We start from the raw sequence: 56,483 nt of genomic DNA, 5'->3' as shown, positions 1-56,483 counted from the left end.
TGCGCATGTCCCCCGACCTGCGTCACGCCACCGTCTTCGTGAAACCGCTGCTCGGCAAGGACGAGGAAAAGGTGCTGAAGGCGCTGCGGACGAACACCGCCTATCTCCAGCGCGAAGTCGCGACCCGCGTGCAGACGCGCTATGCCGCCAAGCTGAAATTCGTCGCCGACGAGAGCTTCGACGAGGGCACGCACATCGACACACTGCTGCGCGATCCGCATATCGCGCGTGACCTGTCCGAGGATTGACGCCGCCGCGCGACGCGTCTTTGGGTTGAGCCGATGGCCAAGCTGTATTTCTATTATGCGTCGATGAACGCGGGCAAGTCGACCAACCTGCTCCAGGCGGACTTTAACTACCGCGAGCGCGGGATGCGGACGATGCTGTTCACCGCCGCGATCGATGACCGCTTTGCGGCGGGCACGATCACGTCGCGGATCGGGCTGGAGGCACCGGCGATCGCGTTCGACGCGGAGACCGATATCGGAGCCTGCATCGCCCGGCAGCACGCCGAGGATGCTATCTCCTGCGTGCTGGTGGACGAGGCACAGTTCCTGACTGCGCCTCAGGTCGACCAGCTCGCGCAGATCTGCGACGTGGTCGGCATCCCGGTGCTCGCCTACGGCTTGCGGACCGATTTCCAGGGCGCGCTGTTCCCCGGCTCGGCGCGGCTGCTGGCGCTGGCCGACTCGCTGGTCGAGATCAAGTCGGTGTGCATGTGCGGGCGCAAGGCGACGATGAACCTGCGCGTCGACGCGAACGGCCGCGCGATCGCCGAGGGGCAGCAGACCGAGATCGGCGGCAACGACCGCTATGTTGCGTTGTGCCGGCGGCATTTCACCGAGGCTTTGGGGTAGCTCCCTGCCCTTCGCCCCTTCCCGTCATCCTGACGAAAGTCAGGACCCAGGGTACCAAACACCGTCTCTCGTGGCTCTGGGTCCTGACTTTCGTCAGGATGACGGAGTGGGTGGGGCTCGCCCTGCCCCAATCTTCAAGGATCCTACGACATGCATGGCTGGATCATACTCGACAAACCGCTGGGGCTGGGCTCGACGCAGGGCGTGTCCGCCGTGAAGCGCGCGCTGCGCAACGGCGGCTATGGCAAGTTCAAGGTCGGCCACGGCGGCACGCTTGATCCGCTCGCGACCGGCGTGCTGCCGATCGCGGTCGGCGAGGCGACCAAGCTTGCTGGGCGGATGCTCGACAGCGACAAGATCTATGATTTCACCATAATGTTCGGGGTTCAGACCGACACGCTCGACGCCGAGGGCGTAAGCATCGCCACCTCCGACGTGCGCCCGACAATGGCAGCGGTCGAGGCGGTTCTGGCGCAGTTCACCGGCCCGATCGCGCAGGTGCCCCCCGCCTATTCCGCGCTCAAGATTGATGGCGAGCGCGCCTACGACCTCGCCCGCGCCGGGCAGGACGTGGTGCTGGCCAGCCGGAATGTGACGATCTACGCACTCACCGCCCATCCCGTCCGCGGTGATGATGAGGCTCTACAGAACACGCGTCTCGAGGCGGTCACCCTCACCGCGCATGTCTCCAAGGGCACCTATATCCGTTCCCTCGCGCGCGACATCGCGCCGGCGCTCGGAACCGTCGGCCACGTCACCATGCTGCGCCGCGTAAAGGCCGGTCCGTTCGACCTCTTATCGGCGATATCGCTGGACAAACTGGACGAACTCGCTAAGGCCTCCGCGCTTGAAGATGTACTACTGCCCTTGAGGGTGGCGCTGGACGACATCCCGGCTCTCTCCCTCACCCCCGACCAGGCAGGGGCGCTCCGACAGGGGCGTATCTTGGCCGGGATCGCCGCAGACAATGGCCAATACTTCGCCGAGCTGGACGCTGTCCCGGTCGCGCTGGTCGAGGTCGAGGACGGAGACGTCCGGGTCGTTCGCGGTTTCAATCTGTGATGTCGAAGGACTGAGAATTCATGACGATTACCGCTGAACGCAAGACCGAGCTGGTCAAGATCCACGCACGCCAGGACGGCGACACGGGTTCGCCCGAAGTCCAGGTCGCGATCCTGACCGAGCGGATCAAGAACCTGACCGAGCACTTCAAGGGCCACAAGAAGGACAACCACTCGCGTCGTGGTCTCCTGATGATGGTCAACAAGCGCCGGTCGCTGCTGGACTATCTCCGTCACAAGGACGGCCAGCGCTATCTGGATCTGATCGCGAAGCTCGGTCTCCGCAAGTAAAACGAACGGCTCCCTTCGGGGGGCCGTTTTTGTATATACGACTTTGATTCCGCGCCATCGCGCGCGGAGGCAAACGCCAGGACGCAATTCGGTGGACTGGCAAGGAGCGACAACTCGCTCCACACCGCCGCGAGCCGGCTTAGCTCGCACATAGGCCCCGGTCGGCATCTGGCCGCCGGAGTGAAGGAAACGAAATGTTCGATACCAAAACCGTAAGCGCCCAGTGGGGCGGCAAGACGCTGACGCTCGAGACCGGCCGCGTGGCCCGTCAGGCAAACGGCGCCGTGCTCGCCACCCTCGGCGAGACCGTCGTTCTGTGCGCCGTCACGGCTGCACGGACCGTCAAGGAAGGGCAGGATTTCTTCCCGCTCACCGTCCATTACCAGGAGAAGTTCTCCGCAAGCGGCCGCATCCCCGGTGGCTTCTTCAAGCGTGAGCGCGGCGCGACCGAAAAGGAGACGCTGACCAGCCGTCTTATCGATCGCCCGATCCGTCCCCTCTTCCCAGAGGGTTTCTACAACGAGATCAACGTGATCTGCCAGGTTCTGTCGTATGACGGCGAGAACGAGCCGGACATCCTCGCGATGGTCGCGGCGTCGGCTGCGCTGACGATCTCGGGCGTGCCGTTCATGGGCCCGATCGGTGCAGCCCGCGTCGGCTATGTCGATGGCGCCTACATACTCAACCCGACGCTCGACGAAGCCAAGGCGGGTGATCTCGACCTCGTCGTCGCCGCCACCGGCCAGGCCGTGATGATGGTCGAGTCGGAAGCCAAGGAGCTTTCGGAAGAGATCATGCTCGGCGCGGTCCAGTTCGCGCACAAGGCATGCCGCGAAGCCGCCAACCTGATCATCGATCTGGCCGAGCAGGCTGCCAAGGATCCTTGGGAGATGGCCGAGCAGGCCGACCTGTCGACCGCCAAGGACAAGCTGAAGAAGCTGATCGGCAAGGACATTGCGGCCGCCTACAAGGTGACCGACAAGTCCAAGCGTTCGGACCTGCTGAACGCCGCACGCGCCAAGGGCAAGACCGCCTTTGCCGATGCGACTCCGCAGGACCAGATGGCAGCCGGCAAGCTGATGAAGAAGCTGGAGGCTGAGATCGTCCGCGGCGCCATCCTCAAGGACGGCACCCGCATCGACGGCCGCACCACCACGCAGATCCGTCCGATCGAAGCGATGGTCCACTTCCTCCCGCGGACGCACGGCTCGGCGCTGTTCACGCGTGGTGAGACCCAGTCGATCTGCACCACCACGCTCGGCACGCGCGACGCAGAGCAGATGATCGACGGCCTGAACGGTCTGTCGTACGAAAACTTCATGCTCCACTACAACTTCCCGCCCTACTCGGTCGGTGAAGTCGGTCGCTTCGGTGCGCCGGGTCGTCGCGAAGTCGGCCACGGCAAGCTTGCCTGGCGCGCGCTGCACCCGGTGCTGCCGTCGAAGGAAGAGTTCCCGTACACGATCCGCGTTCTGTCGGACATCACGGAGAGCAACGGCTCGTCGTCGATGGCGACGGTCTGCGGCGGTTCGCTGTCGATGATGGATGCAGGCGTTCCGCTGAAGCGTCCGGTGTCGGGCATCGCAATGGGGCTGATCCTCGAGGGCAAGAACTTCGCGGTTCTGTCGGACATCCTTGGCGACGAGGATCACCTCGGCGACATGGACTTCAAGGTCGCCGGCACGTCCGAGGGCATCACCACGATGCAGATGGACATCAAGATCGCCGGCATCACCGAGGAGATCATGGGCAAGGCGCTGGCACAGGCCAAGGAAGGCCGTGCGCACATCCTGGGCGAAATGGCCAAGGCGCTCGACCACACGCGTGAGGAGTTGTCGGCACACGCACCGCGTATCGAGACCTTCACGATCGAGAAGTCGAAGATCCGTGAAGTCATCGGCACCGGCGGCAAGGTGATCCGCGAGATCGTCGCGCAGACCGGCGCCAAGGTCGACATCGACGACGAGGGCGTGATCAAGGTGTCGTCGTCCGACCCCGCGCAGATCGAAGCCGCGATCAAGTGGATCAAGGGCCTCGTCGAGGAAGCCGAAGTCGGCAAGGTCTATGACGGCAAGGTCGTCAATCTCGTGGACTTCGGTGCGTTCGTGAACTTCATGGGTGGCAAGGACGGTCTCGTCCACGTGTCCGAAATCAAGAACGAGCGCGTCGAGAAGGTCTCCGATGCGCTGAGCGAAGGCCAGGAAGTCAAGGTCAAGGTCCTCGAGATCGATCCGCGCGGCAAGGTTCGCCTGTCGATGCGCGTCGTCGACCAGACGACCGGCGAAGAGCTGGAGGACACGCGTCCTGCCCGTGAGCCGCGCGAAGGCGGTGACCGTGGTCCGCGCGGTCCGCGTCGCGATGGCGATGGTGGTCGTGATGCCGGTAACGGCGGTGGCGGTCGTGGCCCGCGCGGCGAAGGCGGCGGCGGTGATCGTGGTCCCCGCGGCCCGCGTCGTGACGGCGATGGTGGTCGTGATGGCGGCAACGGCGGTGGCCGTGGCCCGCGTCGCGACGGCGGTGGTCAGGGCGGCGAGCGCGCGCCCCGCGCCGAGCGTTCGGACGGCGACAAGGCCCCCGAGTTCGCTCCGGCGTTCCTGACGGGCGATCGCGACTAAGCGATCTTGCCGACTGGCAACTAGCGAAAGGGGATCCGGGCAACCGGGTCCCCTTTTTCGTGGCGATCACGATTGCGGAAGCCGGCGGCGCGATGCCGCGGGATCCGCGTTCTACAATTTGTACGAGAATGACGGCCGGACACGCTGCTATCGGCTTGCAGCGTCCAGCGTGCATGCGCATTCTCGGCCAAGGCAGCAAAGATGCGGGGGCATCATGGCAACCTTGGCGACCAGCGTGTCGGCGATCACCGCCGAGCGGCGTTTCTATCTCATGCTGGCTGCGATCATCGCGGTCACCGTCTTCGCGGGGTTCGGGCTGGACCTGCAGCGGACGGACTGGAACATCGTCGGGCTTCCCGCCCAGGTCCATCTGCACGCTGCCGTCTTCTTCGGCTGGATCATCCTCTACGTTGCGCAGAACTGGCTGGTCGACCGGGGGTCGATCGCGACGCACCGGCGACTGGGCGTCGCAACCGCATGTCTGGTCCCGGTCATGGTCGTGGTGGGCGTCGCGACGACGGTCATGGCCGTCCGGCTCAACCGCGTCCCGCCCTTCTTCACGCCGGGCCTTTTCCTCGCGCTCGACCTTCAGATCATCGGCTTTGCGATCCTGGCGGGCTGGGCGATCCAGCTGAGACACCGGTCCGACTGGCACAAGCGCCTGATGCTGTCCGCGACGATCCTGATCATGTCGCCCGCGCTGGGGCGCATCCTGCCGATGCCGCTGATGGGTCCGTCCGGGACCTGGGCGATATTCATCGCGACCATGGCCTATCTGGGCGCTGCGATGCTGTTCGATGCGCAACTGCGCGGGCGGGTGCACCTGGCCTATTGGTGGGGCGCGGGAATGCTGAGCCTCGTCCAGCTGCTGATCGGCATCGTCGGGTTCAGCCCGCGGCTCGACAACCTGATCGCCCAACTGGCGGCCTGACGGCGGGCATACACCGATCTGAATAGGATTTGAGTGGGGAGCTTCTGTTGCTCGGTGCCCCCCGTACCGCCGGTTTCCACTTCTGTTGCCCGGTGTGGCCCGAACCGCGCTTTCGTCCGTATAACTTAGGTCGTTAGACCGTCAGTTATGCGGCAATTGCGAGTGCTTCGTTATCGTTGGCACTTGTGTATGGGCCGTTGCGGTGGTCCCATTCCGAGCGAAACATAGCGTCGTTGAACACACGTCGATCCTAGTTCGACCCCGTCATCGTCCCCCTCTTGCGAAGAGGGCGGTGGTGGAGTCGCCGGGTACTGCCCCCGGGTCCGCTGTGTCTATGACACGCCACGGTTTATCGCCATAGTCACCAGAGGAGAATTCCCCCGATGACGCTTGTGATATAGAGCGGCGGTCGGCCGATTAAAAGCCTGTGATTTTGCCCTTTGCGGCCTTTCGCTCGCCACAAACCGCGTGCATAGAAATCTGTATTATGTTGACGCAGCGCTCTCGCTACGCGCTTCGCGCGATGATCTTCCTTGGCGGCGCCCCGGTCGGGGGTCCACCGATCCCGATGACCCGCATCGCGGCGGAGGCCAATGTACCGCGCAAGTTTCTCGAGCTGATCCTTGCGGACCTCCGCGAGTCCGGCTTGCTGCACAGCCATCGCGGCAAGATGGGCGGCTATCGCCTGTCGCGCCCCAGCCACCTGATCTCGCTCGGCGAGATCATCCGGATCATCGAGGGCCCGCTCGCGCTGGTGCCCTGCGTCAGCCGCACGGCCTATCGGCCCTGCCTCGACTGCAAGAGCGAGGCAGACTGCGCGATCCGCTTTGCGATGATGCGCGTCCGCGACGAGACCGCGCGGATCCTCGATGGCACGAGCCTGGCGGATGCGAACGCCGAGGATCTGGCCGCAGCCTGATCCCGCCCTCCCCCGCAGGGAGAGGGCCAGGACGATCAGCCGCGCGCCTTGAGCTCGTCGCGGATCTCCCGCAACAGCGCGATCTCGACCGGCTCGGGCGCCGGCGCGACCGGAGTCGCTTCTTCCTCACGCTTGAGCCGCGCGGTTTCACGCTCGATCAGCGCCGCCGCGCGGTTCACGACGCGCAGGATCATGAAGATGATGAAGGCGACGATCACGAAGTTGACGAGCTGCGTCGCGAACGCGCCATAGCCGAGCAACGGCACCCCCGCCTTCTTCAACGCCGCATAGTCGCTGAGCGACCCGACATAGTTTGCGGGGACAGGCCCCATCCGCCAGAAATAGCTCGAAAAATCGAGCCCGCCGAAAATCTTGCCGATCACCGGCATCAGCACGTCGTCGGTCAGCGAGGTGACGATCTTGCTGAACGCCGCCCCGATGATCACCGCAATAGCCAGATCGAGCACGTTGCCGCGCATGATGAACGCTTTGAATTCCTTGAGCATTTGCGCCCCCTTTTCCAGTCCCCCGCACGCTAGCCATCGATTTCGGTTTCGCCAAGCCGGTCCGCTGTCCTATGGGGGTGATACAGACCAGCAGGAGAGCCCCGATGTCGTCCTATGCCCAGATTCTTCGCGGATCCGCCGTCGTTGCGCTCGCGGCGACGCTTGGCGGCTGCGGGATCAACAGCATCCCGACCGCCGAGGAAAATGTTAAGGCGCGCTGGGCCGATGTCCAGAACGACTATCAGCGCCGCGCCGACCTGATCCCCAACCTCGTCGCGACGGTCAAGGCGGCCGGCGCGCAGGAAAAGAGCATCCTGGTCGAGGTGACGCAGGCGCGCGCCGCGGCGAGCACGGTGCAGGTCTCGGGCGACGACCTGACCGACCCGGCGAAGATCGAGCAATTCTCGCGCGTGCAGGGTGCCGTCGGGCTGTCGCTGCAGCGACTGCAGGAGGCCTATCCCGAGCTCAAGAGCCAGGCCAATTACACCACGCTGATGAGCCAGCTCGAAGGCACCGAGAACCGCATCACGATCGCACGACGCGATTATAACGGCGCAGTCCAGGCCTATAACACCAAGATCCGCACCTTCCCCGACGCGGTCGGCGCGAAGATCTTCTATGGCGCAAAGCCGATGGTGCCATTTGCCGCGACCACGCCGGGGGCCGAGACGGCACCGACGGTGAACTTCGGCAACGCGAGCTGATCGCGGAGCCGGCGGCATGATCCGCGTCCTCGCGGCGCTCCTCTTCGCGGTGCTGCTCGGCAGCGGCACCGCAGGCGCCCAGACCTTCCCGAAATTCACCGGCTTCGTGGTTGATTCGGCAAACGTGATCCCGCCCGAGCAGGAGACTGCGCTCACCAAACGACTCGACGATCTGCAAAAGGCGACGGGCAACCAGCTGGTCGTCGCGACCATCGCCGATCTGCAGGGCTATCCGATCGAGGATTATGGCTATCGCCTGCTGCGGAACTGGGGGGTCGGGCTGAAGGACGCCAATAACGGCGCGATCCTGCTCGTCGCGCCGAACGATCGCAAGGTGCGGATCGAGGTCGGCTATGGGCTGGAACCGGTCCTGACTGACGCGTTTTCGAGCGTCGTGATCAACCAGCAGTTCCTGCCGCGCTTCAAGGCCGGCGACATGACCGGCGGGATCGTCGCGGGCACGAATGCGGTCGCGGACCAGCTCGCTTTGCCCGACGCAGAGGCCCGCGCGAAGGTCGGCGCGGCGGCGGCGGAATATGACAAGACGCATCGCCGCGCGCCGTCCGGCAACGGTGGCGGCGTGCCGATCGGGCTGATCATCTTCGGGATCGTGGCCGCCGCGATCGTCATTCCGATGATCTCGCGGCGTGCCGGTGGCACCCGCTATTCAAGCGGTGGCGGCGGCAACGGGACACTGCCGATCGTGCTGTGGAGCATCGCCAACGAGATGTCACGGCGCGGCGGCGGCGGCGGTAGCAGCTGGGGCGGCGGCGGCGGCGACAGCGGCGGCGGTGGCTGGATGGGCGGCGGTTTTGGCGGCGGCGGCGGCGGATCTGCCGGCGGCGGCGGCGCATCGGGGAGTTGGTGACATGCGGTTGAGCGAAGCCGATCACGGCCGCGTCACCGCCGCTGTGACGCAGGCCGAAACCACGACGACGGGCGAGATCGTCACGATCGTCGCGCGCCAGTCCGACGCCTATCACGACGTCTCGCTGCAATGGTCCGTGCTCGCCATGCTGCTGAGCCTTGCAGTGCTCGCGCTGCATCCCGTGGCGGCCGACCAGATCTATGCGCGGCTCGTCGATCCCTGGGCGCAGTCGGCACCACAGGGCGCGTTGTTCGCGATCGCGCTCGTCCTGATGACGCTGGTGTTCCTGGGTATGCGCCTGCTTCTCACTATCCCCGCGCTACGACTCGCGCTGACGCCGGGCGCGACAAAATCGCGGCGGGTGCGCCGGCGTGCGGTGATGCTGTTCCGGGCGGGTGCGGAAAAGCGCACGCGCGGCGCGACGGGCGTGTTGCTGTACCTGTCGCTTGCCGAACACCGCGCGGAGATCGTCGCGGACTCGGGCATCCATTCGCGCGTGCCGAACGAGATCTGGGGTGCGGCGATGGCGGCCGTGCTCACCGCGGTGCGCGACGACCGGCCCGCAGACGGCATGGCCGATGCCGTCGCGCAGATCGGCACGGTGCTCGCCGAGCATTTCCCGCGAACCGGTGCGGCGATCAACGAACTTCCCGACAGGCTGATCGAATTATGACCACGACCGTATGGGCGGGCAAGTTCCTGACCGTGCAGACCGAAGGCACGTGGGAATATGCGGAACGCCGCGGGCAGATCGCGGCAGCCGTGATCGTCGCGATCGACGCGGGCGACGTCATCCTGGTCGAACAGTTTCGCGTACCGCTGGGCCGCGCCTGCCTCGAACTGCCCGCCGGGTTGGTGGGTGACGAGACCGCGGGCGAGAGCGTCGCGGTCGCCGCCGGGCGCGAGCTCGAGGAGGAAACCGGCTACCGCGCGGCCGCGATCGAGGATCTGGGGCTCTTCTATTCGTCGCCGGGGATGACGTCGGAATGCTTCACCCTGGTTCGTGCGACCGGGCTGACCAGGGTCGGCGACGGCGGCGGCGATGGTGACGAGAACATCACCGTCCACCGCGTACCGCTCGCCGACATTCCCGCCTTCATCGCGGCAAAGCGCGAGGCGGGCGTTGCGATCGACGCAAAGATGCTGTTGATCCTCGCGGGATCGATCCTCTAGCGACGAGCGCGCTGAGCCGTTTTCAGCCCCGTCGCCGGAACGGCGTCGGGTAGTCGCTTATTTGAAGTTGTCCGCGTAGCTCTGCAGCTTCAGCGTCTTCTGCGGCGCCGGTACGACCGTGTAGCCGAACCCTTCACGCTCGCAATGCGCGATCGCGGCCTCGGCGGTCGGGAAGAACAGGCGGAGCTGGTCGCGCGTGTCGCCGCTGCCGGCCCAGCCGGTCAGCGGGTCGGGGCGCTTGGGCTCCGAGGGTTCGAATTCGAGCTGCCAGCTGTCGGTCCGGTGCTTGCCGGACTGCATGGCGTTCTTGGGGCGCTGGAAGATACGGGCGGTTGGCATGGCCCCCCCTTATCGCGAAGTTGCGCCCCTTGCATCCGCCTTTTTCGTGCGCAGCGTCGCCGATGCCGCGGCGGGATCGTCGGGCCAGGGATGCTTGGGGTAGCGACCGCGCATTTCCTTGGCGACCGCGACCCAGCTCCCCGCCCAGAACCCGGGCAGATCGCGCGTCGTCTGGATCGGGCGTCCCGCCGGTGACGTGAGGCTCAGCACCAGCGGGACGCGCGCTTCGCCGATGGTCGGGTGCACGCCGAGCCCGAACAGCGCCTGGACGCGCAGCTCGACACGGGGCCCTCCCTCGGCGGCATAGTCGATCGCGTGCGTGCTGCCCGCGGGACTCGTGAAATCGGGCGGCGCGAGGCGGTTGATCGTCTGCATCGCATCCCAGCCGAGCAGGTTGCGCAACGCCTCGACGAGTGCCCCCGGGGCGATCGCATCGAGTCGGCGCTTTCCGACGAGCAGCGGCGCGAGCCATTCGTCCAGACGGTCGAGCAACGCCGCATCGTCGAGCGGCACGCCTGCATAGGCGGCGCGGTCGCGCAACGCCTGCCCGCCGTCGCTCCACGGGAGCAGCGAAAGGCCATGCTCGCGAACCGCCTCCAGCAGCGCGGCGAGGATCGCGTCGGGATCGGCGCCGCTGTCGGGACCGCTCGACAAGCGGATCGCGCCGAGCCGCCGGTCGCGCAGAGCCTGGATGCCGCCGGTCGCTGGGTCGAAGCTGACCGTGCGGCGCGATTCGATCCGATCGGCGAACAGCGCCTCGACCGTCGCCTGGTCGATCACCGCCGCGGACAAAATCCGCGCGCCCGCCGCGGCCCCCTGCGTATCGGCGACCGCAAGCCACTCCGCACGCGCCAGCGGCGACGTCGGATCGAGCCGGAACCCGCGTCCGCCGACCGATGCCCAGGTTTCGCCGGACGGATCACGCCGCCGGGCGACGCGGTCGGGATAGCCAAGCGCGATGCACGTGGCGACGCCCCCGTCTGCCGGCGAGAGAGACCCGCGCGACGGTGCGAGGCGGGCCCACCGCTTGGCCATCCCGCGCGCGGCCTGCGCCTTCGCGCCGCGTTCGGTCTTCCAGCGGCGCAGGCGGGTTTCGACATCGACGTCCTGGCCGCCGATCCCGCGCTCGCCGAGCAGCACCGCGACCTGCGCGGCGACCTCTGCCAGCCCCCGCTCCCCGGCGCGCAACAGCATATGGGCAAGGCGCGGCGGCATCGGCAGCTTCGCGATCGCACGGCCATGCGCCGTCGGACGACCGTCTGCATCGATCGCCTCGAGCGTCGACAGCCGGCGCAGCGCCTCGTCGATCGCCGCAGCGGGCGGCGCATCGATCCAGCGCAGGTCGCGGGGATCGGCGACACCCCACAAGGCACAGGCGAGCACCAGCGCGGACAGATCAGCCTCGAGGATCTCGGGCGGATCATAGCGCGGCAGCCCAGCGGTCGCGGCCTCTTCCCACAACCGGTAGGCGGTGCCGGGGCCCAGACGCGCGGCCCGGCCGGCGCGCTGCGTGACCGCGGCCTGGCTCGCGCGTTCGGTGACGAGGCGGGTCATGCCCGCCGCGCGGTCGTACCGCGGGCGCCGCGCGAGACCGGAATCGATGACGATCCGGATCCCGTCGAGCGTCAGGCTGGTCTCGGCGATGCTGGTCGCCAGCACGACCTTGCGACGGCCATCGGGTTCGGGAAGGATCGCCGCACGCTGCGCCGCCGGATCGAGGCTGCCATGAAGTTCGTGCACCACGATGTCGTCGGGCAGGTTCGCAAGCCGGTCCGCGGTCCGTTCGATCTCCGCGACGCCGGGCAGGAAGGCGAGCACGCCCCCCTGCTCCTCGCCGAGTGCGCGGCGGATCGCTGCCGCCATGCCATCCTCGATCCGCGCCTCTGCCGAGCGACCGATATGCCGCAGCGTCAGCGGATAGCTCCGCCCCTCGCTCTCGATCACCGGGGCGTCGTCCATCACCGCTGCGAACCGCGCGCCGTCGAGCGTGGCCGACATCGCGACCAGTCGCAGGTCGGGACGGAAGCCCGCCTGCACATCGAGTGCGAGCGCGAGCCCGAAATCGCCGTCGAGGCTGCGTTCGTGCACCTCGTCGAACAGCACCGCGGACACCCCCGCCAGTTCCGGGTCGGACTGGATCCGCGCGACGAAGATGCCCTCGGTGACGACCGTGACGCGCGTCGCCGCGGATCGCTTGCTGTCCATCCGCGTCGCATAGCCATAGGTCCGCCCGACCGGCTCGCCCGCCGTCGCTGCCATGCGCTCCGCCGCGGCGCGCGCGGCGAGGCGCCGGGGTGAGAGCAGCAGGATCTCGCCGGTGCACCAGGCTTGCTCGAGCAGCGCAGGCGCGACCGCGGTCGTCTTGCCCGCGCCCGGCGGCGCGACGAGCACGGCGGAGGACCGCGCACGCAGCGCGGTAAGCAGTTCGGGCAGGACGGCAAGGATCGGTAGCGGCGGCGGGGTCATCGCCGCCTGCTGCCACAGATCGATCGTGGCGCAACCGCTTTTCAGGGGTCCGCGCACCACCGCGACCGTCGTGCCCAGCCCCCACCCCGCCGAACGCGGCTGGCAAGGACGCGCGAACCTGCTAGACGCGGGGCACGAATATGGCGTCCGATCCTTCCCCAAACTCTTCGACGGCGACCCGCCGGACCACCGACAGGCTGCGCGGCAGTGTCGCGCGCGTCTGGGCGAGCCGCTGGACCAAGGCGGCGCTCGCGTTGTTCGGCCTCGGGCTGATCGCACTGTTCGGCTTCTGGCTGATCGTCGTCCGCGACCTTCCCTCGGTCGATACGCTGCGCACCTACGAACCGCCCTTGCCGACCAATGTGCGCGGCATCGATGGCGCGCCGATCCACAGCTATGCGCGCGAACGTCGCGTCGAGCTCAGCTTCGCCGAATATCCGCCGATGCTGATCAATGCGTTCCTGGCGGCGGAAGATAAGTCGTTCTTCGAGCATCACGGCGTCGACTTTCCGGGACTTGCCGGCGCGGTCTTTGACTATGTCTCGAAGATCGGCAGCGGCCGACGCGCCCGCGGCGGATCGACGATCACGCAGCAGGTCGCCAAGAACCTTCTGATCGGCAACGAATATTCGCCGACGCGCAAGCTGCGCGAAGCGGTGCTGGCGTATAAGATCGAGGATACGCTGACCAAGCCTCAGATCCTCGAACTCTATCTGAACCAGATCGCGCTTGGCCGGAACGCGTTCGGCGTCGAAGCCGCCAGCCACGCCTATTTCGACAAGGACCTCGACCAGCTCGATCTCGCACAGATCGCCTATCTCGCGATCCTGCCCAAGGGTCCGTCGAATTACGATCCGGTGCGCTATCACGACCGCGCAATGACGCGGCGTAACTATGTGCTCGACCGGATGCTCGAGAACGGGTTCATCACCCGCGCGCAGTTCGATGCGGCGAACGCCGAACCGCTCGGCGTCGTGCTGCGACGCACGCCGCGGTTTGAAAGCGTCGGCGGCTATTTCGTCGAGGAAGTCCGTCGCCAGCTTATGGCCAAGTTTGGCGAAAGCGCGAAGGATGGCCCTTACAGCGTCTATTCGGGCGGCCTCTGGGTGCGGACCTCGTTCGACACGCGGTTGCAGGATCTGGCGCAGCAGGCCTTGCGTGATGGCCTGGTCCGCTTCGACAGCGGGCGCGGCTGGAACGGGCCGATCCGCCATGTCGCGATCGAGGACGACAACTGGCTCCAGCCGTTGCTCAACAGCAACATCGCGCTCGATTACCGCAACTGGGTGGCGGCGATCGTGACCGGCAAGGACGGCAATAGCTGGAACCTCGGCTTCCGCACCGGCAAGACCGGCACGCTGCCGCGCTATGCCGCGCAGATGGCGGTGCGCGGCAAGGGCGGCAATGCGTTCGGGGCGATCAAGACCGGCGACATCATCGCGGTTGCGCCCGAAGGCGGCGAGTTCGCGCTCCGGGCGATCCCCAAGGTTTCGGGTGCGTTCGTCGTTGAGGAGCCTGCCAGCGGCCGCGTCCTTGCGATGCAGGGCGGCTTCGACGACCGGTTGCAGGCGTTCAACCGCGCGACCCAGGCGATGCGCCAGCCCGGATCGACGATCAAACCGATCGTCTATTCCGCCGCGCTCGACAACGGCATGACGCCCGCCTCGATCATCGTCGACGGGCCGTTCTGTGTCTATCAGGGCGCACGACTGGGGCAGAAATGCTTCCGCAACTTCGGCAATTCGGGCGGCGCCGGGCCGCACACGATGCGCTGGGGCATCGAACAGTCGCGCAACCTGATGACGGTCCGCGCCGCCGCGCAGACCGGCATGCCCAAGGTCGTTGCCACCATCAAGAAGATGGGCGTCGGCGATTACGCGCCCTATCTCTCCTTCGCGCTGGGTGCTGGCGAGACCACCGTGGGGCGGATGGTCAACGCGTATTCGATCCTCGCCAACAACGGCAAAGGCGGGCCGCCGTCGCTGATCGACTTCGTCCAGGATCGGCACGGCAAGGTAATCTGGCCCGAGAACTGGCGCGCCTGCGACCGGTGCAACGCCCCCGACTGGGACGGCAAGTCGATGCCGCGTCCGGTCGCGCGCCAGCGCCAGGTGCTCGACGCGATGACCGCCTATCAGATGGTCCACATCACCGAAGGCGTGGTGCAGCGCGGCACCGCCGTGACGCTGCGTGATCTCGATCGGCCGATGTTCGGCAAGACGGGCACGAACAATGGCCCGACCGACGTCTGGTTCATCGGCGGAACCCCGCAATATGTCGGCGGGCTGTATATCGGCTTCGATACGCCGCGGAACCTTGGCAGCGCAGCGCAGGGCGGCACGCTGGCGGCGCCGATCTTCAAACAGTTCGCGGTCAAGGCCTATGCCGATCTGCCCAAGCTGCCATTCCGCGCACCCGCGGGCATCCGGATGGTCCGGATCGACCGGGGGAGCGGCCGTCCGGTCTATGGGACATGGCCGAACACCGATGATCCCAAGCCGGGCGTCATCTGGGAAGCGTTCAAGCCCGAAAGCGAACCGCGGCGTGCCGCGCGCCGTGCGGGCCCCGCCCCCACCACCACCACCGCGCCGACCGCCGCCGCCAAGGCAGAGGCTCCGCGCGACAGCGATTTCTTGCAAAGACAGGGCGGAATCTACTAGCCGTCCCCATATTCCGGGGCTGGCTGTTCATGCCGACCCCAACACTGGAGAATACCCATGCGCGCCGAAGCGCAGGCTCACGTTGACACCATCAAGGACGCGCTGGCGCTGTTGCGCCGTTTTCTCGACTGGGACCGCGCACTGCGTCGTCTCGACGAGCTGAACGCGCGCGTCGAGGATCAGGCGCTCTGGTCGGACCCCAAGGCTGCGCAGGAGGTGATGCGCGAGCGTCGTCGTCTCGACGAGGCGATCAGTGCGACGCGCGCGATCGAGAGCGAGCTCAGCGACACATCCGAGCTGATCGAAATGGCCGAGGCCGAGGGCGACACCGCGATGGAAGCGGACGGCGTCGCCGCGCTCGCCGAACTCGCCGCCCGCGCGGACAAGGACAAGATCAAGGCGCTGCTCGCGGGCGAGGCCGATGCCAACGACACCTATATCGAGGTCAATGCCGGTGCCGGCGGGACCGAGAGTCAGGACTGGGCGGGCATGCTCAGCCGGATGTATTCGCGCTGGGGCGAACGCCACGGGCTGAAGGTCGAGCTGGTCGACCAGCATTCGGGCGAGCAGGCGGGGATCAAGTCCGCGACGCTGCTGCTGAAGGGCGAGAACGCCTATGGCTATGCCAAGACCGAGAGCGGCGTTCACCGGCTGGTGCGGATCAGCCCGTATGATTCCGCGGCGCGTCGTCACACGTCGTTCGCCAGCGTCTGGGTCTATCCGGTCGTCGATGACAATATCGAGGTCGAGTATAACGAGAGCGACCTGCGTATCGATACGTATCGCGCATCGGGCGCAGGCGGCCAGCACATCAACACGACCGACTCGGCCGTGCGCATCACGCACGTCCCGACCGGCATCGTCGTGCAGTGTCAGAACCAGCGATCGCAGCACAAGAACAAGGCCGAGGCCTATAATCAGCTCCGCGCGCGGCTCTATGAACGCGAGCTCGCGATCCGCGAGCAGGCGGCCAATGCGGAGAATGCGTCGAAGACCGATATCGGCTGGGGCCACCAGATCCGGTCCTATGTGCTGCAGCCGTACCAGATGGTGAAGGACCTGCGGACCGGCGTGGTCTCGACCAGTCCGTCGGACGTGCTCGACGGCGATCTCGAGGCGTTCATGGCCGCCGCGCTGTCGCAGCGTGTGACCGGCGAGGCGGTCGAGGTGGAGGACGTCGATTGAAGATGACGCGCGTCCTGGCCCTGCTGCTGTCCCCGATCTGGCTGCTAGCGGCATGCGATGGCAGCAAACCGCTGATCCAGCGTGAACCCAAGGATGCGGGCCCCTTCCCCGCCGCTGACCGACCGGTCGCGTCGATCGTCTCCGCGCGCTGGTCGAACGAGGAAGCGCGCGACCGGTTGAACGAAGCGGGCGAGGTCATGACCAAGGCGGATATCCGCAAGGGCATGACGGTCGCCGATATTGGCGCAGGCGAGGGCTATTACACGATCCGCGCCGCCGCCCGCGTCGGCAAGGACGGTCGCGTTCTCGCCGAGGACATCGTCGCGAGCGTGCGCGACCAGCTGGCGGAGCGCGTCGCGCGCGAGGACCTCGCCAATGTCAGCGTGCGACTCGGCGAACCCAATGATCCGAAGCTGCCCCCGGCGAGTTTCGACCGCGTGCTGATGGTGCACATGTACCATGAGATCGAGCAGCCCTATGAATTCCTGTGGCGGCTTCGCCCTTCGCTGAAACCCGACGGACTGGTCGTCGTCGTCGATGCCGATCGCGAGACGCGCAACCACGGCACGCCGCCCGCACTGCTCAAATGCGAGTTCGCGGCGGTCGGCTATACGCAGGTCGACAGGGACGAGATGCCGTCGGCAGGCGGCTATATGGCCATGTTCCGCGCGACTGGCCCGCGCCCCGCGCCCGAGGCAATCCGCGCCTGCCGGACGAAATAGCGCCACCGGGTGGAGCAGGTGTTGCTCCGGACCGTCAGACCACCCCCATCGCGCGCAGGCTCGCCACCCGCTCGCCAGCGATCACCACGTGATCGAACAGCACGACCTCCACGGTCCGCAACCCGGCCGCCAGCGCACGGGTAAACGCCACGTCGCGGGTACTCGGGGTCACGTCCCCGCTCGGATGATTGTGCGCGATCACCACCCCCTGCGCCGCGAACGCCAGCGCATCGGCAGCGATACTGCGCACCGCGATCCGCACCTGATCGCGCCCGCCCGCCACATGCCGCATGCCCAAAAGCCTCCGATTCGGATCAAGATAGGCGACCGCCACCGCCTCAGTCGGTGCATGCCCGAGTCTTGCGAACAGCGCGCACGCCGCTGCAAGGTCGGCAATGATCGGAGCGGAGGCGGGCGACGCGGGCACCGCCTCGACTGCCGCATCGTCGCCCCGGTCGCATCCACAACTGCATCCGCTTGAGCGATCCGCCCCGCACCGCTAGGCCGTCGCGATGCGCCAATATCTAGACCTCATGGACCGCGTGCTCTCGACCGGAGCCGAGACGATGGACCGCACCGGCACGGGCACGCTCAGCGTCTTCGGCGCGCAGATGCGCTTCGATCTCGCACAGGGCTTTCCCGTGCTGACGACAAAGAAGCTTCACCTGCGCTCGATCATCGTCGAACTCCTGTGGTTCCTGCGCGGCGACACCAATGTCCGCTGGCTGCAGGACCGCAAGGTCGCGATCTGGGACGAATGGGCGGACGAGAGCGGCGATCTCGGCCCCGTCTATGGCAAGCAATGGCGCGACTGGGTGGCCGGCGACGGTCGCCATATCGACCAGATCGCCGAGCTGGTCGACCAGATCAAGACCAACCCTGCCTCGCGCCGCCAGATCGTCTGCGCGTGGAACCCGGGCGATCTGCACGCCATGGCGCTGGCCCCCTGCCACTGCCTGTTCCAGACGCATGTCGCCAACGGCAAGCTCTCGCTCCAGCTCTACCAGCGCTCGGGCGACATCTTCCTTGGAGTCCCGTTCAACATCGCCAGCTACGCGCTGCTGACGCATATGCTCGCGCAGCAATGCGGACTCGAGGTCGGTGAGTTCATCTGGACCGGCGGCGACTGCCATCTCTATTCGAACCATCTCGAGCAGGCACGACTGCAACTCGGCCGCACCCCCGGCCCGCTCCCGCGGCTCGAGATCGCGCGCACGCCGGACTCGATCGACGCATATGAGTATGAGGATTTCGTACTCCACGATTACGTCGCGCAGCCGCACATCAAGGCACCCGTCGCGGTCTAGGCCCGCCGCCCAAACAGAGAGCGAATCGCAATAGGAACCCGCGACGGCGCGCGCGGTTGACCGTCCGAACCCATTCGGAAGGCCATCATGGACATCACCCAGCTCATCCTCGACGAACATGCTCAGCAGCGCGCGCTGTTCGCCCAGATCGACAGCATCGACGCCAAGGACACCGAGGCGCTGTCGGCACTGTGGACCCGCCTCAAGAACCTGCTCGACGCGCATGCCGAGGCGGAGGAACGCTTCTTCTACCCGCGGCTGATGAAGATCGGCACCGGCGGCAACGACGCCGACTCGGCCGCCGAGGAGACCGAGGACGCGATCGAGGATCACAACGACATCCGCGAAACCGGCGAAGCGGTCGACAAGCACCCGGTCGGCTCGGACGCGTGGTTCGAGGCGGTCGGCGAATGCAACAAGGCGAACAGCGACCACCTCGCCGAGGAAGAGCGCCAGGGCCTGACCGACTTCCGCAAGCATGCGACGCTGGAAGAGCGGCACGAGCTGGGCGTCCGGTTCGCGGCGTTCGAGGCGAACCACCTGAACGGCGTGAAGGTCGTCGAGAAGGATCCCGAGGCGTACGTCAAGGAACACGCCCCGAACTGATTCCCCCGCTTCTTACCACCCCGGCGAAAGCCGGGGTCCAGGTGGAAAGGTGGTCGTAACGGAGCGCCGTCTTTCACCACCGACGTCCCCCAACTGGGCCCCGGCCTTCGCCGCGGTGGTGATACAGGCATAGCCCCCCGCCCCCATATCCGCCATGATGCGCCGCATGATCACCTTCTACCTTGCCCGCGCTAGCAACGGCGTCATCGGCCGCGACGGCCAGCTCCCCTGGCGCCTCCCTGCCGATCTCAAGCGCTTCAAGGCGCTGACGATGGGCAAGCCGATGGTGATGGGCCGGAAGACGTTCGAGAGCTTCCCGAGCCCCCTCCCCGGCCGCCGCCACATCGTCCTCACCCGCGGCCACTGGCATGCCGACGGCGCGGAAGTGGCACATTCGATCGACGAGGCGCTCGCGATGGCCGGCGACGACGTCGCGGTGATCGGCGGCGCGCAGATCTATGCGCAGCTGCTCCCCCATGCCGACCGGATCGAGCTCACCGAAGTCCATGACGAACCCGAAGGCGACGCCTTCGTCCCCGCGTTTGACGGCTGGCACGAGATCGCCCGCGAAGACCACCCGGGCGAAAAGCAGCGCCCACCCTACAGCTTCGTCACCCTCACCCGCCGGTAAAGACTGTTCTCCGGCGACGGCGGGAGCTCGGACTGGACTCCCGCCTTCGCGAGACAACAAGGAGGCGCGGGAGACAACGACACGGAAGGACTATCGTCATCCGCGGCGTCTGGGTACTGACCCGTGCATGCAACGGCTCGACGGTGGCGCATCCATCCCTTCGCATCTGGCGGACGGGATCGTGGCGCTGGGTAATTTCGACGGATTCCATCTCGGTCACCAGGCGGTGGTCGCGCGCGCGATCGCGTGGGCCAAGGCGGAGGGTCGCCCCGCGCTGGTGGCGACGTTCGATCCGCATCCGGTCCGCCATTTCCGCCCCGATACGCCCGCCTTCCGCCTCACGACGCTCGACCAGCGCGAACGGCTGTTCGCAGACGCTGGCGCCGATGCGATGGTGGTGTTCCATTTCGACGGCGATCTCGCCGCGCTGACCGCCGAGCAGTTCGTCGCCGACCGGCTCGAACGCAATCTGCGGATCGGCGGCGTGGTGACGGGCGAGGACTTCACCTTCGGCCATGCCAAGAGCGGCACGGTCCACACGCTCGCCGCGCGCGGCCCGGTCCACGGCTTCCGGGCGGAAACCGTCGGCGCGGTCGCGCTGGATGGCGAGACGGTGTCCTCGACCCGGATCCGCGAGGCGCTGCGTGCCGGCGACATGGCGACCGCAACTCGGCTGCTGACGCGTCCGTTCGCGATCGAGGGCGTGGTGCAGCATGGCGACAAGCTTGGCCGCACGATCGGCTATCCGACCGCCAATCTCGACATGGGCAACTATCTGCGCCCCGCCTACGGGATCTACGCGGTGACCGGCCGGCTGGAGAACGGCCGCGTGCTCAAGGGCGCGGCGAACCTCGGCATCCGCCCGAGCTTCGATCCGCCGAAGGAACTGCTTGAGCCACATTTCTTCGATTTTGCCGAGAACCTGTACGGGCAGACGATCGAGGTCGCGCTGATCGACTATCTGCGCCCCGAGGCGAAGTTCGACAGCCTCGACGCGCTGATCGCGCAGATGGACATCGACTGCGACCGCGCACGCACCATTCTAGGCTGATTGCCGCGGCGCCGTTGCGTATGGGAGGGGGGATGGCAACGGGCTCCCGGCTCGGCTACAGCCCGGCCCACTTATGACCGATACTCCTGCGCCCGCCCGCGATTACCGCGACACCGTCTTCCTGCCGAAGACCGACTTCCCAATGAAGGCCGGTCTCGCCGCCAAGGAGCCGGCGATCCTCGAGCGCTGGGCAAAGCTCGGCATCTACGACCGGCTGCGCGAACAGCGGCTCGGGCGCGAGCGGTTCATCCTGCACGACGGCCCCCCGTACGCGAACGGCGACATCCACATGGGCCATGCGATGAACAAGGTCCTGAAGGATATCATCGTCCGCTCGCAATCGCTGATGGGCAAGGACGCGCCCTACGTCCCCGGCTGGGACTGTCACGGCCTGCCGATCGAGTGGAAGGTCGAGGAAGCGTATCGCGCGAAGAAGCTGAACAAGGACGACGTCCCCGTCGACCAGTTCCGCGCCGAATGCCGCGCTTATGCCGAAAAATGGGTCGCCGTGCAGAAGGGCGAGTTCGAGCGGCTCGGCGTGATGGGCGACTGGGCCGATCCGTACCTCACGATGAAGTACGACGCCGAGGCGACGATCGTCGGCGAACTGCTCAAATTCGCCGAGAGTGGCCAGCTGTACCGCGGTGCGAAGCCCGTGATGTGGTCGCCGGTCGAAAAGACCGCGCTCGCCGAGGCCGAGGTCGAATATGAGGACATCGTCTCGACGCAGATCGACGTTGCCTTCGAGATCGTCGACGCGCCGAACGCGCCCGAACTGGTCGGTGCGCATGCGGTGATCTGGACGACGACGCCGTGGACGATCCCGGTGAACCAGGCGCTGAGCTATGGGCCTGAGATCGAGTATGTGCTGCTGGCGGACGGCGATCGCCGGTTCCTGATCGCAGACGCGCTCGTCGGCAGTTTCAATGCCCGTACCCTCTCCTCCTGTGATCCCAGCGAAAGCCGGGATGACGGAGCAGAAGGCGCGATCGTGTGGCGCGGCAAAGGCTCGGATCTCGAAGGCGCGACCGCACGCCACCCTATGCACGCACTCGGCGGCTTCTTCGCAAAACCCCGCCCGTTCCTCCCCGGCGGCTTCGTCACCACCGACGCGGGCACCGGGCTCGTCCACATGTCGCCGGATCACGGCGAGGACGATTTCGAGCTCTGCAAGCAGTACGGCATCGACCCCGTCTTCGCGGTCGACGGTGCGGGCATGTACCGCGCCGACTGGGCCTGGCTCGGCGGGCAAGGGTCCGTCATCAACAAGAAGTTCGTGGCCGCCGACGGCCCGATCTGCACCGATCTGCGCGCGACCGGTGCGCTGCTCGCGGCGAGCGACGACTTCAAGCACAGCTACCCGCATTCGTGGCGTTCCAAGGCCAAGGTGATCTTCCGCGCTACGCCGCAATGGTTCATCCCGATGGATGCGGCGACGTCGGTCGGCACCCAAGGTGCTTCGACTTCGCTCAGCACGAACGGGGTTGGGAATGCGGCAGCCCCGCCGTTCGCCCTGAGCGAAGTCGAAGGGCCTGGGTCGAGCAACGGCGCAACCCTCCGCGAAATCGCGCTCGACGCGATCGCCGCGACCACCTGGATCCCCGCGCGCTCGGAAAACCGGATCACGTCGATGGTGCAGGGCCGCCCCGACTGGGTCATCTCGCGCCAGCGCGCCTGGGGCGTGCCGATCGCGCTGTTCGTCAACCGCGCCACCGGCCAGTATCTGAGCGACCCCGCCGTCAACGCGCGCATCGTCGAAGCCTTCCGCCAGAACGGCGCGGATGCGTGGTACGCCGACGGCCACCAGGCGCTGCTCGGCCCCGACTATGCGCTCGCCGACTATGAGGTGGTTAAGGACATCCTCGACGTCTGGTTCGATTCGGGCTGCACCCACGTCTTCACGGTCGAAGCGCGCTACGGGGAAGGCACACGCGCCAACCTGTACCTCGAAGGGTCGGACCAGCATCGCGGCTGGTTCCAGTCGAGCTTGCTCGAAAGCTGCGGCACGCGCGGTCGCGCACCCTATGACGCGGTCCTCACCCACGGCTTCGCGCTCGACGGCCAGGGGCGCAAGATGTCGAAGTCGCTCGGCAACGTCGTCGATCCTCTGAAGATCATCGGCGAGAGCGGCGCGGACATCCTGCGCATGTGGGTCGCCTCGACCGATTATTTCGACGACGTGAAGATCGGCAAGGAGGTGCTCGCCACCGCGTCGGATTCCTACCGCAAGTTGCGCAACACGTTCCGCTACATGCTCGGCGCGCTTGAGGGTTTCGACGAGTCCGAGCGCGTCGCGGTGTCCGACATGCCCGAGCTCGAGCGCTATGTGCTCCACCGTCTCGGCATGATCGACACCGAACTGCGCCAGGCGGCCGAAGGCTATGAGTTCAACCGCTACACGCGGCTGCTGACCGACTTCGCGAACGAGGACCTGTCGGCGTTCTTCTTCGATATCCGCAAGGACTCGCTCTATTGCGACGCGCCCGGCGACGTGAAGCGCCGCGCGTACCGCACCGTCCTCGACGTGCTGTTCCACGCGCTGGTCCGCTACGCCGCGCCGGTGCTGTGCTTCACCGCGGAGGAAGTCTGGCAGTCGCGCTTCCCGAGCGACGACAGTTCGGTCCACTATCTCGAATGGCCGTCGCTGCCGTCGCTCGACGCGGACGACGTGGTCGGCGCCAAGTGGCAGGAGATCCGCGCGCTGCGCGTCGCCGTCACCGAGGCGATCGAGCCGTTGCGCCGCGAGAAGACCGTGCGGTCCAGCCTCGAGGCCGAGATCACCGTCCCATCGATGCTGCTCGACGCCGACGCTCTGGCCGAGGCGTTCATCGTCGCCAAGGTCACGCCGGGCGATGCGGTCACCGTGACGCGCACCGACTTCCACAAATGCGGTCGCTGCTGGCGCCACCTCCCCGAGGTGACGACCGACGGCGAGCTCTGCGACCGGTGCGAAGAGGTGGTGGCGCATGCGTAACCTGCCAAAGGCCGGCTTCGGGGCGGCGATCGCGCTGTTCCTCGCCGACCAGCTCAGCAAATGGGCCGTAACGCGCCCGCTCGGGATCGATTCGCTCGGCGATGCGCAGACGATCACGTCGTTCTTCGACCTGCGCTTCGTGCCAAATATCGGCATTTCGCTCGGGTTGCTGCCCGCCGATGGCCATCTGACGCGCTGGGCGCTGGTGCTGCTGACGGGGGCGATCTCGGTCGGGGTCGCAATCTGGATGACGCGCGAAAAGAACCGGGCAGATCAGATCGCGCTGGGCTTCGTGCTCGGCGGTGCGGTCGGCAATATCCTCGACCGGATCCGGCTCGGTTATGTCGTCGATTTTGCCGACCTGCATATCGGCGAGTGGCGCCCGTTTTTGGTCTTCAATGTCGCGGATGCAGCGATTACTGTCGGCGTGCTCGTCCTGCTTGTCCGGGCGCTGCTCGTGCGCGAGAAGCCCCCTGTGGAGAATTCCCATGCGTAAGTTTGTGCCCCTGGCTGCCGGTCTGGCGAGCGTCGCGTTGCTGTCCGGCTGTGGCGCCGGCAAGAGCCTCGATCGTGCGCGGCCGGACGAGTTCGCCGTCGCCCGCCAGGCCCCGCTGGTCATCCCCCCCGATTTCGCGTTGGTCCCGCCGCAGCCGGGTGCCGCACGGCCGCAGGATACCGCCGCGAACGCCCAGACGCTCGACGCGCTGTTCGGCGGCACCGCTGCGCGCAGCCCTGCCGAAGCCGGCGTGCTGAGCGAAGCTGGCCCCAGCGCCGCCGATCCCGGCATCCGGTCGAGCGCGGGCGATCCCGGCACGACCGTGATCGACAAGGGTTCGACCACGCGCGACATCGTTGCCGCCCCCGAAGGCGACGGCCAGGATGCGCGCGCAACCGCCAACTGAGCGGCTGCCGCAAGACGCGAAAAAGGGCGGCTCCCGCAGGGGGGCCGCCCTTTTTCGTGTTCGGTCGATGGCCACCCCGCCCGCCCCTGTCCCGTGGATACCCCAGCTTCCGCTGGGTGACGAGAGGTAGGCAGGCAGCGGCGGTGCAAAGTGCCGCAACCGCGCGCTCCCGCCATCCCGGCCGAACGCCAGGACGACGTCAGCACTCGCGCTACCTCAGAACGCGGCGGTCAGCGACGCCAGCACCTTTCCGTTGGCGATCGAACCGACGCCGTCCTGCCCTCGGCTGAAGCTCGGCTGGAGATACGCCGACTCCGCCTTGCTGATGTCGGTATCGACATAGGCGACGCCCAGGGTCAGCGGCGTGCCCGGAATCACGTAATCGGCACCCACCAGCCAGTCGAAATATTCGCCGGTCGGCGACACGCTGGTGGCAAATGGCCCGAGCCCCTTGTTGCCGTTCGAATAGCCGACATGCGCCTTCACGGTCAGGCCGGTATCGGGAATGCCGCTGCTGACATCACCCCACAGGTAGAGGTTCGAATCCTTAGCGTTGACGCGGTCATAGACCCCGTTGGCGGCCGAGGTGCCGTTCGAATACCAGGGGCCCAGTGCCTGCTGCTTGGGCGCATAGGCGACGCCCGCGGTCAGCGCGACCGGGCCGGCGGTGCCCGAGAGCTTGGCATAGGGCTCGATGAAGTCGGTATTGTCGAAGCCCGACGGGTACATGTACCACGTCGCGCCGACGTCGAGCGTACCGCCGCCGACGGGAAGCTTGTACCCGGCGATCAGGTCGAGCTCCATATTGGCGCCGCCGAACGTGCCCCAACCGGCGAGGTTCGATCCCCAGGTGCCGATATAGACGCCGCTCTTGTGCGCGATCGTGATGCCGCCCTGGACCGCGAGATTTTCGTCCGACTGCGACACACCGCGAAAGCGATAGTCGCTGACAAGTCCGACCGATCCGCTGACCGTGACGTCCTTGGGTGGCGCCGTATCCTGCGCGAACGCAGGGGGTGCGGCAGCCAGCGCGAGGCCGCCGAAGAGGATAGTGGAGAAGCGCATCGTTTCCCTTTCGAAACTGGAAATTCGATGTCCCCGCCTGCACCCGCGGACGCCGCATCTATCGAGGCATGGCCTCCGAGCACGGTCTTTCCTGCGGTGACAAATGAATGACAGTCGTTGATGCACTGCACAAGCGATTATTGCGCCAGGCGCGGTGTTGACGCCATGGATGTTGCGCACCGGCCACACCGTCTCGGTCGCGACGCTTGGGTGCGCGCCGGCCTATCGACGCAGGATCGGCGTGCGACGCGGCGCTTCCCACCCCTCACGCGCCAATTCAGGCATGTCCGCGTCGCTTTCGGGATAACCGAGGCAGAGATAGCCGACGAACCGCCATCGCTCCGGCACGCCCGCAATGTGCGCGATCCGCGCGGGGTCGAGGATCGAGACCCAGCCGAGCCCGATCCCCTGCGCGCGCGCCGCCAGCCACAATGTGTGGATCGCGATCACGGCGGAATAGGCGACGCTTTCCGGCATGGTCTGACGCCCCAGACCATGACCCTGGCTCGGATCAGGTTCAACGAACACCGCGATGTGGACGGGCGCCTGCTCGAGCCCGGCAAGCTTCAACCGGGCGTAGAGCGCGGCACGCGCCTCGTCTTGCCCGGCCAGCGCGGCGGCATTGCAGGCGGCAAAGTCCACGCGGATCGCGTCGCGTCGCGCGGAGTCGTCGATCGTCACGAACCGCCAGGGCTGGCTGAGCCCCACCGACGGCGCGGCGTCGGCGACCGCGAGCAGCGCGTCGACCGCGGCCGCGGGCAGCGCGTCGCGCCGGAACCGGCGGACGTCACGGCGCCAGCGGAACAGCAGGTCGAGCCTGGCCTGAAACGCCGTATCGAAGACCGGGCCTCCAGCGTCGGGCGGTTCTGTGTGCATGGCCGGCACGCTGTACCCGATCACGTCCGGCGAGCAAGGTCGCTAGCCGCGCACCGCCCGAAAGGCAGCAAGCCCGGCATCGAGATCGGCGATCAGGTCCGCCGGATCCTCGAGCCCGATCTGCAGGCGGATCATCGGCCCGGCGACCTCGCGGCGGGTGACGCTGCGATAGCGGTGCGGATCGACCGGCAGCGCCAGGCTTTCGAACCCGCCCCAGCTATAGCCGATCCCGAACAGCTCGAGCGTGTCGATCAGCGCGGCCCGCGACGCGTCGTCACCGCCATCGAGCACGAACGAGAACAGCCCGCTCGATCCCTTGAAATCACGCATGAACAGGTCGTGCCCCGGGCATCCGGGCAGGGCAGGATGCAGCACCTGCGCCACCTCCGGACGCGCCTCCAGCCACTGCGCGATCGCCAGCGCGCTCGACTGGTGCTGGGCCAGCCGGACGGCCATCGTGCGCAGCCCACGACTACCGAGCCAGCAATCGTCGGGACTGGCGATCTGCCCCAGCTGGAAGCTCGTCTCGCGCAGCGCCTTGAAATGGCCGGGCCCCGCCGTCACCGATCCGAGCATCGCGTCCGAATGGCCGACGACATATTTGGTGCACGCCAGGATCGTCAGATCGACGCCGTGGCCGATCGCCGGAAAGAACAGCGGCGTCGCCCAGGTATTGTCGAGCAGGGTCGTCACGCCGCGCGCGCGCGCGGCCGCGACAATGGCGGGGATATCCTGCACCTCGAAGCTGAGCGAGCCGGGACTCTCCATGAAGATCGCACGGGTCTTTTCGCCGATCAGGTCGGCGATCCCCGCACCGATCAGCGGGTCGTAGAAGCGGGTCGTGATGCCGAACCGCTTGAGCAGGCCGTTCGCCATCCCGCGCGTCGGGTCATAGGCGCTGTCGACCAGCAGCAGTTCGTCGCCCGGCGACAGTACCGAGAGCAAAGCCGCCGCGATCGCCGCGACCCCCGATCCATAGAGAAACGTGCCCTCCGCCCCGGGCTCGAGCGTGGTCAGCGCATCCGCAAGACTCCACTGCGTCGGCGTGCCCTTGCGACCGTAGAACAGCCGGTGATGCGTATCGCGGGTCGCGCTGTCGCGAAGATGGCCAACGGAATCATACAGGATCGTCGACGCCCGCCAGACCGGCGGACTGACGATCGCCCCTTCCCCGACACCACGAGTCCATTCCGCGCGACGTCCGGCGAGCACCACCTTGGTGCCGTCGCCGACCGGCCTTGTCGTTTCGGTCATTGCGTTCCTGTCGCCTTCGCGCCCATTGCCTTCGGAGTCGACGGATCACCGCCCCATTCCGACCAGCTGCCGTCGTACAGCGCGGCTTCGTTGCCAAGGAGGTGCGCGCCGAACGCCAGGACGGCTGCGGTGATTCCCGATCCACAGGTCGTGACGATCGGCCTGGCGAGATCGATGCCCGCGCCCTCGAATGCCGATCGCAGCGCGTCGCCCGTCTTCCACGTGCCGTCCGCGTTGAACAGCGTGGCATAGGGCAGTGATTTGGATCCGGGGATATGCCCCGATGCGGTGCCAGGTCGCGGGTCTGCCTCGGCACCGGTGAACCGGGCGGCGGAGCGTGCATCGACGACCTGCTCGGCGCCGCTCGACAGGTTCGCGGTCATCTGGTCCTTCGTGCGAACAGCCTTGTCGTCGGCCCAGATGGTGAAGTGGCGATGCCGCACCGCTTGCTTGCCCGACTCCGTCTCGCGCCCTTCGGCCTGCCATTTCGCCAGACCGCCGTCGAGGATCGCGACATTGTGCGCACCGAAGGTCCGCAGCATCCACCAGGCGCGCGCCGCCGTGCGCCAGGGCGAGCTGTCGTACAGCACGATGCGGCTGCCATCGCCGAGCCCGAGCGACTGCATCCGGCTGGCGAACTTGGCAGGCGACGGCAGCATGTTGGGCAGGTCGCTGTCGGTGTCGCGAAGCTCGGCGAGGTTCAAGAACACCGCGCCCGGAATATGCGCCGCCGCATAGTCCGCCGCAGCGTCGCGACCCTCGGCATAGGTTGCGTCGACGACCCTGAGATCGCCAGCGCCCGGGACGCTGGTCTCGAGCGCGTTCGCCAACCATTCGGTGCTCACCAGCGTGTCCATGCCCTGCCCTCCTGACGGTTGGCGCGGATAGTAACCGGCGCACGGCCGAAGGTCGAGGCCGCGGCTCGGCCGCCGCTCCGCCAGCTAGGTCTTGAACGCCAGCCCGATCGTTACCGCCAGCCCGATGAGCGAAAGCATCTGGACGGTCGGCCAGTCGACCCAGCCGACCGCGTCGGGATCGCGCCGCCGATGGCGACGGCGGGCGCCCAGACCCGATGCGATCGCGAGCGCCGCAAAGCCGCCGCTCGCCGTCCACAGCAGCGGTGCCATGTCAGCTCCCGAGCTTTTCCACCTTGTCCTGAAGACTGGCGAGTTCGGTGCGCAGGGCAGCGATCTCCTCGTCCTTCGTTGCCGCCGGCCTGGCGGCTGCTGGTGCGGGGGATGCTGCACCCGCAGCATTGCCGGGGGCAAAGGCCTGCGCTGCAACGTCGAACATCGCCAGATTACGCTTCGCAATGTCGGCGAAGGGTGAATGGGCAAACGCCCCTTCGACCGCGGTCTTGAACTGTTCCTGATTGCGGCGGAAGCTGTCCATCGATGCCTCGAGATAGCCGGGCACCATCTTCTGCATCGAATCGCCGTACATCGAGATCAGCTGGCGCAGGAAATTGACCGGCAGCATCGTCTCGCCGCGGCTTTCCTCCTCCATGATAATCTGGGTGAGGACGTTGTGCGTGATATCCTCTTCGGTCTTCGCATCGACGACCTTGAAGTCACGGCCCTCGCGAGTCATCGTCGCGAGATGATCGAGCGTGATGTAGGATGATGTTTCGGTATTATAAAGCCGCCTGTTGGCGTACTTCTTGATGATGACAAGCCCGTCGACCGTGCTTTGCTTCTTCATATGCAGCCCCTCCACGTGACCGGGGCAAACGCTACGCGCTTTGACATTGCGCCGCAACATGGTCCACGGCCGTTGCCGCTGTTCCTCGCCATGTTGCGCAACGAAACCGCAGCATCGCCCGACCGCCGCGCGCGGGCGCTGGCCGGGCTCGACCGCTATCAGGCCGCGCCCCGGGATCTGCCTTTGCCGCCCCGCCCGATCCGCGCGTCGGCCGGCCGGGCGGTCCTGCGCGACTATGGCGGTGGCACTACGGGCAAGCCGGCGGTCATCGTCATACCCTCGCTGATCAACCCCGCAGCGATCCTCGATCTTTCCGCGGACACGTCGCTGATGCGGTGGCTGGCCACGCGGGAATACCGTGCCTACCTGCTCGACTGGGGATCGCCGGGGCCCGACGATCGGGACCTCGACCTCGACGCGCATGTCGCGCGCATCCTCCTGCCCCTGCTGCAAGGATTTGCCAAACCGCCGATCCTGGTGGGCTATTGCCTGGGCGGCACCCTCGCCGTCGCCGCTGCCGCCTTGACGCGGGTGGCGGGGCTGGCGACGATCGCCGCACCCTGGCATTTCGCCGGCTATGGCGAGATCGCGCGCGCGGAGATGGCGCGACTTTGGCGCGCCGCTGCTCCGTTCGCGCGCCAGACGGGGCTGTTGCCGATGGAAGTGCTGCAAAGCGGGTTCTGGCAGCTCGCGCCCGCGCAGACGATCGCGAAATACGAGACGTTCGCCGACCGCGATCCGACCAGCCCCGGCGCGCGCGCGTTCGTCAGACTGGAGGACTGGGCGAATGCGGGTGCGCCGCTCCCCGCCGCTGCCGCCGCCGCGCTGTTCGGGGACATGATCGCCCGGGACCTTCCTGGGCGTGGTCTCTGGCGGATTGCCGGTCGCCCGATCGCCCCGCGGGCATTGTCCTGCCCCGCGGTCGAATTCGTCGCGCGCAACGACCGGATCGTGCCCGCCGCCACCGCGATCGGGCTCGCGGACCGGCGCGACGTCGATGCCGGCCATGTCGGCATGATCGTCGGCAGCCGTGCCCGCGCCCAGCTGTGGGAGCCGCTCGCGAACTGGATAGATTCGCTCGGCTAGCGTATTGCATCCGCAAAACGAGAGGACCCGTCATGACCGCCACCCACCCCAGCGACATTGTCATCACCGCCGCCAAGCGTACGCCGGTCGGCAGCTTCCTCGGCGCCTTCGCCACCGTCCCCGCGCATGAGCTCGGCCGCACTGCGATCGAGGCGGCGCTCGCGCAGGCGGGTGTCGACGGCGCCGATGTCTCCGAAGTGATCCTCGGCCAGGTGCTGACCGCGGCGCAGGGGCAGAACCCTGCGCGTCAGGCGTCGATGGCGGCGGGCGTTCCCAAGGAAGTCCCCGCCTGGGGCGTCAACCAGGTCTGCGGCTCGGGGCTGCGTGCGGTCGCGCTGGCGTGTCAGGCGATCCAGACCGGCGATGCGACGATCGTCGTCGCGGGCGGACAGGAATCCATGTCGCTGTCCGCGCATGCCCAGTCGATCCGCGGGGGCCAGAAGATGGGCAATCTCAGCCTTGTCGACACGATGGTCAGCGACGGTCTGACCGACGTGTTCAACGGCTATCACATGGGCATCACCGCCGAAAATCTCGCCGAGCAATATCAGGTTACGCGCAGCGAACAGGACGCCTTCTCGGTTGGTTCGCAGAACAAGGCGGAGGCGGCCCGCGGATCGGGCCGGTTCAAGGACGAGATCGCACCGGTGACGATCGCCGGCCGCAAGGGCGACACGATCGTCAGCGACGACGAATATATCCGCGCGGGCGCGACGATCGAGAGCGTGTCGGGCGTGCGGCCGGCGTTCAAGAAGGACGGCACCGTCACCGCGGCGAATGCGAGCGGCCTCAACGACGGCGCCGCCGCGCTGGTGCTGATGCGCCGCGACGAGGCCGAGCGCCGCGGCAGTCCGGTGCTCGCAACCATCCGCAGCTGGGCCTCCGCCGGCGTCGATCCGTCGATCATGGGCATCGGCCCCGTCCCCGCCACGCGCCGCGCGCTGGAGAAGGCCGGCTGGACGATCGCCGATCTCGACCTGATCGAGGCGAACGAGGCGTTTGCCGCCCAGGCGTTGTCGGTCGGCAAGGAGCTCGGCTGGGATGCCGACAAGGTCAACGTCAATGGCGGCGCGATCGCGATCGGCCACCCCATCGGCGCCAGCGGCGCGCGTGTGCTGACGACGCTGATCTACGAGATGGAGAAGCGTGACGCGACGAAGGGCCTTGCCACGCTGTGCATCGGCGGCGGCATGGGGATTGCCATGTGCATCGAAAGGTAGCGTCCGTTACCTATTGTTGCATCCCTGTAACACTTGGCGAACAAAAGGTGGTATTCTGTTCAGGCTAGCGTAACAAACCTTTTGCAAGCCAAATCCCCTCCCGTCAGCTTGACCCTATCACGGCAAATAAGCCGAAACGGGGGATTACAAAATGTTACCACGCCTTCTAAGCGCTACAGCGCTCGTAGGAGCGCTGACGCTTGTGCCGAGCTTCGCGCTCGCCCAAGCCGTTCCGGATGCGAACTCACCGACGGCCAATGCCGACGGCACGACGCCAACCACCACGGCACCGGTCAGCAGCATCCAGAGTGACAATGATACGCCGCCCGAAGAGATTACGGTCACGGGTTCGCGCATCCGTCGGCCGAATCTCGACTCCGCGGTTCCCATCACATCGGTCGCCGGCGATGTGTTTTTCCAGCGTGGCAACACGAACGTGGGCGATACGCTCAACGACTTGCCACAACTTCGCAGCACCTTCTCACAGCAGAATCCGGGCTCGGGCATCGGCATCGCCGGCCTCAGCCTCCTCGATCTTCGCGGCCTTGGTACTTCGCGCACGCTCGTGCTCGTCAATGGGCGTCGCCATGTTTCCGCCGATATTCTCAACAACGCGGTTTCACCCGATGTAAGCTCGATCCCCAACGACTTAATCGAGCGGGTCGACATTGTAACCGGCGCTCAGTCGTCCGTGTACGGCTCAGACGCGATCGCCGGCGTGGTTAACTTTGTCCTGCGCGACAGCTATGACGGTGCGCAGATCCGTGGACAGGCCGGCGTTTCCGAAAAGGGCTTTGGCGGCAATCAATATGTCTCCGCGATGGTCGGCAAGAACTTCGCTGACGGCCGCGGCAACCTGACGCTACACGGCGAATATTCGCATCAGGAGCGCGTCTTCGGGTCGGACATTCCGTCGTTCCGCCGCGTCGACGGCCTGGGCATCGTCGATGTCGACCCCGCCGGCCTGGCGAACGGCAGTGACGGCTTTCCGGACCGAGTCTTCCTTCGCGACATCCGCTCGGCCAGCATCAACCGCTACGGCTTGGTGCCGATCACCCAATTGTCGACAAACCCCGGTTGCGGCACGGGGATCGGTTCGACTAACGGCGCCCCAGGCACAACCGGCGGCACCGCGTATAACTGCACCTATGTCTTCAATCAGGCGGGACGCCTGACGCCGCAAACCGGAACGCGCTATGGCCAGGGCATCATTGGCGGCATTCTTGGTGGCAACGGCCAGACCGGTCGCGAAGACCAGCTTCTGTCGGTGCTGCCCTACCAGCAGCGACTCAACTTCAACCTGCTCGGCCATTTCAAGGTCAGCGATGCGTTCGTCCCGTTTGTGGAAGCAAAATGGAACCGCGTCGACGCACTTGGCTCGAACGCGGGCCCCTCGTTCATCCAGGGAACCTTTACCCAGTATGACGTTCGCGAGCGGGTTCGGCTCGACAATCCCTTCTTGAACCCGGCCGATCGTGCGACGCTTGCCAATGCGATTCTGGCATCGGGCTGCAACACCAGCCTGACTGCCGCCTGCTCGCCGACGACGACCCGCACGACCTTCGGCGGCCAGGGCATCGGCGGTCCGTTAAACGCGGCCGATCGCGCGGCGATCGCTGCTGGTACATATCGTTTCGTTGACTCGCGAGTGCTCGCCGACTCAGGCATCCGAGACGAGAAGTTCCGGCGTGACACCTACCGCATCGTCGGTGGCGTTCGCGGCAATTTCAACGGCGATTGGAACTACGAAATCTCCGGAAACTACGGCAAGTTCAAGGAGGACACGACAACGTTCGGTTATCTCGATCGTCAGCGCTTCCTGCTGTCGCTCGACGCCGGTACCAACCCGACGACCGGCCAGATCCAGTGCCGTGCGCAGTTCGATCCGGCCGCCGCAGTCCCGTTCGCAGGTAGCGACTCGCGTCTCGCCACTGATATCGCGGCGTGTGTCCCGTACAATCCGTTCGGTGGCGCCGACAACACGGCGGCGGCCAACTATTTCCGCTACAATGCCCGCCACAAGGCCAGCCTTTCGCAGCTCGACATCCAGGGTTTCGTTGGTGGCGATCTGAGCCAGTTGTTCGAGCTGCCGGGTGGTCCAATCGGCTTCTCGCTTGGCGGCGAATATCGCAAGGAGCGTGCACGCTACCGGAATGATCCGTTCGTCGAGAGCGGCGCGACCAACGCGGTGATAATCGGCGAATTCGACCCGCCCGCCTTCGAGGTGAAGGAAGCATTCGGCGAAATTCGCATCCCGCTGCTCAAGGAGATGCCGTTTTTTCACGAGCTGACATTCAGCGGGGCTGGTCGCGTGTCTGATTACAAGGGCGCTGTGGGGACGGTCTACACGTATAATTTTGGCGGGGAATGGGCCCCGATACCCGACATCCGCTTCCGCGGTAATTACGGCAAGTCGGTGCGCGCTCCGAACGTTTCGGAGACTGGCTTCCCCGCGGTTCCGAACTTCGCACCAGGTTTTCTCGATCCTTGCGCGTCGGGCAACATCGCCAACAATCCCAACCGCGCGGGCAATTGCCTTGCTGACCTCGGCGCGGGCCTTCTCGCCGGTCTGCCCAACGTTTCCTATTCGCTCAACATCATCAGCGGCAGCAATGCCAACCTAGATGCGGAAACTTCGAAGTCGCTGACCCTGGGTGGGGTATTGACGCCTCGAGCCGTGCCAGGACTGTCGCTGAGTGTCGATTATTACGACATCAAGGTGAACAACGTGATCGTCTCTCTGTCGGCGCAGACGATCGCGAACAACTGCTACGACCAGGCCTCTCTTGAGAATATTTTCTGTTCGCTCTTCACGCGCTTCCGCGGCCCCGGCACGGGATCGTTTGGCGAGCAGCCTGGTCAGATACTGGGGAACTCGCTGGTATCGGCCGGCGTCAACTTCGCCAAGCGTGTGCGCCGCGGTATCGACGTCAACGTGAATTACCGCGCCGAAATCGCCAACAACGTCCGTATCAACTCGAGCGTAATCTACGTACATGGCCTGAAGAGCAGCAACTTCGAGAACCCGGCTATTCCCACGTTCGAGAACCGCCTGCTCGGCGAGCTTGGTGATCCGGTTGACGAAGCCCGCTTCGACACGGATTTGACTGTTGGCGCGGTCAGCTTTGGCTATCGCCTGCGTTATATCGGGCCGATGTGGGTCAATGCCTATGAGGACTTCAATGCGTTGCCCGCGGCTTGCACCTCGGCTGGCTGCCCGCCAAACAACGCCGACTACTCCGATATCCGCAAATACCCGAATGTGTTTTACAACGACGTCCGTTTCACCTGGAACCTGGCGAACGACGGCGGTGTTGGGAGCGACTTCCAGTTCTACTTCGGCGTTGACAATGTGCTGAACAAGCTGCCCCCACTCGGCAGTTCAGGAACCGGGGCGGGGAGTTCCATCTACGACATTCGTGGTCGGAACTTTTACGCGGGTGTTCGCGCCCGGTTCTAGTCTAATTACCAACGAAGCTGACGTGCGATATGGCGGGGGTCGGTGGTTTCCACCGGCCCCTTTTTGGATGATTGATGAACCACGATCCCGTGGCGAGAGCCGAACGCCTACTCCACACGGGCAACATCCGCGAGGCGGTTGCGCTGATGGACCAAGCTGGACGGTCGGGCAGCATCAATGCGATGTTCCAACTGGCAATGTGGAAGCTTACTGGCGCCCCCGTACCCCGCGATCTGCCAGGAGCGCGCGCGCTGCTTCGCCACGCCGCGTCGCTTGGCAATACGGACGCTGCCCTGATCGAGATTGCGCTCACTGCGAACGGCAGCGGCGCCCCGGCGGATTGGTCGCGTGCCTGCGGCTTGCTCGATGATGTTGCTAAAACGGATGCAACCGCCGCCGCGCAGCGGCTCCTGCTCGCAAAAATGGCGCTGACCGCCGACGGCGCTCCGCCTGCACTGCCGCGTACGCAGACGATCGGCAAGCATCCCGACATACGGCATATCGCGAAGTTGTTCACGCGGGAGGAATGCCTCCACATCGCGCAATGCGCGGCCGATATGTTGCAGCCCGCGACCGTGGCCGACCCACGGACAGGCCAAAACATCGCCAATCCTGTCCGGACGTCGGATGGCGCAGTCATCGGACCGACTCGCGAGACGCTCGTCGTCCAGGCTTTGAACCGTCGTCTTGCCGCAGCGACGGGCACCGACTGGCGGCAAGGTGAGGCACTGGCGGTTTTGCGGTACAAATGTGGCCAGCAGTTTCGGCCGCACGTCGATGCATTGCCGACTACATGCAATCAGCGCATCCGGACGGTATTGGTCTATCTCAACGATGGCTTTTCCGGCGGTGCCACCTATTTTGTGAACAATGCGCTCCGGGTGACGCCCAGCGTCGGCGACGCAATCATTTTCGACAATGTCCGGGCGAATGGTTCGATTGATCCTGCGACGCAGCATGCGGGAGAACCGGTCACCGCAGGCGTCAAGTGGCTAGCCACCCGATGGATCCGCGAAAGACCGTTTAGCGTATGGACCGGGCCCGAAAGCGCATGACCGATCAACCCCAGATCCGCACGAACCGTCGGCCAAGTCCGGTCAGCAACTCATATTGGCTCATCCCTGAAGCCAAAGCCGCGGCAAGAAGATGATAGTCGAACGAAACCCAGTCGCCTTCGCTCACAGCATCAGCCCCATCTAACGAGATCGTGGCCAGATCCATCGAAACGCGACCCAGGACGGGCAGGCGCTGACCACGTGCGAACACCATCCCCGTATCAGAAAATCCCCGGAAATACCCGTCGGCATATCCAAGATTGACAACCGCGACATCGGTGTCGGCCTTCGCGGTCCATGTCGCATTATACCCGACCGCGTCGCCGGCGCACACCCGCCGGACCTGCAGGATCTCCGCCTCGGGATAGACCACCGGCGTAATCACTTCGCCCAGTTCCCCTCGCGGCACCCCGCCATACACCGCCAGCCCCGGACGGGTGAGATCGAACGCATAGTCGTGCCCCAGCGCGATCCCCGCGGAGTTCGCGAGACTCATTCGCCGCGCCCCCGTCACCCCCTGCAACGCCGCGAACCGATCGCGCTGCACCGCGTTCATCGCCGCGTCCTCATCGGCGCAGGCGAGATGGCTCATCAGCGTCTCGATTTCGAGGCCGTCGAGCAGCCCGTCGGCAATATCCTGCGCGGACACACCGAGGCGGTTCATCCCCGTGTCGACCATGACGTCGCATGCGCCCCCGCCCCCGGCCTTCCAGCGCGCGACCTGTGCCGGCGTGTTGAGCACCGGGCGCGCGATGCCGGCGCGGGCGGCCGCCATGTCCTCGTCGCGGACGCCGTGCAGGACGGACACCGCGAGGCCGAGCGGCGCCAGCTCGACGGCCTCGCGCCAGTTGGAGACGAAGAAGTCGCGACACCCCGCCCCCGCCAGACGCCGCGCGACTTCGACCGCGCCCAGGCCATAGCCGTTCGCCTTGACCGCCGCCCCGCACGCGGCGCGGCCGCTCATGCGGTCGAGCGTCTGCCAGTTGCGGACAAGAGCGTCGCCGTCGAGGCGCAGGCGGAGCGGGGCGGGAATATCGATCACCCGCGCGGGATAGAGCGCTCGCGCGGCATCGTCGATGACCTTCCCGCCTGCCCGCCCTCGCCCGGCCCCGATCCGTCCGTTACCGCATGGCGTAGCGCAGCCCGATCCAGAGCGTGCGCGGCGTCGCACGTTCGACGATCGTGCCGCTGCTGATTCCCGCCTCGACAGTTTCATCGAACAGGTTTTCCGCGCGCGCCTCGACGACCAGCTCGCGGGTGAGCGGATAGGCCGCATAGGCGTCGAGCGTGGTTGCGGGATCGAGGCTGCGGCTGTTCTGATCGTCGTCGAACTGGCGCGCGACATGGCGCACCGTCAGCGATGCGGCGGCGGCATCGCGGCGCCAGTCGACCGTCGCCGATACCTGGTCGCGCGGCGTCTGGGCCGGACGCAGCCCGTCGAGCGCGATCGCGGCGGCCGAGGCGTCCACGGTCGAATTGACGTGCGACCAAGAGGCCTGGACGCCGATCGGGCCGGGGCGATACGCAGCATCGATCTCGAACCCATGCGCGCGGATCGCGTCGAGGTTGCGGCGGACGCGCGACGCGCTCGTCGCGGTCGACGAGAGCGTGACGTTGGCGATCGCGTCCTTCAGCCTGTTGTAGAAATAGGTCGCGGCGATGCTGACCCCAGGCGCGGGCGCCAGCGTGACCCCGCCCTCGACCCCGGTCAGCCGCTCTGGCGACAGCAGCGCATTGGCCGCGGTCGTGTCGTTGCCGACGCGGAACGGGCGATAGAGTTCGTTGAGCGTCGGCAGCCGCCAGCCGCGATAGCCTGCGACACGGAGCGTAACCGCGTCGACGGGACGATAGGCGATCCCCGCGCGGCCCGTCGTTTCGGTGCCCTCGCGATCGGCATAGCGCAGGTCGGTGACCGGCAGCCCCCCGGCGAGCGGTCGTTCCGACAGATAACCCTGGTCGATCGTCCAGCGGTCGATCCGGCCGCCAAGGCTGAACGTCACATCGCCTGCGACGAGGCTGCCGTCCGCGAACAGCCCCGACGTGGTCGAGCTGCCGCCCGCCTCACGTCGCCGGGTTGGATTGCCGCCGGCAAAAAAGAATAGCTCCTGCGTCTTGCCGCTGACGTCGCGAATGTCCGCACCGAGCCGCAGCGTGATCGCCTCACCTAGCGGCGGGAGAAGCTCGAACCGCGCACCGAGCCCGGTCGCGGGCGTATTATACTGGTCGAGCGACTGGGTCGTCGCGCTGCGAGCCGCGTTGATGCTGCCAAAGCTCGAGGTAAAGGCGCGAGTCTGAAGATAACCGAGCAGCGAATAGCCCCAGCGCCCCCGGCCGACTAGCCGCAGGCTGGCATCCGCGCCCTCGCTGCGATTGTCGGTGAAATCGCTGCCGCGGTCGCGCGTGTCGGTGAAGGCGCTCGCGTTCAGCTGCAGCTCGGTGGTCGCGTCGACGGCGATTACCGTGCGCACGGCGCTCGACGCCTGTTCATACGGTGCCGGGCGATCGACCGCGCCGCGCGACCCCGCGACCGTCGGCGTGAAGCCGTCGCCGCGCGCATAGGTCCCTGACACGACCGCGAAACCGCCGTCGCGGACCAGCGCCGCGGAGGCCTGCGCGTCGACCGAATCGCGGCTGCCATAGGCGATACCCGCCTGGAACGGGGTCAGCTGATCGGGACTAGCGCTTTCGAGCTCGACCGTTCCCGCCAGCGCACCCGGCCCCTGATAACCGCTGCCGCCGCCGCGCGTGACGCGGATCCGGCCCAGCCGGCCCGTCGCATAGGCGGGAAACGCGACCCACCCGCCGAACGGGTCGGCCTGCGGGACGCCGTCGAACAGCAGCAGCGCGCGACTGGACGCATTGCCGCCGATGCCGCGCAGCGAAATGCCCTGGCTGGTAGGATTTGCGCTGCGTGAATCCGAGCGGCGGAACTGCTGCAGCCCCGCGACATCGGCGAGCACGGTTTCCAGCCGGTTGCTCGCGCTCGACTGGATGCGGTCGCGCTCGATCGTGACGATATCATAGGCCCGGTCACCGGGTGCATCCGCCAGGCCGCGCCCGGTGACGACGATCACCGGCGGCGTCTCGGTGACGGGCGATGGGGCAACGTTTTGCGCGATGCCCGGCGTCGGGAGCGCGAGCGGAAGGAGAAGGACGGCGGACAGGCGACGCGATCGCGCGATAATGGTCATCGCTGGCTCATGCCAGCATTGCACCGCCGGCGAAAAGCCTCTTTCGCCAAAGACCTGACGCCAGAGCAAAGGCGGGGGCGCGCATGCGGTCCCCCGCCCCAGCCGGGCTGCGTCAGACCAGTTCGACCGCGACCGCCGTCGCCTCGCCGCCACCGATGCACAACGCCGCCACGCCCTTGCGCAGACCCCGCGCCTTGAGTGCAGCGACCAGCGTGGCGATGATCCGCGCACCGCTTGCACCGATCGGATGGCCGAGCGCGGTGGCGCCGCCATTGACGTTCAGTCGGCCGCGCGGTATTGCGAGGTCGCGCATCGCGATCATCGCCACCGTCGCGAACGCCTCGTTCACCTCGAACAGATCGACATCCCCGACCGTCCAGCCCGCACGGTCGAGCACCTTGCGGATCGCCGAGACGGGCGCGGTCGTGAACTGCGCGGGGGCGTGCGCATGCGCGGCGGTCGCGACGATCCGTGCCTCCTGCGCCAGCCCCAGCCGCGCGGCGACGCTCGCCCGCGTCAGGACCAGCGCCGCGGCACCGTCCGAGATCGACGCCGAGGTCGCCGCGGTGATCGTGCCGTCCTTGGCAAAGGCGGGGCGCAGGCCCGGGATCTTCTCGGGCTTTGCCTTGCCCGGCTGCTCGTCCTCGACGACCACGACGTCACCGCCGCGCGTCCTGACCGTCACCGGCACGACCTCGTCGCGGAAATGCCCCCCGGTGACCGCCGCACTCGCCCGCGCGAGGCTTTCGAGCGCGAACGCGTCCTGATCCGCCCGCGTGAACTGATAGGCCCCCGCCGTGTCCTCGGCGAACGCGCCCATCGGCTTGCCCTTTTCATAGGCATCCTCGAGACCGTCAAGCATCATCGAATCGGAGACGACGTCATGGCCGATCCGCGCGCCGCCGCGATGCTTGGCGAGCAGGAAGGGCGCATTCGTCATGCTCTCCATTCCGCCCGCGACCACCACGTCGACGGTCCCGGCGGCAAGTGCCTCGAACCCCATGATCGCGGCCTGCATTCCGGATCCGCACATCTTGTTGATCGTCGTGGCCTCGACCGAATCGGGAAGCCCCGCACCGAGTGCCGCCTGTCGCGCGGGCGCTTGTCCTAGCCCGGCGGGCAGGACGCAGCCCATATAGATGCGGTCGATCACCGCCGGGTCGACGCGTGCGCGCTCGACCGCCGCCTTGACCGCGGTCGCGCCGAGTTCGGTCGCGGTAACCCCTGACAGGGCCCCCTGGAATCCACCCATCGGGGTGCGGGCATAGCTGGCGATGATGATCGGATCGTCGGTCATGGTGATCGTTCCTGTAAACGGCATGCGGCGTGCGCCAGTGGACCGGGGCCGGCGTCGCCGCGCACGGGCGCGGACCATACCGGATCATCCAAAGTCGCTGCAACCGACGCTCTGAGCGCCCTGCCATACCCGCGGTAAATGGTGTGTCAACACCACCGCGCCGCCGTGGCGCGCTGCCCCGAATTGCCGCACGCAGGACGTCGCACCCCCGGCCCGACGCGGTACCGGCGCAACGAACCGCCAGACGCGCGCGTTCAAAGGGCATGGTCAATCGACCGTGCCCAGACTTGGAAGCGTCACCGGCCAGCATAAGCCGGGACCCGAAAGGAGACGAACATGACCCATATGTTGCTCGCTGGCCTCGCGCTCGCGACCGCCGCCACCATGGCCGCACCGACCATCGAACACACCACGCGGGTCGATCATCACAGCGGCCCCGTGGAGGTCCGTTATCGCGGCGCGGTCGTCGTCGAACACCGCCAGATCGGCGCGGTCGCACCAGCCGGACAATCCTCGACGCTGCGTTGTGCCTGGACCGCCAACATGATCGTCGACCGGCACGCCAAGGCGTCGTCGGGGACGCTGATGACGCGCAACTTCGCGCGCGATGGCGTCGCGGCGGGCCACCAGCCGGGATGGTGCAGCAGCAGCCGCGCCGCGATCGCGCGCGAGGTCGCCGAGAAGACGCGCGACCTGCATCAGGACGTGACCGCGATGGCACAGGAAGACCATGACGTACTCCGCGCCGAACTCGATCAGATCCACGGAGCGTTGGCCGCAGGATGACGCGCCCCTTCACGCATACACTCGCGCTGACCCTGTGCAGCACGGCAGCCTTTCTCCCAACGTCCGTGCGGGCACAGGTCGCGCCCTCCGGCGGGATCGAGGTCGCCACCGACGAGGCACGCCGCGGGCTCAGTTGGAGCGAGGGCCGCGCGGTGCTGTCCGCGGATGCGGCGGCGTCGCTCGGCCGGATCGACGCGACCGCGCGTGTCACGACGCTCCGCAACGCCGACCGCCACGCGGGCGCCGACGCGGTCGTCGACGTCATGCTGGCGACGGGGTGGGATCTGGGCGCGGTCACGCTCCGGACGTCCGCGACCGGGCATCTGTTCGCCGGCGCGCGCACCGGGATGGACTATGCCGAGATCGGCGCGTCCGCGCGGTACAGCTATGGTCCGGCCCGTCTGGTCGGTGGGATCGAGTTCGCCCCGTCGCAGGATGCGCTGGGGGGCAGCAACGTCTATCTTTATGCGAATGCCGATGCCGGGATCCCCGGGACGCCCTACACACTGCTCGCGGGTATCGGGCACTCCTCGGGCACCACGACGGATCCGCTGCGCATACAGCGGCTGCGTCCCGGTGGCAGCTATACCGATTGGCGATTGGGCGTCGAACGCCAGCAGGGGCCGCTGACGCTCGGGGTCGATTATATCGGCACCGACATCGCACGCGCCGATGCGACCGGCCCGTTTGCGGATGCGCGACACAGCGGCGACCGTATCGTCGCCCGCGCGCGGCTGGGCTTCTGATCCCGCGGGAGCGCACTGATCCGCGCTCCCGAGTCCGACCCCCTTTAAGGGCCGTGCTCACGAAGATCCAGAAATGACATGATGGGGTTTGGGAAGCCCGGACGTCCCTGAGGACATCCTCCGCTTCGAATTATCCCTACCCGGCTTTCTGTCTGCAAAGACGAGAAAGACCGGGTAGGGTCAATTCCATGGTGGGCGTGGCAAGGATTGAACTTGCGACCCCTGCGATGTCAACACAGTGCTCTACCACTGAGCTACACGCCCGCCGGAGCGCTCCACTAGCCGCGCTTATCGCGGGGCGCAAGCGCTCAATTGAAGCTTGTTGCATTATCCATCTCGAACAGCCGATCGACCTCGGCCACTAGGTCGCGGAGATGGAAGGGTTTGGACAGCACGCGCGCCTGCGGCATCGTCTTGCCCGCCTTCAGCGTAACCGCTGCGAAGCCGGTGATGAACATGACGCGGAGGTTCTTGCAGAGCTCGCCAGCACGCTGTGCCAGCTCGATGCCGTCCATCTCGGGCATCACGATATCGGTCAGCAACAGGTCGAACGTCTCGGTCTCGAGCAGCGGAATCGCCGCGGTGCCACGGTCGACCGCGGTCACCGCATACCCCGATCGCTGCAGGGCGCGGGTAAGATATTCGCGCATGACCTGATCATCCTCGGCCAGCAGGATTCGCAACATCGATATATTCCCGTGATTTAGCGGTCCGTTACTCCATAAGCAGTTAAGATTTCCAGATCGTTTGCCCGTTCATGCAATGCGCCCTACGCTTTTCCGCATGCAGTCTCCTTCGTTCACGCGCTTCGGCGACCTGCCGCCTGCCAGCCCGGTGGTGATGTCGGTACCGCATGCCGGTCGCGACTATCCGCCCGCCTTGCGCGAGGCGTTGCGCGTCCCGTTCGACACCGTGGTGGCGCTCGAGGACCGTCATATCGACATCGTCGCCACCCGGGCACGGACGGTCGAGACGATGATCGTGCAGACCCGGGCACGCGCCTGGATCGACCTCAACCGCAGCGAGGCCGAGCGCGATCCCCGCGTGGACGAGGGGGCGAACCCGATGGCGCAGCCTCAACCCTCCGCGAAGCTGCGAAGCGGCCTCGGCCTGGTGCCGCGTCGGGCAGCCGCCGCGCCCGACCTCTGGCGGCGCCGGTTTACCGACGCCGACATCTCCAGCCGGATCGCCAACGACCACCGCCCCTATCATGACGCGGTGCACGACGCGCTGGCTGCAGCGCAGGCGAAGTTCGGGATCGCGATCCTCCTCGACGTCCATTCGATGCCGCCGCTCTCGGCGGCGGGCGTACCGGGCGGCAGCCCGCCCCGGATCGTGCTGGGGGACCGCTTCGGCCGCAGCGCCGATCCGCGCTTCCTAGCCTGCCTCGAGACCGAGATCGCGGATACAGGCCTGCCCTTTGCCCGCAACGCGCCCTATGCCGGGGGGCATATCCTCGAACGGCACGCGCGCCCCACTGCAGGGATCCACGCGATCCAGCTCGAATTCGATCGATCGCTCTATCTGGATCGCCAGTTCGACGGGCTGGGCACCGGCGTGGATGCGACGGTGCGGCTGCTCAAGGCCCTTCTCACGGCCTTGACGAACGAGGCGCTGGCCATGGGCGCATCGGCCACCACCCGGGCCGCAGCCGCCGAATAAGGGCCAACGCCAGCGACACCAATTCCCCGCAGCGGGATCCCAGCTCGGCACATAAAAAAACCACCCCGTGCGCGAAGCACGAGGTGGCCAAGGTTCAGGGAGGAGGCACGCTAGAAGCGTGCCGTACGACGCCGCGAAAGGGGGGGACACGGTGCCGTACAGGTCTAAAATGGGCGAGCGGGATTTTGGTTCAACCCCGACGCGAAAAATTCTGCGCCGCAACGATCGCAGCCCGGGATTCCCGCGCGAGCGAGCCGTATCCGCTGCGCCGACCGACCGCACTGCGATCGGTCGGCGCGGACGGATCAGCCGCCGAGCTGCGGCAGCGGCGTCTTGCCGAGCTGAACCTGGCGCGCAAAGATGTCGCGCATCAGCGCGAGCGAGAACAAATGTGCGTAGAGCAGCGGCAGCATGCCCGACTTGCTGATCTTGCGCAGCGCATCGCCGCGCAGGTCGATCAGCTTTTCCTCGTTGACCATCTGGAACCCGCGATAGACGAAGGGCTGCTCGGCACCGTCGGGCTGGATCGAGACTTCGCCGTCCATCAGCAGGCCGAGTTCGCGCAGCTCCTTCATGAAGTTCTGCGTGCGCGCGCCGGCCTGTTCGAACGATTCGTTAAACGCCAGGATCGACTTGGTGACCTCGGTCGGCGCGCCATCCGCGAACAGCGCGTCGCCCTCGTCGAACGCACCGAGCGCATCGGAGGTCGGATCGAAGCAGAGCGACAGCTCCTGTGCATCGGGATGCAGCCGCGCGAGCATGTATGGATAACGGCGGATATAGGCGGGAACGTAGAAGGTGTTCTCGGTCAGCTTGCCGTCGTCACCGATGAAGACGTTGACGCCCTCGTTGAGGCCCATCAGCGCCAGCGGGATCGCATCGTCGCCGACCGAGAAGACGATCGGCATGTGACGCTGCACCAGCGGGAATTCGTCGACGGTGATCGGGATCGCATGCTGGCCGACGAGGAACGGCGCGCTCTCCTGCGGGCGGACCTTGTAATCGGCGTGTGTGTCGCTCGAAAGCGGCTCCAGGCCGTTGTAGAAGAGCGGAAGCTGCGGTGCGCTGGCCATCATGTATCTCCAGTGTTTCGTCAGAGGATCTGGGCGGCAGGACGCCGGCGATTGGCGCGAGGCTCTATGGCGTGACGCCTGCCCGTGCAAGCGTGACGAGCTTGCCGGGGTTCAGCAGCCCGTGCGGATCGAATGCGGTCTTCACCGCGCGCAGGATCGTCAGCCGTGCCGGCGACGACAACCGCTCCAGCTCGCCGATCTTCATCTGGCCGATCCCGTGCTCTGCGGAGATCGATCCTCCGGCCGCGACGACCAGATCGTCGACGAAGCGCGTCACGACCGGCGCATCCTCGGCATACCAGCGCGCGGGATCGGTGCCCTCCGGGGCGCGGACGTGAAAATGGACATTGCCGTCGCCCAGATGACCGAATCCACTGGCATGCGTCCCAGGAAACCGCACCTCGCAGGCCCGCGCTGCATCGTTCATGAAGCGCGGCATCGTCTCGACCGGGACCGAGATGTCATGCTGGGTGGCGGGGCCGAGCGCACGTTCGGCCGCGGACAGGGAATCACGGATCCGCCAGAATGCCGCGGCCTGCGCTTCGCTGGCGGCGATCACGGCGTCCTCAGCCTGCCCTGCATCAAGCGCAGCGCCCAGCAGCCGTTCGAGCAGCGCCGCAGGGGTCTCGCCGTCCATGGACGGTGCGGTTGCCTCGATCAGGACATGCCAGGCATGGTCGCCGTCGAGCGGCGCACGCGTTCCCGGGAGATGCGCGACCGCTGCCGCTAGCGTCTCGCGGGGCAGGATCTCGAAGCTTTCGACACGGTCGGTCGCCGCCTGCAAGCGGCGGAGCAGCCGGAGCGCGCTGTCGGGTCCGGAGACCCCGACCCAGGCGACCGCGCGTGCGGCCACGGCTGGCACCAGCCGCAATGTGGCTGCGGTGACGATCGCCAGCGTTCCCTCGGATCCGACGAGCAGCTGATCGATGTCGTAGCCGCGATTGTCCTTCTTCAGCGCAGACAGGCCGTCATGGACGCTGCCGTCGAGCAGCACCGCCTCGACCCCTGCGACCAGCCCGCGCATCGTCCCGAACCGCAGCACCTGCGTGCCGCCGGCATTGGTCGAGACCAGGCCGCCGATCGTCGCGCTGCCGCGGGCACCGAGCGTCAGCGGGAAGCGCTGGCCGACCGCCTGCGCAGCGTTGTCGAGATCGGCCAGGATCGCGCCTGCCTCCACCACCGCGAGGCCGGCCTCGGCATCGATCGACCGGATCCGGTTGAGACGGCGCAGCGACAGCAGGGCGGCACGGCCGTCGGCGGGCGGCGTTGCCCCTCCGACCATCGACGTGTTGCCGCCCTGCGGTACCAGCGGGACGCGGAATGCCAGCGCGGCCTGGGCGATCGCCGACACCTCGGCAACCGACGACGGGGCGAGCATCAGCGGGGCTGCACCATGGAACCGGCCGCGCCAGTCGTTCAGCCAGGGGGCGATATCGGCGGCATCGGTGACGATGGACTTGCGCTCGAGCTGCGGGGCAAGCGCGTCGAGCATCTGCATCTGTTCGGGCGTCATGACTGCGCCGCTAAGCGCAATTCACCTCCCGTTCAACGATCGCGGTTAACGCTGCTTAGCGACATCATGATTCACCCTGCGCTTCCCGCCTCCCTCCTCGCCCTCACCGCCCCCCTCGCGGCCGTGGCGAACCCCGCCGCGCCGACGCGCGCGCGCGTCGAGATCACGCAGGTCTCGATCCACGAGCGCATCATCATCCGCGTCCCCCGCATGTTCAGGCGATCGGCCCAACCCGTCGGTAGCGCGCCCTTGTCGAAGCCGCGCGAGTGGAAGGAGCGCAAGGGGCCCAAATGCGTCGCCGTCGCGGAGATAGCAGGCGCCTTTCTCGGCCAGCCGGGCTCGGTCGATCTCGTCATGCAGGACGGCACGCGATTGCGCGCGAAGCTTGATGGCGACTGCAAACCACTCGACTATTATCCGGGCTTTTACCTGCGGCCGAGCGGTGACGGTCTGATATGTCGCGATCGCGACGCGATTCGCATGCGGTCCGGGGCGCGCTGCGAAATCGATGACTTCAAGACTCTGAAGCTCAAGCAATAGACAAGACGGCAGGGGTGATGTGCGACTTTCGTCGTGCCGCCACCCGCTTTCCTTGACATTTTGCTGGAAATCCGCGAGCGGCGGGGCGCTTGAGGGAATAATGCGCGCCCTCCTTTTCCCGGACATATAAATGAGCTTTGCCGATCTCGGCCTTTCCGAAGAACTCCTGAAGGCGGTCACTGACGCCGGCTATACCGAGCCGACGCCGATCCAGGCCGGCGCGATCCCTTCGGTTCTGATGATGCGTGACATCATCGGCATCGCCCAAACCGGCACCGGCAAGACCGCGTCGTTCGTGCTGCCGATGATCGACATTCTTGCCCATGGCCGCAGCCGCGCCAGGATGCCGCGCTCGCTGATCCTAGAGCCGACCCGTGAACTTGCCGCGCAGGTTGCCGAAAACTTCGAGAAATACGGCGTCAATTCGCATCTCTCGATGGCGCTGCTCATTGGTGGCGTGTCGATGGGCGACCAGCTCGCCGCGCTCGAAAAGGGCGTCGACGTCCTGATCGCCACGCCGGGCCGGCTGATGGACCTGTTCGGCCGCGGCAAGATCATGCTCAACGGCTGTTCGCTGCTGGTCATCGACGAGGCGGACCGGATGCTCGACATGGGGTTCATCCCCGACATCGAAGAAATCTGCACCAAGCTGCCTAAGTCGCGCCAGACGCTGCTATTCTCGGCGACTATGCCGCCGCCGATCAAGAAGCTGGCGGACAAGTTTCTGTCGAACCCCAAGACGATCGAGGTCTCGCGCCCTGCATCGACCAATCTCAACATCAAGCAGTATCTGGTCCCCGTCGCCAGCCAGACCGCGAAGCGCGAGACACTGCGCCGGATCCTGGCGCAGGACGAGGTCACCAACGCGATCATCTTCTGCAATCGCAAGACGACCGTGCGCGACCTCAACAAGGTGTTGAAGCAGGCGGGTTACAAATCAGGCGAAATCCATGGCGACATGGAGCAGCCCCAGCGCCTCGCCGAATTGGACCTGTTCAAGAACGGTGTGGTGACGATCCTTGTCGCCTCGGACGTCGCTGCGCGTGGTCTGGACATCAAGGGCGTGTCGACCGTCTTCAACTATGACGCGCCCTGGCATCCAGACGATTATGTCCACCGGATCGGCCGTACGGGCCGTGCGGGTGCAACGGGCACAGCCTATACCTTCGTCGCACCCGACGATTCCGAAAATATCCAGAATATCGAAAAGCTGACGGGCCAGACGATCGAGCGGCTAAAGCTGTCCGAGCCGAGAGCGCTGGCTCCGGCGGCTACCGCGTCGTCCGATAGCAATGAAGAGCTGCCACCGCGGCGCGAGCGGTCGCGGACGCGGCGGGTGCCGCGTGCCGATGTCGTTGCCCATGCCGTCGAGGACGAAGTGATGGCAGCTGCCGAAATCGCAGCGCCCATGGCCGCTGCCACGCCGAAACCATCGCGCTGGGCTCGGACGCCGATTGACGAACCGGTCCCTGCCGCACAGCCTGCGCTTCCCCGTGTTGCTCCGGCAATGCCCATCGCGCCGGTCGCGGAACGTCCTGCCGCGGCCCCGGTGCCGACAGTGCCGCCAGCACCGTCGACCGCCATGCCCGAGCAGGCACGCGAGCCAAAGGTCGATCCCGTGCGGGCGACCCGCCGCAGTACCGTGCCCGACGCGCCGGTTGACGGGTGGAACGGCCCCTTCCCCAGCTTCCTGAATGCCGTGATTGGCGGATACGAGTGATGCCGAGAGACTAACTTCAGGCTTGCCCACCATAGGAGCGATAGCGACACAAGCGCGCGCTCGCCGTTTTGATCGTCGATCCACGCGGCGATCGCCTTGGGAGTGCGGGGGCACGTGGCCGAGTTGACGAATGCCCGCGCGATGGGGCCACAGGCGCTGGCGGGTTAGCTCGCGTCCTAGGCCGCCTGATCGGGCATTCGACCTCCTAGCGCAACTTCATGACGCCATCTTGGCCATAGCGTCATCATCCAGCGCTGCTGCCCGCCGATGGGCCGCGCGTTCGGTCAGGCGGGCGGCATAGGCCTCGAATGCTGCAAGCTTCGGCATCGTGCCGAACTGTAATCCCCATATGACCTGGGCACCCACATAGACATCGGCTGCCGTGAAGCGTTCGCCCGCGATATAGCTATGCGCCGCAACGGCATGCTCAAGTCCGGCGATCGCGGCCTCGAAACTTCCATAACCGACCATCCGCTGCTGCGTCTCGGTCGGGACCACGCCGAGCGATCGGTTGGTGATTGCCGCCTCCAGAGGCCCGGCCGCGTAAAATAGCCATCGATAATAGTCGGCCCGCTCGTCAGCCGTCGGCGCCAATTGCGCCTCGGGCACGGCGTCGGCCAAATAGGCGCAGATCGCGCCGCATTCGGTAACGACGTGGCCGTCATGGACGATAGCGGGCACCTTGCCCATCGGATTAACCGAAAGATACGGCGCCGCCTTCATCGTCGTCGCATAATCGAGCATCACCGTATCGTAAGCGGCCCCGGTCTCCTCAAGCATCCAGCGAGCAATACGCCCCCGCGACATCGGATTCGAATACAGCGTCAACGTCATGGCTCGCCCCTCAAGAACATAGAGTGAACGATGGTCTCATGGCGATGCCGTGCCGTCAAGATGCGATCGCGGATCGCACCCAGCGGGTTGTGCCGTCGAACGAAGCAGCGATGAATCTTACGCCAGCGCCGTCGCGAACAGCGCGAGCATGCGGCCCCACGCACGGTCCGCCTGCACCGGATTATAGACCTTGCTGTCGGGCGGGCACCATCCGTGCATCGTTTGCGGATAGACCTCGATTTCGGCCGGACGCTTCGCTGTCGCGAAGGCCGCCCGCAGCACGTCCTTCTCGGTCGGTGCGCGCGCATCATCGTTCGCCGCTATCGCGATCAGATAGCTGCCTTTCAGTGCAGGGATCAGCCGGTGCGGGCTGTCGGGTGTGTCGGTCACGACCCCCCCGCCGTGGAACGTCGCCCCCGCGCGGATGCGTCCCGATACCGCAGCAGCGGTGCGGATTACCATCGGCCCGCCCATGCAATAGCCGGTGGTCGCCAGCCCGCGCTTGCGATCCACCTGCGGTTGCGCATCCAGGAACGCGGTGAAGGATTTGGCGTCACGGACCGTACCCTCGGGTGTAAGCGCGTCACGAAAGGGTGCAATTCGAGCGCGGACGGCCGGCTGGTCGTAGGATTCACCGGGGCTAAGGAACGGTGCCTTGGTCGACCGATAGAACTGATTGACGACAAGGACGGCATAACCCGACTGCGCGAGTCGATCGGCCATCTGACGGAACGCTGGGCGCAGACCCATGATGTCCGGCCAGACAAGCACGCCCGGATGAGTCCCGGTGGCCGGCGCGACGAAATAGGCGTCAGCCTGACCATCGGGCGTCTTGATCGACACCTCGCGTCCGCTGATCGGCTTCGCATCGGCCGGCACGGGCAACAGCATCGCGAGGCCTGCGGCCCCGGTCATCACGCCGAACTGGCGCCGCGACATGGCGGCGAGATAGTGTTCGTTATCGTCTGCGGTATGCTCGTCGCACATGGGGCCTCTCCTGCCGGCTTTGATCTGATGCTAGCTCACGTTGCGCGCCACCACCACACGCCATCGACACTGTCCCGAACGGCGCGACCCTCGACCTCGAGCCGACGCAGATGCGCGAGCGCTTCACCCGTCGCCATGCCGAGCAGATCGGGGCCGATTGCGCGCCGGAACAGCCGTCCGAAACACTCGACCGCACGACGCGGCTCGGCGAGAAAGGCAGCGAGTTCGTCGAGCCGTTCGCGGTGCTCACGATCCATCGCGTCAAGCCTGATATGAAGACCAGTAAACGGATCGCCATGCCCCGGCAGGACCAGCAGATCTGCGGGCAATGTCTTCAGCCGGGCGATCGCGGCAAACCATTCGCCCAGCGGATCCGCATGCGGCTCGGTGATGCCTAAAGAGATATTGGGGCTGATACGGGGCAGAACCTGATCCCCGGCGATCAGGATGCCCGATACTTCGTTCAGAAGGCATGCATGCTCTGGGCTGTGGCCCGACCCGATCACGACCCGCCAGTCATCGCGCCCTACCGTCAACACGTCACCGTCGGTGATCCGCGTGTAACCTAAGGGAAGCGGCGTGATGATCTTGCGGAATCCCGCCCACCCCTTCGCACTGGCATGCGCGATCTGCATACTGTCCCAGCCCGCACCGCGCCAGAATGCCAGCATTTCGGCGGGAACGGCATCCCTGGCATCAGCGGCCAGCATTCGTGCGGTCAGCCATTCGCCCCGGGTCATGACGAGCGCCGCGTCGTGCGTTTCGCATAGCCAACCAGCGAGGCCGATATGATCGGGATGAAAATGCGTGCCGATCACGCGGGTGATGCGGACGCCCAACTTCGGCCTTGCCAGGATTGCGGTCCAGGCGTCGCGAGCTTCCGGCGTATTCATGCCCGTATCGACGAGCGCGTCGCCGTCGCCATCGGCGAGCATCCAGCAATTCACGTGGCGCAGCGGACCGGGAACCTTGAGGCGTACCCAATCAACGCCGGGAGCGATGCGAAATACGTTACCGGGTTCGGGCTCGCGGTGGCCCAAGGGGTAGACCAGCCCCTTGTGTGTTAGCGGTTCATCTGGTGGAGCCGGCAGCGACGTCATGTGCTGCAGGTAGCAACCACCAGGCACCAGAGATAGTCCCCGAGCCGACACGCGCATCAGCCATGCCGCGTGCCCTCAACGCCCTGTGCCGCCGGCCATCCCCGCGCCGTCAGGACCGCAAACCTATTCGATAGCCCGTACCGGCCCCGCACCGCGCCACGCGGGGACCGGGAACGTTCAGCGCTTGAAGGGGTCGTCGAACAGCGGCTTGACCGGCAGGACACCGCCCTCTGCGACGAACTGCGCGTCCGCCGCTGCCTGCGTACGCTCGTTACGAAGCTGCTCGAGCAGCGCCTCACGATCGCCTTCGAGACGCGTGTCGGTCGGTGCTTCCATACCCGCCGCCTTGGCGGCCTTGGCAACCGCGGCGTCGAGCTCGCGCTGCGACGTCAGGCCGAGCGTGACCGGGTCCTTTGGCGTGATGTTGGCGATGTTCCAGTGGCTGCGGTCACGGATCGCGGCGATCGTCGTACGCGTCGTGCCGATCAACAGCGAGATTGCACCATCGGTGATCTCGGGATGATTGCGGATGATCCAGGCAATGCCATCGGGCTTGTCCTGGCGCTTGGACACCGGCGTATAGCGCGGGCCCTTGGTCCGGCGGACCTGCTCGGGGCCCTTGATCATCTTGAGCTGATAATCGGGGTCGGCCGCGCCCTTGTCGATCTCCTCCTGCGTGACCTCATGCGCGCGGACGGGATCGCGCCCCGTCAGCTTCGTCGACGTCGTGTCGTCGGCGATCGCCTGGATCTCGAGAATGTGCAGACCGCAAAAATCTGCGATCTGTTCGAAACTGAGCGCAGTGTTATCGACCATCCAGGCGGCGGTCGCATGGGGCATGAGCGGCTGGGCCACGGCGGAAACTCCGTAAAAATAGAAAGGGCCGCCCCTTTCGGAGCGGCCTGACATGACACATGACTTAGTGCGCCCATGGCTAACAGGCAAGCGCGCGATCGTCGCGCCGCATCACGCCGCCATGCGCGGTCGATCGAGTGGACGGGCAAGCGGGACGAGGGCACGCAGAAACTGGCGTGCGCTTGCGGGCCAACTGTACCGGGCAGCATAGGCGGCACAGGCGACGGGATCGCGGGTCAGTGCCGCCGCGATTGCTTCGTCGAGATCCTCATGCATCACGCCAACGCGCGGGTCGAGTACGTCGATCGGGCCGGCGACGGGATAGGCTGCAACAGGAGTCCCGCACGCCAGCGCCTCGATCATGACCAGCCCGAACGTATCGGTGCGGCTCGGAAAGACGAGGACGTCCGCAGTCCGATAGGCCGCCGCCAGCCCTTGTCCGTCGCGCTGACCGAGAAACACGGCATCGGGGAAGCGACGTGCAAGCGCGGCGCGGGCGGGCCCGTCGCCGACCACCACCTTCGTTCCCCGATGCGCGGACGACAGGAAGGCCTCGACATTCTTCTCGACAGCGACGCGCCCAACATAGAGCAGGATCGGCCCGGGCAGCGCCGCCATCTCAGGATCACGGGCGCCGTCCAGCCCGAATTGTGCAAAATCGACGCCTCGCCCCCATTCGCGAACCTGATGCAGCCCCTGTGCAGTAAGTGTTGCCGCGACGGAGGGCGTGGAGACCAGGATCGACTCGGCGGGACGATGGAACCAGCGAATATAGCGCCATATCCAGGCGGGGTTCGCGCCCGTCCGTGCCGCGATGTAATCGGGAAACTGGGTATGATAGGCGGTCGTGAACGGCAGATCTCGGGCCAGGCACCAGGTTCGCGCAGCGAGGCAGACCGGACCTTCCGTCGCGAGGTGTATCGCATCGGCACCAAAGCTTTCGAGCAATCGTCCGACTGCGCCCGACCGTGCAAAGGCCAGCCGAATCTCGGGATAGGTCGGACACGGCATCGAGGCGAACTGCGCGGGGGATATGATCAGCACTTGATGACCCGTCGCTTCGAGTTCCCGCCGCACGGACTTCAGGGTGCGAACCACGCCGTTGACTTGCGGGCTCCAGGCATCGGTGACGATCGCGATACGCATCGGGGTCTCCTTGGGCAATCGCGGCATGAGCCGAATTGACGTGGGTCAGGCGGCCAGCGTGACGACGTTGTCGATTTCGCGTGCGGCGATCTCGTCTGCCCAGTGAAGCAGTTCCATTCGCCCGTCGAAATGCTCGACAAGCGCCGTGCAGCCTTCGACCCAGTCGCCGTCATTATAATAGGCAACGCCGGCAATATCGCGCATTTCGGCGGTATGGATGTGTCCGCACACGACGCCGTCGACCCCCCGCACGCCAGCCGCGTGCGCAACGACTTCTTCAAAATGCGAGATGAAGGCGACCGCGTTCTTGACCTTGGCCTTGGCATGCTTCGAGAGCGACCAATAGGGCATGCCGAGACGTCGCCGCGCGCCGTTCACCCACCGGTTGAGCCCCATGAGCAATGTGTACGCCGCATCCCCGATATGCGCGACCCAGCGATGCGCCAGCGTGATAGCGTCGAACTCGTCACCGTGCAGAACCAGCAGGCGGCGGCCGTCGGCGGTCTCGTGGATCGCCTTGCGCCGGATCGAGATCCCACCGAAGTCGAGCCCCGAATATTGCCGGAACACCTCGTCATGGTTGCCTGGAATATAGACAACCCGCGTACCGCGCTTCGCGCGCTTGAGCAGCCGCCACAGCACGTCGTTATGCGCCGCCGGCCAGTAAAATTTCTTCTTCAGTCGCCAGCCGTCGATCATGTCGCCGACCAGGAACATCGTCTCGCTGTCGACATGGTCGAGAAAGTCGTTGAGCATCGCCGCGTTGCAGCCACGCGTGCCGAGATGGACGTCGGAAATCCAGATCGTGCGATATTGCCGCCGGTCGACCACGCGTTCGGGCATGACGGGTCGCGAATGGATGAAGTCCGCGATGTCCGCCACATCGGCTATCGGCAACGCGTCGGTTGGAAACGTGACGGTGTCCATCGGCCTGCCCCGCAAATCTGTTCGTTGCGGTCCTGTCTAGCGGCGCAATATGACATGGCAGTCGCAGTCCGGTGACTGTTCTAAGTCATCGGACGACGCACAGCCTCCGTCACGAATTGCAGAGGCGGCTTGGGGACAGCCTGGTTAGGCGTGCCCGCGTCACGTCATGGACAGCACGATCTTCCCGACGTGATCGCCCGCTTCCATCCTCGCATGCGCCGCCGGGGCGTCGGCAAAGGCAAAGACGCGATCGATCACTGGCTTGAGCTTGCCGGCCTCGACATGCGGCCAGACCGTCCGCGCCAGTTCATCGGCCACGAGTGACTTGAATGCGGTATCACGCGGGCGCAGCGTCGATCCCGTCAAGGTCAGACGACGGCGCATGATCTCGAACAGCGGCACCGTCGCATTCGCCCCACCCTGAACCGCGATCGACACGTGCCGCCCGTCTTCGGCCAGACATTGCAGATTACGCGCGACATAGTCGCCACCCACCATATCAAGTACGGCCGCAACACCCTTGCCGCCGGTGATCTGCTTGACCCGTTCAACGAAATCCTCGGTCTTGTAGTCGATCGCATGCGTCGCGCCGAGGCTGAGCGCGGCTTCGCATTTCGCCTTCGAGCCCGCGGTGACGATGATGTCGATCCCGAAGATGGCACACAAGCCGATCGCCATCGTACCGATCCCGCTGGTGCCGCCATGGACGAGTACCGTATCGCCTTCGGTGGCATAGGCGCGCTCGAACAGGTTGGTCCACACCGTGAACAGCGTCTCGGGCATCGCCGCGGCCTCAATCATCGTCAGCGCTTCGGGAACGGAGAGGCACTGGCCGAACGGCGCAACCGCATATTCGGCATAGGCACCGCCCGTGATCAGCGCACAGACCCGCTGCCCGATCTGTTCCTCGCCGACCCCGTCGCCGACCGCGACGATCGTCCCGGCAATCTCCATGCCCAGGATCGACGGGGCACCGGGCGGCGGCGGATATTTACCCTGCCGTTGCATCACCTCGGGACGATTGACGCCCGCCGCCGCGATCTCGACGAGGACCTCGCCGGCTCCGGGATGCGGCACGGCGCGCTTCACAAGGACGAGCACTTCAGGGCCTCCCGGGGCTTCGGGATCGATTGCCTTCATGACGTCAGGGACGATGTAACGCGGAGTCACGGTTTTTGCAGTCATGTGATCGAGACGCCCCTTTGGATTCCCGTGCCTTATTGACATCACTCCGGTGCGGGTCAACGTTACAGGCGCAATGGATCCGGATGACGCCCCCTCTCGTCCCGACGATTTCCTCGATGCGCTCGTGCGTCAGGACATCGACTCGCTCTCGGTCGCCGAGCTCGATGCGCGGATCACCGTGCTGCAAGGCGAGATTGCACGCTGCCAGTTGAAAAAAGATCGAGCGATCAGCCACCGCGCCAGCGCCGACGACCTATTTAGACGGTGATGTCCTCGACCTCGTCTCGGCGCTCCACATTTGGACGGTGCAGGAACGCAGGCCGGCGGGGTCAAGTGCTTGATGCGATCGATTACCGTTCCGACATAGTGGCAAAGGGCCTGCGTCTGCGTGGCCCGACAGGAGTAATGTAAATGCCGTCATTTGCACCCGCCCTCG

55 protein-coding genes, 1 tRNA gene and 1 other RNA gene (2 of these 57 only partly in view) are annotated in these 56,483 nt (G+C 66.3%); 32 read left to right on the top strand and 25 right to left on the bottom strand.

The features are described from left to right. The 6 genes from rbfA to IFT54_RS05075 all read left to right on the top strand — a co-directional run. Window positions 1-248 carry the 3' portion of a 30S ribosome-binding factor RbfA gene (gene rbfA / locus IFT54_RS05100; RefSeq protein ID WP_031396110.1) on the top strand. The gene continues 142 nt to the left of window position 1, outside the view, so 248 of the gene's 390 nt are visible here — the last part of the coding sequence; the start codon falls outside the window, past its left edge; the stop codon is at window positions 246-248. A gap of 33 nt (window positions 249-281) precedes the next feature. Beyond that, on the top strand, window positions 282-857 hold the full coding sequence (locus IFT54_RS05095; protein ID WP_107045963.1) for a thymidine kinase: 576 nt from the start codon (window positions 282-284) through the stop codon (window positions 855-857). A gap of 150 nt (window positions 858-1,007) precedes the next feature. Further along, complete coding sequence (gene truB / locus IFT54_RS05090) at window positions 1,008-1,919, top strand: tRNA pseudouridine(55) synthase TruB (protein ID WP_192069832.1); 912 nt, start codon at window positions 1,008-1,010, stop codon at window positions 1,917-1,919. Between the two features lie 20 nt (window positions 1,920-1,939). Then, window positions 1,940-2,209 carry a 30S ribosomal protein S15 gene (gene rpsO / locus IFT54_RS05085; RefSeq protein ID WP_031394369.1) on the top strand — a complete coding sequence of 90 codons (270 nt, stop codon included), beginning with the start codon at window positions 1,940-1,942 and terminating at the stop codon, window positions 2,207-2,209. A gap of 194 nt (window positions 2,210-2,403) precedes the next feature. Continuing rightward, the gene (gene pnp, locus IFT54_RS05080; RefSeq protein WP_056405276.1) at window positions 2,404-4,824 is read left to right on the top strand and encodes a polyribonucleotide nucleotidyltransferase; all 2,421 of its coding nucleotides are present in this window, start codon (window positions 2,404-2,406) and stop codon (window positions 4,822-4,824) included. Between the two features lie 214 nt (window positions 4,825-5,038). Beyond that, window positions 5,039-5,755 (top strand): hypothetical protein, encoded by a 717-nt coding sequence (locus IFT54_RS05075; protein ID WP_192069831.1) that lies wholly within the window; start codon window positions 5,039-5,041, stop codon window positions 5,753-5,755. A 71-nt stretch (window positions 5,756-5,826) separates the two neighbouring features. Here the strand turns inward: IFT54_RS05075 and ssrA are convergent. After that, window positions 5,827-6,182: a transfer-messenger RNA gene (ssrA, locus tag IFT54_RS05070) on the bottom strand. 60 nt (window positions 6,183-6,242) lie between these two features. On the opposite strand from ssrA, the gene IFT54_RS05065 reads away from it, so the two are divergent. Then, window positions 6,243-6,674, top strand: a complete 432-nt coding sequence (locus tag IFT54_RS05065) for an RrF2 family transcriptional regulator (protein ID WP_031394858.1) — start codon at window positions 6,243-6,245, stop codon at window positions 6,672-6,674. A 35-nt stretch (window positions 6,675-6,709) separates the two neighbouring features. Here IFT54_RS05065 and mscL read toward each other — a convergent pair whose 3' ends face one another. Next, the gene (gene mscL / locus IFT54_RS05060; RefSeq protein WP_056679956.1) at window positions 6,710-7,180 is read right to left on the bottom strand and encodes a large conductance mechanosensitive channel protein MscL; all 471 of its coding nucleotides are present in this window, start codon (window positions 7,178-7,180) and stop codon (window positions 6,710-6,712) included. Between the two features lie 104 nt (window positions 7,181-7,284). On the opposite strand from mscL, the gene IFT54_RS05055 reads away from it, so the two are divergent. Genes IFT54_RS05055 through IFT54_RS05040 form a run of 4 tightly spaced genes read left to right on the top strand, consistent with a single transcriptional unit; the run spans window position 7,285 to window position 9,925 of the window. Next, window positions 7,285-7,884, top strand: coding sequence for a LemA family protein (locus tag IFT54_RS05055; protein WP_031394860.1), 600 nt, complete (start codon window positions 7,285-7,287; stop codon window positions 7,882-7,884). 16 nt (window positions 7,885-7,900) lie between these two features. Continuing rightward, complete coding sequence (locus IFT54_RS05050; RefSeq protein WP_192069830.1) at window positions 7,901-8,752, top strand: TPM domain-containing protein; 852 nt, start codon at window positions 7,901-7,903, stop codon at window positions 8,750-8,752. A 1-nt stretch (window position 8,753) separates the two neighbouring features. Beyond that, window positions 8,754-9,425 (top strand): TPM domain-containing protein, encoded by a 672-nt coding sequence (locus tag IFT54_RS05045; protein ID WP_107932127.1) that lies wholly within the window; start codon window positions 8,754-8,756, stop codon window positions 9,423-9,425. Further along, window positions 9,419-9,925: an NUDIX domain-containing protein gene (locus IFT54_RS05040; protein WP_192070136.1), complete on the top strand. Its 507-nt coding sequence runs from the start codon at window positions 9,419-9,421 to the stop codon at window positions 9,923-9,925. The genes IFT54_RS05045 and IFT54_RS05040 overlap by 7 nt, the downstream gene beginning before the upstream one ends. A 57-nt stretch (window positions 9,926-9,982) precedes the next feature. Here the strand turns inward: IFT54_RS05040 and IFT54_RS05035 are convergent, their stop codons facing one another. Both IFT54_RS05035 and hrpB read right to left on the bottom strand, forming a co-directional pair. Then, window positions 9,983-10,264 (bottom strand): ETC complex I subunit, encoded by a 282-nt coding sequence (locus IFT54_RS05035; protein ID WP_031440756.1) that lies wholly within the window; start codon window positions 10,262-10,264, stop codon window positions 9,983-9,985. A 9-nt stretch (window positions 10,265-10,273) separates the two neighbouring features. Further along, window positions 10,274-12,730 carry an ATP-dependent helicase HrpB gene (hrpB, locus tag IFT54_RS05030; protein WP_192070135.1) on the bottom strand — a complete coding sequence of 819 codons (2,457 nt, stop codon included), beginning with the start codon at window positions 12,728-12,730 and terminating at the stop codon, window positions 10,274-10,276. A 140-nt stretch (window positions 12,731-12,870) separates the two neighbouring features. Here hrpB and IFT54_RS05025 point away from each other — a divergent pair, with 140 nt between their 5' ends. Genes IFT54_RS05025 through IFT54_RS05015 form a run of 3 tightly spaced genes read left to right on the top strand, consistent with a single transcriptional unit; the run spans window position 12,871 to window position 17,297 of the window. Then, window positions 12,871-15,390 (top strand): penicillin-binding protein 1A, encoded by a 2,520-nt coding sequence (locus tag IFT54_RS05025; protein ID WP_192069829.1) that lies wholly within the window; start codon window positions 12,871-12,873, stop codon window positions 15,388-15,390. A 57-nt stretch (window positions 15,391-15,447) separates the two neighbouring features. Further along, window positions 15,448-16,575, top strand: coding sequence for a peptide chain release factor 2 (gene prfB / locus IFT54_RS05020; protein WP_031394840.1), 1,128 nt, complete (start codon window positions 15,448-15,450; stop codon window positions 16,573-16,575). A 2-nt stretch (window positions 16,576-16,577) separates the two neighbouring features. After that, window positions 16,578-17,297, top strand: a complete 720-nt coding sequence (locus IFT54_RS05015) for a class I SAM-dependent methyltransferase (RefSeq protein WP_192069828.1) — start codon at window positions 16,578-16,580, stop codon at window positions 17,295-17,297. A gap of 34 nt (window positions 17,298-17,331) precedes the next feature. On the opposite strand, the gene IFT54_RS05010 is transcribed toward IFT54_RS05015, so the two are convergent. Beyond that, window positions 17,332-17,724, bottom strand: coding sequence for a JAB domain-containing protein (locus IFT54_RS05010; protein WP_192069827.1), 393 nt, complete (start codon window positions 17,722-17,724; stop codon window positions 17,332-17,334). Between the two features lie 85 nt (window positions 17,725-17,809). Between IFT54_RS05010 and IFT54_RS05005 the strand changes: the two genes are divergently transcribed. From IFT54_RS05005 to IFT54_RS04975, 7 genes are all read left to right on the top strand, one after another. Next, the gene (locus IFT54_RS05005) at window positions 17,810-18,604 is read left to right on the top strand and encodes a thymidylate synthase (RefSeq protein ID WP_192069826.1); all 795 of its coding nucleotides are present in this window, start codon (window positions 17,810-17,812) and stop codon (window positions 18,602-18,604) included. 87 nt (window positions 18,605-18,691) lie between these two features. After that, complete coding sequence (locus IFT54_RS05000; RefSeq protein WP_031395906.1) at window positions 18,692-19,210, top strand: hemerythrin domain-containing protein; 519 nt, start codon at window positions 18,692-18,694, stop codon at window positions 19,208-19,210. A gap of 166 nt (window positions 19,211-19,376) precedes the next feature. Further along, window positions 19,377-19,841 (top strand): dihydrofolate reductase, encoded by a 465-nt coding sequence (locus tag IFT54_RS04995; RefSeq protein ID WP_037530279.1) that lies wholly within the window; start codon window positions 19,377-19,379, stop codon window positions 19,839-19,841. A 127-nt stretch (window positions 19,842-19,968) separates the two neighbouring features. Next, the gene (locus IFT54_RS04990; protein WP_192069825.1) at window positions 19,969-20,892 is read left to right on the top strand and encodes a bifunctional riboflavin kinase/FAD synthetase; all 924 of its coding nucleotides are present in this window, start codon (window positions 19,969-19,971) and stop codon (window positions 20,890-20,892) included. Window positions 20,893-20,965: 73 nt separating this feature from the next. After that, entirely contained in the window at window positions 20,966-23,866 is a 2,901-nt protein-coding gene (gene ileS, locus IFT54_RS04985; RefSeq protein WP_192069824.1) for an isoleucine--tRNA ligase, read from the top strand. Then, on the top strand, window positions 23,859-24,362 hold the full coding sequence (gene lspA / locus IFT54_RS04980) for a signal peptidase II (RefSeq protein ID WP_031395901.1): 504 nt from the start codon (window positions 23,859-23,861) through the stop codon (window positions 24,360-24,362). The genes ileS and lspA overlap by 8 nt, the downstream gene beginning before the upstream one ends. Then, on the top strand, window positions 24,355-24,768 hold the full coding sequence (locus IFT54_RS04975; protein ID WP_031440002.1) for a DUF3035 domain-containing protein: 414 nt from the start codon (window positions 24,355-24,357) through the stop codon (window positions 24,766-24,768). Before lspA ends, IFT54_RS04975 begins: the two co-directional genes overlap by 8 nt. A 216-nt stretch (window positions 24,769-24,984) precedes the next feature. Here IFT54_RS04975 and IFT54_RS04970 read toward each other — a convergent pair whose 3' ends face one another. The 6 genes from IFT54_RS04970 to phaR form a co-directional block, all read right to left on the bottom strand. Further along, window positions 24,985-25,833 carry a TorF family putative porin gene (locus IFT54_RS04970; protein ID WP_031395899.1) on the bottom strand — a complete coding sequence of 283 codons (849 nt, stop codon included), beginning with the start codon at window positions 25,831-25,833 and terminating at the stop codon, window positions 24,985-24,987. Window positions 25,834-26,055: 222 nt separating this feature from the next. Then, entirely contained in the window at window positions 26,056-26,709 is a 654-nt protein-coding gene (bluB, locus tag IFT54_RS04965; protein WP_192069823.1) for a 5,6-dimethylbenzimidazole synthase, read from the bottom strand. Window positions 26,710-26,751: 42 nt separating this feature from the next. Further along, window positions 26,752-27,963, bottom strand: coding sequence for a cystathionine beta-lyase (gene metC / locus IFT54_RS04960; protein WP_192069822.1), 1,212 nt, complete (start codon window positions 27,961-27,963; stop codon window positions 26,752-26,754). Further along, window positions 27,960-28,820, bottom strand: coding sequence for a sulfurtransferase (locus tag IFT54_RS04955; RefSeq protein WP_037530273.1), 861 nt, complete (start codon window positions 28,818-28,820; stop codon window positions 27,960-27,962). The genes metC and IFT54_RS04955 overlap by 4 nt, the downstream gene beginning before the upstream one ends. 84 nt (window positions 28,821-28,904) lie before the next feature. Further along, a complete protein-coding gene (locus IFT54_RS04950) occupies window positions 28,905-29,090 on the bottom strand; it encodes a hypothetical protein (protein WP_107932107.1) in 186 nt (61 codons plus the stop codon). Between the two features lies 1 nt (window position 29,091). Further along, window positions 29,092-29,664, bottom strand: coding sequence for a polyhydroxyalkanoate synthesis repressor PhaR (gene phaR, locus IFT54_RS04945; protein ID WP_192069821.1), 573 nt, complete (start codon window positions 29,662-29,664; stop codon window positions 29,092-29,094). A 90-nt stretch (window positions 29,665-29,754) separates the two neighbouring features. Between phaR and IFT54_RS04940 the strand changes: the two genes are divergently transcribed. The 4 genes from IFT54_RS04940 to IFT54_RS04925 all read left to right on the top strand — a co-directional run bounded on the left by IFT54_RS04940 (window position 29,755) and on the right by IFT54_RS04925 (window position 36,485). Beyond that, a complete protein-coding gene (locus IFT54_RS04940; RefSeq protein ID WP_192069820.1) occupies window positions 29,755-30,750 on the top strand; it encodes an alpha/beta fold hydrolase in 996 nt (331 codons plus the stop codon). Window positions 30,751-30,782: 32 nt separating this feature from the next. Further along, window positions 30,783-31,970: an acetyl-CoA C-acetyltransferase gene (locus IFT54_RS04935; RefSeq protein ID WP_192069819.1), complete on the top strand. Its 1,188-nt coding sequence runs from the start codon at window positions 30,783-30,785 to the stop codon at window positions 31,968-31,970. 202 nt (window positions 31,971-32,172) lie between these two features. Next, complete coding sequence (locus tag IFT54_RS04930; protein ID WP_342354763.1) at window positions 32,173-35,430, top strand: TonB-dependent receptor domain-containing protein; 3,258 nt, start codon at window positions 32,173-32,175, stop codon at window positions 35,428-35,430. A 74-nt stretch (window positions 35,431-35,504) separates the two neighbouring features. Continuing rightward, window positions 35,505-36,485: a 2OG-Fe(II) oxygenase gene (locus IFT54_RS04925; protein ID WP_166746855.1), complete on the top strand. Its 981-nt coding sequence runs from the start codon at window positions 35,505-35,507 to the stop codon at window positions 36,483-36,485. Window positions 36,486-36,489: 4 nt separating this feature from the next. On the opposite strand, the gene alr is transcribed toward IFT54_RS04925, so the two are convergent. From alr to IFT54_RS04910, 3 genes are all read right to left on the bottom strand, one after another. Next, window positions 36,490-37,518 carry an alanine racemase gene (gene alr / locus IFT54_RS04920; protein WP_342354786.1) on the bottom strand — a complete coding sequence of 343 codons (1,029 nt, stop codon included), beginning with the start codon at window positions 37,516-37,518 and terminating at the stop codon, window positions 36,490-36,492. A gap of 88 nt (window positions 37,519-37,606) precedes the next feature. Beyond that, window positions 37,607-39,676 (bottom strand): TonB-dependent receptor, encoded by a 2,070-nt coding sequence (locus tag IFT54_RS04915; RefSeq protein WP_192069816.1) that lies wholly within the window; start codon window positions 39,674-39,676, stop codon window positions 37,607-37,609. Between the two features lie 112 nt (window positions 39,677-39,788). After that, entirely contained in the window at window positions 39,789-40,973 is a 1,185-nt protein-coding gene (locus tag IFT54_RS04910; RefSeq protein WP_192069815.1) for an acetyl-CoA C-acyltransferase, read from the bottom strand. A gap of 336 nt (window positions 40,974-41,309) precedes the next feature. Here IFT54_RS04910 and IFT54_RS04905 point away from each other — a divergent pair, with 336 nt between their 5' ends. Together IFT54_RS04905 and IFT54_RS04900 are read left to right on the top strand one after the other, a co-directional pair. After that, entirely contained in the window at window positions 41,310-41,759 is a 450-nt protein-coding gene (locus IFT54_RS04905; protein ID WP_244648613.1) for a hypothetical protein, read from the top strand. Further along, complete coding sequence (locus IFT54_RS04900) at window positions 41,756-42,505, top strand: TorF family putative porin (RefSeq protein ID WP_166746859.1); 750 nt, start codon at window positions 41,756-41,758, stop codon at window positions 42,503-42,505. Before IFT54_RS04905 ends, IFT54_RS04900 begins: the two co-directional genes overlap by 4 nt. Window positions 42,506-42,694: 189 nt before the next feature. On the opposite strand, the gene IFT54_RS04895 is transcribed toward IFT54_RS04900, so the two are convergent. Both IFT54_RS04895 and cpdR read right to left on the bottom strand, forming a co-directional pair. Then, window positions 42,695-42,769 (bottom strand) — tRNA-Val (locus IFT54_RS04895). A gap of 44 nt (window positions 42,770-42,813) precedes the next feature. After that, window positions 42,814-43,191 carry a cell cycle two-component system response regulator CpdR gene (cpdR, locus tag IFT54_RS04890; RefSeq protein WP_031394969.1) on the bottom strand — a complete coding sequence of 126 codons (378 nt, stop codon included), beginning with the start codon at window positions 43,189-43,191 and terminating at the stop codon, window positions 42,814-42,816. Between the two features lie 97 nt (window positions 43,192-43,288). Between cpdR and IFT54_RS04885 the strand changes: the two genes are divergently transcribed. Beyond that, on the top strand, window positions 43,289-44,167 hold the full coding sequence (locus IFT54_RS04885; RefSeq protein WP_192069814.1) for an N-formylglutamate amidohydrolase: 879 nt from the start codon (window positions 43,289-43,291) through the stop codon (window positions 44,165-44,167). 305 nt (window positions 44,168-44,472) lie between these two features. On the opposite strand, the gene IFT54_RS04880 is transcribed toward IFT54_RS04885, so the two are convergent. Next, window positions 44,473-45,240, bottom strand: coding sequence for a SapC family protein (locus IFT54_RS04880; RefSeq protein WP_031394972.1), 768 nt, complete (start codon window positions 45,238-45,240; stop codon window positions 44,473-44,475). A gap of 64 nt (window positions 45,241-45,304) precedes the next feature. After that, window positions 45,305-46,753, bottom strand: a complete 1,449-nt coding sequence (locus IFT54_RS04875; protein ID WP_192069813.1) for an FAD-binding oxidoreductase — start codon at window positions 46,751-46,753, stop codon at window positions 45,305-45,307. Window positions 46,754-46,819: 66 nt separating this feature from the next. Here IFT54_RS04875 and IFT54_RS04870 point away from each other — a divergent pair, with 66 nt between their 5' ends. Continuing rightward, complete coding sequence (locus tag IFT54_RS04870; protein WP_031439984.1) at window positions 46,820-47,293, top strand: hypothetical protein; 474 nt, start codon at window positions 46,820-46,822, stop codon at window positions 47,291-47,293. 130 nt (window positions 47,294-47,423) lie between these two features. Continuing rightward, on the top strand, window positions 47,424-49,013 hold the full coding sequence (locus IFT54_RS04865; RefSeq protein ID WP_192069812.1) for a DEAD/DEAH box helicase: 1,590 nt from the start codon (window positions 47,424-47,426) through the stop codon (window positions 49,011-49,013). 216 nt (window positions 49,014-49,229) lie between these two features. Here IFT54_RS04865 and IFT54_RS04860 read toward each other — a convergent pair whose 3' ends face one another. From IFT54_RS04860 to IFT54_RS04830, 7 genes are all read right to left on the bottom strand, one after another. Beyond that, window positions 49,230-49,847 (bottom strand): glutathione S-transferase family protein, encoded by a 618-nt coding sequence (locus IFT54_RS04860; protein WP_192069811.1) that lies wholly within the window; start codon window positions 49,845-49,847, stop codon window positions 49,230-49,232. Window positions 49,848-49,964: 117 nt separating this feature from the next. Then, window positions 49,965-50,834, bottom strand: coding sequence for a dienelactone hydrolase family protein (locus tag IFT54_RS04855; RefSeq protein WP_192069810.1), 870 nt, complete (start codon window positions 50,832-50,834; stop codon window positions 49,965-49,967). Window positions 50,835-50,869: 35 nt separating this feature from the next. Beyond that, window positions 50,870-51,934 carry an MBL fold metallo-hydrolase gene (locus IFT54_RS04850; RefSeq protein WP_192069809.1) on the bottom strand — a complete coding sequence of 355 codons (1,065 nt, stop codon included), beginning with the start codon at window positions 51,932-51,934 and terminating at the stop codon, window positions 50,870-50,872. Between the two features lie 177 nt (window positions 51,935-52,111). Further along, entirely contained in the window at window positions 52,112-52,789 is a 678-nt protein-coding gene (locus tag IFT54_RS04845) for a cell cycle transcriptional regulator TrcR (protein WP_192069808.1), read from the bottom strand. Between the two features lie 111 nt (window positions 52,790-52,900). Continuing rightward, window positions 52,901-53,935: a glycosyltransferase family 4 protein gene (locus IFT54_RS04840; protein WP_192069807.1), complete on the bottom strand. Its 1,035-nt coding sequence runs from the start codon at window positions 53,933-53,935 to the stop codon at window positions 52,901-52,903. 45 nt (window positions 53,936-53,980) lie between these two features. Continuing rightward, window positions 53,981-54,778, bottom strand: a complete 798-nt coding sequence (locus tag IFT54_RS04835) for a UDP-2,3-diacylglucosamine diphosphatase (protein WP_244648659.1) — start codon at window positions 54,776-54,778, stop codon at window positions 53,981-53,983. Window positions 54,779-55,021: 243 nt separating this feature from the next. Beyond that, window positions 55,022-56,047, bottom strand: coding sequence for an NAD(P)H-quinone oxidoreductase (locus IFT54_RS04830; RefSeq protein ID WP_244648611.1), 1,026 nt, complete (start codon window positions 56,045-56,047; stop codon window positions 55,022-55,024). A 73-nt stretch (window positions 56,048-56,120) separates the two neighbouring features. On the opposite strand from IFT54_RS04830, the gene IFT54_RS04825 reads away from it, so the two are divergent. Next, complete coding sequence (locus IFT54_RS04825) at window positions 56,121-56,315, top strand: DUF1192 domain-containing protein (protein ID WP_031394982.1); 195 nt, start codon at window positions 56,121-56,123, stop codon at window positions 56,313-56,315. A gap of 143 nt (window positions 56,316-56,458) precedes the next feature. Then, window positions 56,459-56,483, top strand: partial view of an ATP-dependent Clp protease ATP-binding subunit ClpA gene (clpA, locus tag IFT54_RS04820; RefSeq protein WP_031394983.1) — the 5' portion only. 2,294 nt of this gene lie beyond the right edge of the window; 25 of the gene's 2,319 nt are visible here — the first part of the coding sequence; it begins with the start codon at window positions 56,459-56,461; its stop codon lies off the right edge, out of view.

Source organism: Sphingomonas sp. CFBP 13714, assembly GCF_014842205.1.
GTDB classification, from domain to species: Bacteria; Pseudomonadota; Alphaproteobacteria; order Sphingomonadales; family Sphingomonadaceae; genus Sphingomonas; species Sphingomonas aerolata.
This window is presented reverse-complemented; position numbering and strand designations above follow the sequence as displayed.

Coding starts and splice junctions, on each gene's coding strand:
- IFT54_RS05095 (WP_107045963.1), top strand. CDS start 282: ATGGCCAAGCTGTATTTCTATTATGCGTCGATGAACGCGGGCAAGTCG.
- truB (WP_192069832.1), top strand. CDS start 1,008: ATGCATGGCTGGATCATACTCGACAAACCGCTGGGGCTGGGCTCGACG.
- rpsO (WP_031394369.1), top strand. CDS start 1,940: ATGACGATTACCGCTGAACGCAAGACCGAGCTGGTCAAGATCCACGCA.
- pnp (WP_056405276.1), top strand. CDS start 2,404: ATGTTCGATACCAAAACCGTAAGCGCCCAGTGGGGCGGCAAGACGCTG.
- IFT54_RS05075 (WP_192069831.1), top strand. CDS start 5,039: ATGGCAACCTTGGCGACCAGCGTGTCGGCGATCACCGCCGAGCGGCGT.
- IFT54_RS05065 (WP_031394858.1), top strand. CDS start 6,243: ATGTTGACGCAGCGCTCTCGCTACGCGCTTCGCGCGATGATCTTCCTT.
- mscL (WP_056679956.1), bottom strand. CDS start 7,180: ATGCTCAAGGAATTCAAAGCGTTCATCATGCGCGGCAACGTGCTCGAT.
- IFT54_RS05055 (WP_031394860.1), top strand. CDS start 7,285: ATGTCGTCCTATGCCCAGATTCTTCGCGGATCCGCCGTCGTTGCGCTC.
- IFT54_RS05050 (WP_192069830.1), top strand. CDS start 7,901: ATGATCCGCGTCCTCGCGGCGCTCCTCTTCGCGGTGCTGCTCGGCAGC.
- IFT54_RS05045 (WP_107932127.1), top strand. CDS start 8,754: ATGCGGTTGAGCGAAGCCGATCACGGCCGCGTCACCGCCGCTGTGACG.
- IFT54_RS05035 (WP_031440756.1), bottom strand. CDS start 10,264: ATGCCAACCGCCCGTATCTTCCAGCGCCCCAAGAACGCCATGCAGTCC.
- hrpB (WP_192070135.1), bottom strand. CDS start 12,730: ATGACCCCGCCGCCGCTACCGATCCTTGCCGTCCTGCCCGAACTGCTT.
- IFT54_RS05025 (WP_192069829.1), top strand. CDS start 12,871: ATGGCGTCCGATCCTTCCCCAAACTCTTCGACGGCGACCCGCCGGACC.
- prfB (WP_031394840.1), top strand. CDS start 15,448: ATGCGCGCCGAAGCGCAGGCTCACGTTGACACCATCAAGGACGCGCTG.
- IFT54_RS05015 (WP_192069828.1), top strand. CDS start 16,578: ATGACGCGCGTCCTGGCCCTGCTGCTGTCCCCGATCTGGCTGCTAGCG.
- IFT54_RS05005 (WP_192069826.1), top strand. CDS start 17,810: ATGCGCCAATATCTAGACCTCATGGACCGCGTGCTCTCGACCGGAGCC.
- IFT54_RS05000 (WP_031395906.1), top strand. CDS start 18,692: ATGGACATCACCCAGCTCATCCTCGACGAACATGCTCAGCAGCGCGCG.
- IFT54_RS04995 (WP_037530279.1), top strand. CDS start 19,377: ATGATCACCTTCTACCTTGCCCGCGCTAGCAACGGCGTCATCGGCCGC.
- IFT54_RS04990 (WP_192069825.1), top strand. CDS start 19,969: ATGCAACGGCTCGACGGTGGCGCATCCATCCCTTCGCATCTGGCGGAC.
- ileS (WP_192069824.1), top strand. CDS start 20,966: ATGACCGATACTCCTGCGCCCGCCCGCGATTACCGCGACACCGTCTTC.
- lspA (WP_031395901.1), top strand. CDS start 23,859: ATGCGTAACCTGCCAAAGGCCGGCTTCGGGGCGGCGATCGCGCTGTTC.
- IFT54_RS04975 (WP_031440002.1), top strand. CDS start 24,355: ATGCGTAAGTTTGTGCCCCTGGCTGCCGGTCTGGCGAGCGTCGCGTTG.
- IFT54_RS04970 (WP_031395899.1), bottom strand. CDS start 25,833: ATGCGCTTCTCCACTATCCTCTTCGGCGGCCTCGCGCTGGCTGCCGCA.
- bluB (WP_192069823.1), bottom strand. CDS start 26,709: ATGCACACAGAACCGCCCGACGCTGGAGGCCCGGTCTTCGATACGGCG.
- metC (WP_192069822.1), bottom strand. CDS start 27,963: ATGACCGAAACGACAAGGCCGGTCGGCGACGGCACCAAGGTGGTGCTC.
- IFT54_RS04955 (WP_037530273.1), bottom strand. CDS start 28,820: ATGGACACGCTGGTGAGCACCGAATGGTTGGCGAACGCGCTCGAGACC.
- IFT54_RS04950 (WP_107932107.1), bottom strand. CDS start 29,090: ATGGCACCGCTGCTGTGGACGGCGAGCGGCGGCTTTGCGGCGCTCGCG.
- phaR (WP_192069821.1), bottom strand. CDS start 29,664: ATGAAGAAGCAAAGCACGGTCGACGGGCTTGTCATCATCAAGAAGTAC.
- IFT54_RS04940 (WP_192069820.1), top strand. CDS start 29,755: ATGTTGCGCAACGAAACCGCAGCATCGCCCGACCGCCGCGCGCGGGCG.
- IFT54_RS04935 (WP_192069819.1), top strand. CDS start 30,783: ATGACCGCCACCCACCCCAGCGACATTGTCATCACCGCCGCCAAGCGT.
- IFT54_RS04925 (WP_166746855.1), top strand. CDS start 35,505: ATGAACCACGATCCCGTGGCGAGAGCCGAACGCCTACTCCACACGGGC.
- IFT54_RS04915 (WP_192069816.1), bottom strand. CDS start 39,676: ATGACCATTATCGCGCGATCGCGTCGCCTGTCCGCCGTCCTTCTCCTT.
- IFT54_RS04910 (WP_192069815.1), bottom strand. CDS start 40,973: ATGACCGACGATCCGATCATCATCGCCAGCTATGCCCGCACCCCGATG.
- IFT54_RS04905 (WP_244648613.1), top strand. CDS start 41,310: ATGACCCATATGTTGCTCGCTGGCCTCGCGCTCGCGACCGCCGCCACC.
- IFT54_RS04900 (WP_166746859.1), top strand. CDS start 41,756: ATGACGCGCCCCTTCACGCATACACTCGCGCTGACCCTGTGCAGCACG.
- cpdR (WP_031394969.1), bottom strand. CDS start 43,191: ATGTTGCGAATCCTGCTGGCCGAGGATGATCAGGTCATGCGCGAATAT.
- IFT54_RS04885 (WP_192069814.1), top strand. CDS start 43,289: ATGCAGTCTCCTTCGTTCACGCGCTTCGGCGACCTGCCGCCTGCCAGC.
- IFT54_RS04880 (WP_031394972.1), bottom strand. CDS start 45,240: ATGGCCAGCGCACCGCAGCTTCCGCTCTTCTACAACGGCCTGGAGCCG.
- IFT54_RS04875 (WP_192069813.1), bottom strand. CDS start 46,753: ATGACGCCCGAACAGATGCAGATGCTCGACGCGCTTGCCCCGCAGCTC.
- IFT54_RS04870 (WP_031439984.1), top strand. CDS start 46,820: ATGATTCACCCTGCGCTTCCCGCCTCCCTCCTCGCCCTCACCGCCCCC.
- IFT54_RS04865 (WP_192069812.1), top strand. CDS start 47,424: ATGAGCTTTGCCGATCTCGGCCTTTCCGAAGAACTCCTGAAGGCGGTC.
- IFT54_RS04860 (WP_192069811.1), bottom strand. CDS start 49,847: ATGACGTTGACGCTGTATTCGAATCCGATGTCGCGGGGGCGTATTGCT.
- IFT54_RS04855 (WP_192069810.1), bottom strand. CDS start 50,834: ATGTGCGACGAGCATACCGCAGACGATAACGAACACTATCTCGCCGCC.
- IFT54_RS04850 (WP_192069809.1), bottom strand. CDS start 51,934: ATGACGTCGCTGCCGGCTCCACCAGATGAACCGCTAACACACAAGGGG.
- IFT54_RS04840 (WP_192069807.1), bottom strand. CDS start 53,935: ATGCGTATCGCGATCGTCACCGATGCCTGGAGCCCGCAAGTCAACGGC.
- IFT54_RS04835 (WP_244648659.1), bottom strand. CDS start 54,778: ATGCCCGAACGCGTGGTCGACCGGCGGCAATATCGCACGATCTGGATT.
- IFT54_RS04830 (WP_244648611.1), bottom strand. CDS start 56,047: ATGACTGCAAAAACCGTGACTCCGCGTTACATCGTCCCTGACGTCATG.
- IFT54_RS04825 (WP_031394982.1), top strand. CDS start 56,121: ATGGATCCGGATGACGCCCCCTCTCGTCCCGACGATTTCCTCGATGCG.